Source organism: Oscillospiraceae bacterium, assembly GCA_022483045.1.
Lineage (GTDB): Bacteria > Bacillota > Clostridia > Oscillospirales > Acutalibacteraceae > Caproicibacterium.
Map to the genome: position 1 here is coordinate 229,261 of JAKVOA010000002.1, position 55,675 is coordinate 284,935.

Here is a 55,675-nt window from a genome sequence, read left to right on the forward strand (position 1 = left end):
GCTTAGGCGGCTGATAAAGCCCGTACACAACTGCCGCAAAATCGGCAAAAAAGACATGCGGCTCAACAACCGTACCGGCGACATTCGCGTAGACCCCGAAACCTACCAAGTCACTGTTGACGGCAAAGTCATCACCTGCGACGCGGCAGAGAGCCTTTCTATGACACAGCGATATTTTCTGTTTTAATACGGAGGAAACTATGATTTATGAACAAATACTGGGAAACCTGAAAGACCGGCCGGACTTGGCAAAGGAAACCATTGACTTTGTGCCGGTAGAGTGGTTTGACACACAAAAGACGATCTTCCGGCTGCGTTCCGTGTCTGGCAGAGATGTCTGCATCCGCCAGGAAAACGGGCACCGCCTGCACGACGGCGATATTCTGTCGCGGGGGCCGCAGGGCATTCTCGCGGTAAAAGTCCGGCCGAGTGAGGTGCTGAAGCTGAAACTGGAAACGCCAGAGCAGGCCGCGCGCCTTGGCTGGGAGCTTGGCAACCGCCACCTGCCTGTTGTCATTGACGCAGGCGGTGTGACAGTGCCCTATGACGAGCCGACTTTTTCTTATCTGCAGCAGCGCGGCTTTTCGCCAAAACGCTGCACAGATGTCTTTACCGGCTCTCTGGTGCACAGCCACCACCACGAACATGGTGGATAAAACCTTTTTAAAGCTGCTGCAGGTCTGCGACTCGACCTTCCCTATCGGCGCTTTTACGCTTTCCAATGGGCTGGAAACTTATGTACAGAAAGGCCTTGTCGCCAGCGGAAAAGACCTGCGGGACTACCTCAGGGCATGGCTCAGCGCGCAGCAGCGCTGCGACTTGGCCGCCGCGGCGCTTGCCTATGAGGCTGCAGCCAGCCCGCGCGAAATTTTGCTGCTTGACGAACGCACGGCAGCCTATAAGCTGCCCATGGAGGTACGCGAAGGCTCGCGGAAAATGTGCATTCGCTTTTTAAAGCTGATGAAAAAGATCGGCATTTCCGCTGCTGAAAGCTACCAGAAACAGATTGAAGCGGGCCGCGCTGTGGGCCAGTACCCGGTCGCTTTTGGGCTGTATGCCCGCATGCAGGGCATTGCAAAGGAAGATGCCATTTTAGTCTATGCCTACAACATGTGCTCGGCTATTGTGACAGGCTGTGTCAAGCTGATTCCCATGAGCCAGACCGACGGACAACGCGTGCTTTACGAAACGCTGCCCGCCATTGAGGTGGCCGCCAAAGCGGCCCTGCACGTCAAACCAGAAGCGCTTGGCCTGTCGCTTCCCGGGCTGGATATTCGCGCCATGCAGCACGAGCGGCTTTATACACGTCAATATCTCTCTTAAACATCTTTGTGAAAGTTGGTTTCGTAAAATAATGGCATACGTAAAAATTGGCATCGGCGGCCCGGTGGGGTCCGGTAAAACGGCTTTGATTGAGCGGCTGACCCGAAAAATGATTCCGTATTACAGTATTTGTGTTGTTACAAATGATATCTACACCAAAGAAGACGCCGAATTTCTGACAAAGAACAGCGCCCTGCCGCCTGAGCGCATTGTCGGTGTCGAAACCGGCGGTTGCCCGCACACCGCTATCCGTGAAGACTGCTCTATGAATTTGGAAGCCGTGGAGGACATGGCCCGGCGCTTTCCCGATGTGCAGATTCTTTTCATCGAGAGCGGCGGCGACAACCTCTCTGCGACTTTCAGCCCAGAACTTGCCGACGCGACGATTTATGTTATCGACGTGGCGCAGGGCGACAAAATTCCGCGGAAAGGCGGGCCAGGCGTCACACGCTCTGACCTGCTCGTCATCAACAAAACAGACCTTGCCCCCTATGTCGGCGCAGACCTTGCCGTAATGAAGCGGGATTCTTTGCGCATGCGTGGGGACCGCCCGTTTCTGTTTACGAATTTAATGAACAACAGCGGTGTCGATGAAATTATCCGCTGGATACAAAAATGTGTTTTGCTGGAGGGTGCATAAAGCGTGAAGGGCAGCCATGGAGTTCTGCGACTGGAAACGGCCCGGCGCGGAAAGCAGACCGTCCTCAAAGACTGTTATTTTGAGGCGCCGTATAAAGTCACCAGTCCCTTTGCAGACCCGGACGGCAGCATTTCTGTCATTGTCATGTACGCCTCAGCCGGTATTTTGGAAAATGACACAGCCTTTGTCGAGCTGCACGCGGGCCGGGACAGCTGCGTGCGTGTGACAAACCAGTCCTACGGAAAAATTTTTAAAATGGAGCAGGGCGGGGCTGTAAAGGATATCCGCATCTCTGTGGACAAAGGCGCCCGCCTTGCTTTTCTGCCAAAGCCGGTGATTCCCTTTGCCGGCAGCCGCTTTCAGTGCAGCACACAAATAGAGGTGGCGCGCGGGGGCAGCCTGGTTTACCGCGATATCTTGTCCTGCGGCCGTTTGGCCCGGGGCGAAGAATTTGCTTTTGAGAGCTACCGCACCCGGCTGTCAATTCGCTATAGCGGCCGGCTGGTTCTCAATGAAAACGTTGTTTTGGAACCAAAGCAGCAAAATCTCAGCAGTCTGGGCTACTACGAGGGCTTTACGCATCAAGCAACCCTGTGCTTTGTCGGGGAAACCGTGCCAGAAGCGGAAAAAGCGGCCGCTTTGCTGCAAAGCGTGCCGGGTATCGCCTTTGGGGTCACTTCCATGATGCTTGGGGGTCTGATGGTGCGCATGCTGGGCACTGGCGCAGAGCAGCTGCTGAATGCCTGCGATGCTGTGACGGCCCTTTTTTGAAAGCAACAGGCCGCCTTTTTATACGCCGATTGTCAGTATGCACGGTTCACGGCGTCATCAAAGAACAGGTTTGTTTTTCTGCACCGCTGTGTCTGTGCGGGCGGCAGAAGACATCTGCATTCTGTATATTTTCTATCTATTTTACAATTTGTATATATTGAAAGCTTTCTGCCCCTCTCACGCCCGCCAAAAAACCCGCCCTTTTCCTTTCAAAAGGGCGGGTTTGTGATACGCCGATTGTCAGTATGCACGGTTCACGGCGTCATCAAAGAACAGGTTTGTTTTTCTGCACCGCTGTGTCTGTGCGGGCGGCAGAAGGCATCTGCACTCTGTATATTTTCTATCTATTTTACAATTTGTATATATTGAAAGTTTTCAGAAACTGCGGTTCCTCTTACTGCATTGCCGCAACCAGCGCGAGCGCCAGCACCATAAGCACCAACAGCAGGATATTGAGGACTTTGTTGGTCTTTCCTTTCAGAAGCTTTTGAAAAATCCAGTAAACGCCGATACCCAAAGCCCCGCCCAGCGTGTTGTCGAGCAGGTCGGTAATGTCACTGGTGCCAACTGCAAGCACATACTGCAGGGTTTCAAACGTGAGGCTGACCAAAAAGCACGGCAGCAGCGTTTTGAAAAACGGCCGCTCCGGCCACAGCATTTTCAGATAAATACCAAACGGCATAAAGGCCAAAATGTTTCCGACAATCTCAAAGAGATCGAGCCGGCCGTCTCGGTAAAAAGAAGCCTGAAACGGCACCAGATTCAGCTGCCGGTAGCGGTCGAGCACGGCGACATTCGTCTGCAGCTTCAGCATAACTAGCCACGTCAGCAGAAACAGATAAAAGATAAAGAAAGCGGTGGTAACCCGCCGCTGTTTTTTGTTTTCCATTCTTTTGTTCTCCTACGGCTCTATCACAGCCGCTGCGCGGCCGCCTTTTTAACGGCTTTTCGCTGTGCGCGCATGCGGCGGAAAAAGCCGCGCAGCACCTCGGCGCACTCCTCCTGCAAAAGGCCCTGCTCCACCTGCGGGCAAAAGCCGCCGGGAAGCGCCAGCAGGTTTACCGCCGACCCACAGGCGCCCGCTTTTGGGTCTTTTGCGCCGTACACCACCCGCGGGATATGCGCATTTAAAACAGCGCCCGCACACATGGGGCACGGCTCCAGCGTAACATAAAGCGTGCACTGCCACAGCCGCCAACCGCCCAGCACCCGGCAGCCGCGGCCAATCGCCTCAATTTCCGCGTGGCAGAGCGCATTTTTCTGCGTCTCGCGGCGGTTTCTGCCTTCCGCGACAATTTCCCCGTCTTTTGTTAAAACCGCGCCCACGGGCACCTCGCCCTCGCCGGCAGACTGCTTTGCCAGTTCCAGGGCCCGGCGCATACAAGCTTCATCTGTCAAGACTGCAGCAGCACATAAATGCTGACCCCAACGCCGTATATCAACATTGCGACCCCGCCGCCGCTGGTAAAAAGGCCGCTGACCCGGCGGGCAAGGCTACTGGCCATGTGGTCGCGCGGAATGCTCAGCTTCCCCTGCGGTTCTTTCTTCCGCATCGCCAGGCGGTAAACCAGCGCACAGACAGCTAGACCGAAAATTATGACAAAATAGCCGCCCTCAAAGGTCTGCGCGGCCCTCTGGCCCAAGTCTTCCTGCAAAACCGCCGCAAGTGTAGCAAGGCCGTTGTTAAGCATGTGCAGCACAATACAGGGAAGGATGCTGCCCGTGCGTACCCGCAGAAAGCCAAAAATCAGGCCCACCAGCGTGGCAAACACAAACTGCCCCACGTTGCCATGGTAAAGCCCAAACAAAAGCGATGACACCACAATGGCGAACCAGTCGCCCCAGCGGCGCAGGCTACCCAAAACCGCCCCGCGGAACAAGATTTCCTCTACCAGCGGGGGAATCAGCGTACCATAAAGTACATATAAAATCTGTGTCAGCACAGAGTGGTCCATCGGCATATCAGGAATTTGCCCGGAAAAGCCCAGCGCTTCTTCGAGCATCTGCACCAGGGCGGTAGGCCAGTTGCAGGCAAGGGTTAGCGCCATGCACACCACACACAAAAACGCCATGTCGCTGCCGGTAAGTCCGACCGCCGCCGGCCTGCCAAAGGGCAGGAACTCCTCTGTCGGGCGACCGGAAAAGCAAATGTACAAAAGCGGAACCAGCGCCAGCAGCAGGTAGCCAATGCAGTCGGCAAGGTACTGCTGCGTCAGGCTGCCGCCGCTTGAAAAGCCAGAACGATATAGAATCAGCACAAGGCAGGCCTGTGTCACTGTCATTACGGCAATAGAGCCCAAAACCAGCCACCCGGCTGTACCCACCGCATGGCGCGAGCCGCGGCGCTCTGCCCACAGGCGCGCCTGCCACTGATAATTCTGCTGAGAAAATTGATACGGATAAACCATTGTGTCGTCCTTTCTGCTCCGCTGTAAAGCGGAAAGCTGACCCCGCGTTTTGTCCTTTTTTCGCGGAACTTCATTCAGTATAACATACCCGGCCGTGTTTGCAAATTCCTTTGCAACTTTTTGTACAGTATGCTATACTATACTGTGATGTTTGATAGAGAATAGGAAGTGTTTTCATGTCTGCAAAACCAGCTGCGGCAGACCTTGGCAACGGCAGTATCGGGCACCTGATGCTGCAGCTTTCCCTGCCGTCAATCGCGGCGCAGGTCGTCAATATGCTTTACAATATGGTCGACCGCATTTATATCGGCCATATCCCCAACACCGGCGCCACAGCCCTGACTGGTGTCGGTGTCTGTTTTCCCATCTTGATTTTAATTTCCGCTTTCAGTGCGCTGATTGGTCTGGGCGGCGCGCCGCGTGCCTCCATTGAAATGGGCCGCAGCAACCGTGAAGGTGCGGAAAAAATACTTGGAAACTGCTTTACCATGCTGCTGGCAGCTGCCGCTGTCCTAACCGCGGTGTTTCTCTGCTTTAGCCGGCCGCTGCTAATGCTTTTCGGTGCAAGCGAAAAGACACTGCCATACGGCCTGAGCTACCTTAATATCTATGTGCTGGGCACTGTTTTTGTACTGATTTCAGTCGGCTTAAATGCCTTTATCTCCGCACAGGGCGCCGCCTCTACCGCAATGAAGACTACCTTGATTGGCGCCGTCTTAAACATTGTACTGGACCCTGTTTTTATCTTTGCCTTTGGCTTAGGGGTGCGCGGCGCAGCCATTGCCACGGTCATCTCTCAGGCGGTCAGCGCCGTGTGGGTGCTGCACTTTTTGTTTGGGCCAAAGACAGCTCTGCGCCTGCGCCGCAAAAATTTGAGGCTGCACCGCAGGATTCTGCTGCCGATTTTGGGGCTGGGGCTTTCTCCGTTTATTATGCAGTCTACCGAAAGCCTTTTAAATATCTGCTTTAATTCCTCTTTGCAGCACTACGGCGGCGACACCACAGTGGGCGCCATGTCCATTCTTTCCACGCTGATGCAAATGGTAATGCTGCCGCTGCAGGGGCTGGCGCTGGGCGCACAGCCGATTATCAGCTTTAACTACGGTGCCCAAAAATACGACCGGGTCAAAAAAGCGTTTCGCCTGCTGCTAATCTCTTCCTTTATCTTCACCGCCGGCTGCTGGGCGCTGATGCAGCTGCTGCCGGGCATATTTGTCGGCATGTTTACCAGTGACGCCGTGCTCACCAAGACAACCGTGTGGGCCTCTCACATCTATCTTTTCGGGCTGTTTGCTTCTGGCATACAGGCGGCCTGCCAGCAAAGCTTTTTGGCCCTGGGGCAGGCAAAACAGAGCCTGCTTTTAGCGCTGCTGCGCAAGGTCATTCTGCTGATTCCGCTGATTTACATTCTGCCGCATTTGTTTACAGACCCGGTCTTTGCCGTTTTTCTGGCAGAGCCGGTCGCCGACATTTCAGCGGCGTGTATTACTTTTCTTACTTTTTTCGCCTGGTTTCGGCGCAATTTTGCCAAGCCGAAACAGACTCCTGCCGCATAAAAAAGCTGCTAAACAGAAGAGTTCGGCCGGGCACCCTTTTGGGGAAAGCCCGGCCGTTTTTTATGACAGGTGCTGCGTGCAGTAAACCCTGCTGGAAAGCAGCTCTTTCCACTGAAACACCCCATTCTGCAGCGTCATATAGCTGCGGGGGCTGTCCTCTTTCGGCAGCGAAACGGAACCGGGGTTAAGCCACAGAATGCCGTTTTTCTCGGTGCAGTCCGGCACATGGGTGTGCCCGTAAAGCAACACATCGCCGGGGCACAGCGGCGGCGTTTCTTTCGGCAGATGCTGCCCGTGTACAGCGTAAAGCAGGTGCCCGCCCGCAGCGAAGACTGCATACTCTGCTAAAATCGGGAACGGCAGCACCATTTGGTCTACCTCGGCGTCGCAGTTGCCGCGCACGCAGAAAATCTTTTCTTTCAGGCTGCAGAGCACCTTTATCACTTCTTTGGGTGCGTATTCTTCCGGCAGGTCGTTTCTCGGCCCGTGGTAGAGCAGGTCGCCCAAAAGGAGCAGGCGGTCCGCTTTTTCCTGTGCAAAGCGCATCGCCATGGCCCGGCAGTACTTTGCAGAGCCGTGTATATCGGAAGCAATCATCAATTTCACAGTTTTTTCCTTTTTGTCTCTTTTTCTTTATCTGCAAACATCAGGATAAAGGCCGCGACCTGCAGCAGCGCACAGAGAAGGATTGCCCTTGTCTGCAGCAGACCTACCAAAAAGTTGCCCAAAACAGCCCCGACAATAAAGCAGGCAATAATCCCGTAGTACAGGAAACATTTGTGTACAGAAAGCTTGTTTCGGGTATGTACGTAGTCACACAGGTACTGTGTGCCGCTGCGCAGGTTGCCAATGCACATGGTCGTGGCAATGCCGTTGCCGTGTATCTTGCGAAAGCTTTCTACCTGAATACCGCAGGCCAAGGAGGTCAGGCTGTTTGCCAACAGATTTTTGTCGCGGGAGATAAAGCTGACGCCAAACAAAATGACTGCTTCAAATAATACTGAAATCTGCCGCCAGTGAAAGACCGTCATCTGCTGGTAGCGAATCCTGACGATATCTGCCAAAGCGATGCCGAGTGCAAAAAAAATCACCGGCAGCAAATATCTAAGCGCCTCGCTCCAGTTCCTTTCAGAAAGGTTAATGCCAAACAAAAGCATATTGCCCGTTTGTGCATTGGCAAAGACTTTATCGCGGCAGACATACGAATAAGCATCCATAAACCCGCCGGAAATCGCCAAAATCATGCCGAGTTCTATGGATTCCGACATCTGTTTTGCTCGCTGCATAGTTTTTCTCCTTACCTGTCAAGCTGTTTTTTTGTTCCCTCTTTTTTGTACAGAAAGCGCTTTGTCCGCAGGCGCTCTTTTGATTATTTCAGTTGGGCAATGGTTACGCCGCTTTCGCCCTCACCGTAGGTGCCAAGGCGGTAGCTTTTTACATTTGGGTGATGTTTTAAATGCTCCTGCACTGCTTTGCGCAGCACGCCGGTGCCTTTGCCGTGGATAATCGTGACCTGTGTCAGGTTGCTGCGGGCCGCATGGTCCAAAAACAGGTCGACATTGGCAATTGCCTCATCGGCAGTTTGTCCGCGCAGGTCCAGCTCAGCAGACGCGGCTGCATTGGAAAAGTGCCGCGCTGTGTTTCGAGTCATGCGGCGCTCTGCTTTGCGCTTTTCGGCCTCTGTCACCAGCTGCAGGTTTTCCACCTCGGCGCGGGTCTTAATCACGCCGGCCTGCACCATTGCGTACTTGCCGTCGGCAGAGACCTCCAGCACTGTGGCCGGCCGGTCCAAATCCACCAAACGCACGGTGTCGCCCGCGCGCAGCGGCCGCGGCAGCTGATAGCCGCTGCGACGGCGGCGTTTCTGTACCGGGTCGGCGTCCGCTTCCATTTGGCGCAGGCCGGCATTCAGCTTTGCCTTCTGCTCGGCGGTAATCTGCTTATTTTTCTGTTTCTTCATTTCTTCCAGTTCATTTAAAAGCAGATCTGCCTGCCCGCGCGTGCGCGAAACCAGGCGGCTGGCCTGCTCACGGGCATGGTCAATTTCTTTCTGTGCGTTCTGCTCGACCGTTTCTTTCTCTTTTTCCGCCTCGGCCAAAGCTTTGCGGGCCTCTGCCAAGTCGCTGCGCACCTCTTCGCGCTCGTCCTCCAGTGCGCGGCGGGATTCTTCCAATTTACCCACCACGTTTTCAAAGCGGGTGTTTTCCTGCGAAACCAGCGCCTGTGCGCCCTCCACAACAGACCGCTCCATACCAAGCCGCAAAGAGATGGCAAAGGCGTTGCTGCGCCCGGGCACACCAATCAGCAGCCGATAGGTCGGCTGCAGGGTTGCCACGTCAAATTCACAGGAGCCATTCTGTACCCCGGGGGTTTCCAGGGCATAGGCTTTCAGCTCAGCATAATGCGTGGTCGCGGCAATGCGCGCCCCCTGCCGCCGCAGCTGCTCTAAGATAGAGGTTGCCAGCGCGGCGCCCTCTACCGGGTCGGTTCCCGCGCCAAGCTCATCCAACAGGACCAAGCTTTTGCTGTCTGCCACTTTGATAATACGGATAATATTTGTCATGTGCGCCGAAAAAGTGGAAAGGCTCTGCTCAATCGACTGCTCATCGCCAATATCCGCCAGCACACGGTCAAAAACCGAAAGGCGGCTGCCGTCCGTTGTGGGTACCAGCAGGCCGCACTCCGCCATCAGCGTCAACAGACCGATTGTCTTAAGGGTAACGGTCTTGCCGCCAGTGTTTGGGCCGGTAATCACCAGGGTATCGAAGTCGGTGCCCAGGCGCACGTCCGTTGCCACCACTTTTTTGGGGTCAATCAGCGGGTGCCGGGCGCGCTTCAGCTCCAGTTCGCCGCGGTCATTCATCTGTGGCAGGGTTGCTTTCATCTTATAGCCAAGGCTCGCCTTTGCAAAAATCAGGTCCAGTTCAGCGGCAAAGCGGCAGCTGGAAATAATGCTGTCGGCAAACGTGCCGGCTTCTGTTGACAATTCCTGTAAAATACGGTCAATTTCGTTTTTTTCGTCATTCTGCAGCACACGGACTTCATTGTTCGCCTCGACCACAGCCATTGGCTCGACAAAGACCGTGGCACCGCTGCCGGAAGAATCGTGCACCAAGCCGGGCACCTCGCTGCGGCACTCTGCCTTGACCGGCACAACAAACCGGCCGGAACGCTGCGTGACAATGGGGTCCTGCAGAAATTTCTGGTAATACGGCGAATGCACCATTTTATCCAGCTTTTCGCGGGCACGGGCGCTTGCTGCGCGGATTTTGCGGCGAATTGCCGAAAGCGCGGGCGACGCATTGTCGTTCATTCCCTCTTCTGAATCAATGGCGCTGTAGATCTTTTCTTCCAAATATTTATTGGTAACAATACAATGAAAGCGGTCGTCCAGTGTTGTCTTAATGCCTGCGCTTTTGGCGCGCCAGTCGCTGACAGCGCGCAGACAACGCAGCACGCCGGCCAGGCGCAGCAGCTCACCCATATTGAGCACGCCGCCAGAAGCGGCCCGCCGCAGCGGGTTTGCCACATCGTGCAGCCCGCCGAAAGACGGCGAACCGAATTTTGCCATCAGGGTATAGGCGTCCCAGGTTTCCTGCAGCAGGCGGTTAACGCCTGAAAGCCGCGTCTGCGGGCGCAGTTCCAGCGCCATGTCGGCGGCGGCGTCGCTCGCTGTCTCTTGCCTAAGCAGCTGTAAAATTTTGTCCAGCTCCAGTGCATGAAGGTGGTGTTCTGTCCTCAGTTCCATAAAGTTCCTCTATTCTCTGCAATTCCAATCATGTACACAAATTTGTACTTATGAAGATTCTGTTTTCAGCGGGTCCGCCACGGTGTGGTAAAAATCCAGTGTACGAAAGCGGTACTCGGCACGGTCAAGCAGGTAGGCCTCGCTTGCGCGGGCAAGCTCCTGCTGTCCCTCTCTGCCCAGTGTAAAAGAAAAGAGCTTCGGCAATTCCGCGTAAACCGTGTGGCGCAGCGCAGTCAAAGCCCCGCGGTGCAGCAGCAGACCGCCGCCCCGCCCTCTTTTTTCGCGGCAGTTTTTGCACAAAAGCACGCCCTGCTGCGGGTAAAAGTACATCACGTCGTCCTCGTACCTGCGGCAGTCGGTGCAGCCGATTAAGTCTGGCAGGTAGCCTGCAAGGCTCATCATGCGCATCTCGACCGCGGATTTCACCACTGGCAGCGGCCGCCCGCCTTTGCACAGCCGCTGAAACGCCAAAAGCAGCAGCCGCAGAAAGTCAGCGGCTGTCTCTGCCTCTTCCTGCGGGGCTAGGGCCCCCGCCAATTCACAGAAATACTGTGCCAGTGCCAGGCGGCCGATGTCCTGCCGCAGCTCGAAAAAAACCTGCAGAGGCTGGGCGTCATCAATCATATATTTCTCTTTTCCGCAAAATAATAAAATCCGCGCATAGCAGAAAAGCTGGGTGGCCGAAACCAGACTGCTTTTTGCCGCGCGGCTGTTCCGGGCAAAGGCACGCACGACCCCGCGGTCGCGCGTCAAAAGGGTAACCAAACGGTCACGTTCCCCCACATCTGACACCCGGATGACGATTCCCTGTGTCTCTACCCGCATCCGGCTGTTCCTCCTCTTTTCCGGTATCTGCCCTGCACTGTGCGTAGCGCAGGTAGTCCTGCACACTGCCCGTTTTTGCAAAGCAGGACCAAGCTGACTGTTCATCCATCGCGGCTCTCCCCTTTCCGGTATGTGCCCTGATATGTGCTCTGGCTGTTTTTCCAGTACAGCGTCTATTCATCAGTATGCACATCTGCGGGAAGGGATATGAGTGGCAAATAAAAGAATTTTCGACTTTTTTCAGCGGTCTTTTTCTGCGTTTTGTGGTAAAATGCGCTGTGCGGTTACTGCAAAAGGTCCTTTGTGTCAAAGCCAAAACTGCGCAGCGCGGCCTCTTTATTGCGCCAATTCGGTTTTACCATCACCTGCAGCTGCAGATTTACCTTTATCCCATAAAAGCGCTCCAGTTCCTCGCGGGCCTGGGTGCCGATCTTGCGGATCATGCTGCCGCCCTTGCCGATAATAATGCCCTTGTGGCTTTCGCGCTCGCAGTAAATATCGGCGTCAATATCCAGGCAGGAGCCGTCCGGCCGCTCTTCCAAGTGATGCACCACCACAGCCACGCCGTGCGGCACCTCTTTGTTAAGCAGGCGCAGCATTTTTTCGCGCACAAATTCCCCCGCCAAGACCCGCTCGGGCTGGTCGGTAAGGGTGTCGTCCGGGAACATGTGCCCGCCGGGCTGACAGTGCTTTTTCAGCTCGTCCTTTAAGTCCGGCACCCCGTCGCCCGTGCGTGCCGAAACCGGCACCACCGCCGCAAAGGGATACTTTTCGCTCAGTTTTGCAATCTGCGGAATCAGGCGCTCCTTTTCCTGCAGCAGGTCAATTTTATTAATGGCCAGCACCGCGGGCAGCTTTTGGCTGCGAAAGCGCTCTAAAAGTTCTTCGTCTGCCGGTGAAATCTCCGTACCCGCCTCGACCACCAGCAGGGCGGCGTCCACCCCGGCGACAGAAGAAGTCACGCTTTTGACCATGTACTCGCCCAGCTTGTCGCGCGGCTTTAAAAGCCCCGGCGTGTCCAAAAAGACCAGCTGGTCGCGCCCCTCGGTGAGCACCCCCATAATGCGGGTGCGGGTGGTCTGCGGCTTGCTGCTGACGATGGCGACCTTTTGGCCCAAGATGCGGTTCATCAGCGAACTTTTGCCCACATTGGGCCGGCCGACGATGGCAAAAAAAGCCGATCTGTCATTTTCCTGATTGTTTTTCATCAAGTACCTCTGTTTTTCCGCCCAAAATCGCGGGCAGATGGTATTTATTATATATTGTACAGAATGCTTTTATACGAATTCTGCTTTCCACTCTGCGGGTTGAAAAATCAGCCTTTTCCGCCAAAAAGCGCGCGCAGCTTCCGCCACAGCGGCCCCGGACCAAGGCGTACATAAAAAAATGCCGCAGCAGCCGAAAGCCCCAGCAGCAAAAGCAACCAGGGCCGCGCGCACAGCCAAAACCAGCCCGCCGCAATGCAGGCCGGCTTTGCAAACAGACAAAGGCCCACGCCCGCGGCAAAGGCCGCACTCATCAGGACCGCGCCCGCGGCCATGTCCTTAATCAGGCGGACCCCGCGGTTGTAGGCGCTGTTTTCTATATCGCACGCCGCCTCTGCCGCCGTATTAAAGACCTCGGCCGCCAGCACGCTGCCGATTGCCAGCAGCAGCGTCGCGTACCCCGGCCTGTCCAGCTCAAAAAACGGCGAAAACAGCAGCGTATAAAAAGCGGCCACTGTGTGAAAGCGCATGTGCCGCTCTTGGTTAATACAGAAAAGAATCCCGCGGGCCGCGGATTTTAAGCTCTTTAAAAAGCGCATTGTGTGGTCCTTTCCGGCGGGTCATTGCCGGCCGGGGCCCGCCGTGTCAGATTTCATCGTCCTCTATGACATAGCTGCTGCTGCTTGGCAGGCCCAGCTCTGCCATAACCTGCTCTTCTTTTTCGCGCATGTGCACACGCTCTATGCCCTCTTCATGGTCATAGCCCAAAAGGTGCAGCATACTGTGCGCGGTAAGGTAGCCGACCTCGCGCTCAAGGCTGTGGCCGTAGCGGTCCGCCTGCTCGACTGCTTTTTCCATAGAGATGACAATATCGCCCAGGATTTTCGTCCCGGTGGAGTAGTCTGTATCGTAAACGCCTTTTTCACCCATTGGAAAACTGAGAACATCGGTCGGCGCATCTACATCGCGGTACTGTTTGTTAAGCTTGTGAATCTGGTTGTTGTCTACAAAAGTGACACTGACCTGTGCAGAAGCATCAAAATGCTCCATACGCAGAACTGCATTGCAGCAGCGGCGCACAAGCATGCGCAGGCCGGTGGGAATTTTTACAGCTTTTTGTTTATTTTCTATCATGACCCGAATTTTTTCCATGATTCGTCTTGTCCTCCTCGTATTTTTCGTATGCCTTAATGATTTCCTGTACCAGCTTGTGGCGCACCACATCGCGGCCGGTAAACTGAATCTGCGCAATGTCCGGCACGCCGCGCAGGATACGCATAATCTGCTTGAGCCCGCTGTGCTTGCCGTCGGGCAAATCAATTTGTGTAATGTCGCCGGTAATGACCATGCGGCTGTTAAAGCCCAGCCGTGTTAAAAACATTTTCATCTGCTCTGGCGTAGTATTTTGGGCTTCGTCCAAAATAATGAAGCTGTCGTCCAGCGTACGCCCGCGCATATAGGCAAGGGGCGCTACCTCGATATTGCCGCGCTCGACATAGCGCTGGTAAGTCTCTGACCCCAGCATATCAAACAGCGCGTCATACAAAGGGCGCAGGTACGGGTCGACTTTCTGCTGCAGATCGCCCGGCAGAAAGCCAAGCTTTTCGCCTGCCTCTACGGCGGGGCGCGTCAGAATAATGCGCTGCACCTGCTGTGCACGAAAAGCTGTCACTGCCATAGCAACCGCCAAATAGGTCTTACCTGTTCCTGCAGGGCCAACGCCAATGGTAATGGTGTTTTCCCTTATCGCGGTGCAGTAGTTTTTCTGCCCCAGCGTCTTTGGCTTAATGGGTTTTCCTTTGCTGCTCAGGCAGATGCAGTCGCCCGCCAGCGCCTGTACTTTTTCCTCGGCGCCGTCGTTGACCAAGCCAATGCAGTAGCGCACATTCTGCTCTGTCAGCGTTTCGCCGCGGTTTATCAGCTCTAAAAGGCTGTTGACTGCGCGCACAGCGGGCTCTACGCCCTCTGGCTCGCCAGATACCTTGATTTCGCCATCGCGCGATACAACCGAAACGCCGTATTCTTTTTCTATCAGCCGAATGTTTTCGTCCATACTGCCAAACAGTGCGGCGGCCTGTTCCATCCGGTCGATGCTGATCCTCTGTTCAAACAAAGACTTCACCTGACATTTGCTTTTAAAATTCCGCCGCTGCCCCAAAGGCGTGGCCGCACGGCGGCTGATAAGCGGAGCTTTCTTTTAAAAAGGCCCAAAAGGCCCTGCAAATCCGATAATTTGCTATTCATATCATACCACAGAAGACAAGCAGAGTCACTATGTTTTCCCCAAGTTTGTTGTGTGCAAACTGCTGAAATTCGGCCAGTTTTCCCTGTGTTATAGTTCCATACAGAAAATTCCACACAGGCCTGGGGGCCTATCGGGCAAACTGACGTTTCCATTCTGTACAGAAGCGGTGCAGGCGCTCTTTTGCGGCGGGGCGCTTACGTGCCCGGCAGCGCGGTCTGCGAAATGCGCACTTCTTTCGCAATATTTTCGCGGCAGAAAAGGCTGCGTGTCACTGTAACACCGTCTTTTTCTGTTTTTACGCTATCGCTTCGCGACAGGACCGCGGCACCGGGCAGCTCGGTTTTTTCTTTCTGCCTCAGCAGGCGCCGGGCCTCCTGTACCGCCTGCTGCGGGGTCCGCCGCCAAGAAACCTCCCTAACAGGCGTCAGCACTTCGCGTGTGAAAAGCAGCGGCAGTTCTTTTCCCCACAGGCGCACGCAGGTCTGCTCTCCCGTGCGCACAACGCTCCCCTGCGGCGGCAGCCCTAAAGAAAGCGGCAGCTGCACACCAAACACCGCCAGTGACTTTCTTTCGGCCGGTGCGCCGGTCTGCTCGCGGCGCCGCGCCGCAAACGGAACTGTTACTTTCAGAGTATGTGCAGTTTTTGCAAAAACCGTACCAGAAGCGTGGTAAAGTGCCATAAATTTTTCCTCTTTGTTTTCCACCACCGGCGAAACCAGCAGCTGCCCCTTGCTTACGCCGTCGCCCGGTTGCACCTTTGCCGTGCCCGCGCGAATGTGCATCTCCAAAACGACGCCGTTTTCGGCCGCCTGCAGCTCGTACCAGCCGCTCTGGTCAGCCACAGGCGGACGCTCATCGTTTTCTGTCAGCTGTACATCCAGGTCGCCGCCGTGGTTATTGATACTGATCCAGCTGATCCGCGGAAACTGCTGCATGAGCTGCGTCTGCACATCTTTCGCCGAAAAGCCGTGCCGCACGGCCCCCGGAAAAGCGCCCTGCTGTGCTAAGGCAGCGCGCAGCGCCGGCTCCGCAATGGTGCGGCAGCCGCTGATTTCGACTGTCCAGAAAAACTGCCCCAGGCCCAAAAGCACCGCCCAGAAAAGCGCAAAGCCGGCCACCAGGCCCGGCCGGCCGCGCAGGCGGGCAATTTTCAGCGGCAGGCCGCTGCGCTTTACAATCTGCAGGCGCACCCGCGCCTGTCTTGCCTCCCTGCGCAGTTTCGGGTACATTTTCACCTGTACGCAGGCGGTCATGCCCTTTTGTCCAGGCCGCACCTGCCAAAGGCGGACGCCGCCGCGCATACAGCAGCTGAGAAAGCGCTCTCCGCCGCGGGGCGGCAGCACCCGAAAGCGCACCCAGCCCAAAAGCCAGCGCGTGAGTTTCATTTCTTTTCACTCCTCTTTTTCCGGCAGCGGCGGCAAAAGCTCGCCGCGCGCCGCGTAGGCAATTTGGGTGATATACCCGGAAATAATCAGCGAACTGCACGCAAGGCTTTGCAGCGAAAGCCCCTGCCCGCTAAAGCGCAGCACCCCGCGCCCATAGCGCACGCACACCACGCTGTGCGTATATTCCAGCACGCCGCCGCAGCCATCTACTGTGGCCTCGCGGTTGCCGGCAAGCTCCATTTTTTCACCGGACTGCACCAGCAGCGAGGATTTTTGCGCAGGCTTCACTGCAGGGCACCTCCTTTTTTACACAGAAATACAGAATTCTGCCGAATGGTTTTGTTTTTCTTACGCCGTTTCTTCTATAAATATTCCGCTGTGCGCGCGCATATTCATAACCACGAGAGGGGGCCTTTTATGAACCGAAAAGCTGCGGGCGCCGCGGCCCTTTGCCTAGCGGCAGCTCTGCTTCTTTTTCCCGAAAGCGCCGCCGGCGGGGCCCGCGCGGGCATTTACACCTGCTTGACAGTGCTGATTCCGTCGCTGTACCCGTTTCTGGTCATCACCGTTTTTCTAATCAAAAGCGGGCTTTCCTCCGCCCTGGGCCGGCGCATCGGCGGGCCGTTTGCGCGGCTGTTTGCGCTGCCTGCGGCCGCTGCGCCGGCCGTTTTAATGGGCATGATCGGCGGCTACCCCACCGGCTCCCGCGGGGCCGAAGCCCTGTATGAAAGCGGCGAACTGACCGCCGCCCAAGCCGAGCGCCTGATCTTTTTTTCGGTAAACGGCGGCCCGGCCTTTATCTGCACCGCCGTGGGGCTTGGTTTTTTGGGCAGCGTGCGCACCGGTCGGTTTCTTTTGGCGGTACACCTGCTCGCGGGGCTTATCGTGGGGGTGCTCGTGGGGTTAAAGCACCACAAAGAGCCTGCCGCCCCGCCGCGCAAGGGCGCGTGGCCGGGCCTTGGCAAAGCGCTGCTGCTCGCCGCGCGCGACGCCGCTTCTTCTATGCTCTTAATGTGCTGTTTTGTCATCTTATTCAGTACTTTTCTGTCTGTTTTACAGCGCTTTTTGAGCGGGCCGGTACTGGCAGGGCTTGCGGGAGTCTGTGAAGTGACCCTTGGCTGCCGCTCGCTCGCCGCGCTGCATGCGCCGCTGTGGTGCTTTGCGCTGGTGCTGGGCTGGGGCGGGCTGTGTGTGCACCTGCAGGTGCTGCAGGGACTGTCGTTTCGGGTGCGCACTGGTCGGTTTTTCCTGTGCCGCGCTCTGCACGGCCTGCTTTCGGCGGCGGCGGTTGTCCCTCTTTCGCGGCGTTTTGCGCCGCTGCCCGCCCCTGCCCCCGCCATAGATGTCTTTGGCAGTTTCGCAAAAAGCCAGCCCGCTTTTTCCGGCAGCATTGCCGCGGGGGTCGCACTGATTTTTTTGTGCATTGCCCTGCTTGCAGACAGTGGCGCACAGCATGATTCTGTGGTATAATGCTGATTATGTAAAGTAAAATGCCGTGTAGAATCCTGCGGCAAAAGACAGAAAGGGGCTTTTTGTCATGAAAACACAGAGGGGCGGTTTTTTTGGCAGCAAAATAGAGCAGCGGTGTGACTACTGTGCGCACGCGGCGGGCACCCAAAAAGAGGTTTCCTGCCTGCTCGGGCGAAAATTTCCGGAAAGCGGCAGCTGCCGCCGTTTTCGCTACAATCCGCTGCGCCGCGTTCCGCGGGTGCAACCGCCGGTGCCAAAGCTGGACGCACAGAACTTTAAGCTCTGACTTTTCGGGTTGAGCAATGGCGCGATTCCCTGCTTTCTGCGGCTGGCAGGGGGCTGCACACAGGCAAAAACAAAAATCCACAAAAAAAGAGCAGGCGCGCTGCCAAAAAGGCTTTGCGTCCGCTCTTTTTCTATTGCATTTAAATTCTTATCAATTTTTAAATACTCTCATGGAACGTGCGGGCAATGACCTCTTCCTGCTGCTCACGGGAAAGGCGGATGAAGTTGACCGCATAGCCCGAAACGCGGATGGTCAGCGTCGGGTATTTTTCCGGGTGATCCATGGCGTCAATCAGGGTTTCGCGGTTCATCACGTTGACATTGAGGTGATGAGCGCCCTGCGCAAAGTAACCGTCCAGCAAAGACATCAGGTTGGTTTCGCGCTGGTTTTCGTCCCTGCCCAAAGCCGCCGGCACGATTGAGAATGTATTGGAAATACCGTCTTGGCAGACACCGCGGTACGGAATTTTTGCCACACTGTTTAAAGAAGCCAGTGCACCCGAATGGTCGCGGCCGTGCATCGGGTTGGCGCCCGGGGCAAGCGGCTCGCCGCGCTTGCGGCCGTCGGGGGTGGTGCCGGTCTTTTTGCCGTACATCACGTTGCTGGTAATGGTCAGGGCCGACATGGTGTGCTTTGCGCCGCGGTAGAGCGGGTGCTTTTTCAGCTCACCGATAAAGTACTCGACAATATCCACTGCAAGGTCGTCTGCGCGGTCGTCGTCGTTGCCGTACTGCGGGAAAGCGCCCTCGGTCTTAAAATCAACGGCCACACCCTGCTCATTGCGCACCGGGCACACTTTGGCGTACTTGATTGCGGAAAGCGAATCTGCCGCAACAGAAAGCCCCGCAATGCCAAAGGCCATCAGGCGCTCGACAGCGGTGTCGTGCAGCGCCATCTGGCTCGCCTCATAGGCGTATTTGTCGTGCATAAAATGAATGATGTTGTTGGCGTCAGTGTAAAGCTGTGCAACGTACTGCATCACTTTTTTGTAGTTTTCCCATACTGTGCTGTAGTCTAGCACATCACCTGTCAGCGGCTTGATATCTGGCACCACCAAAAGGCCCATGCGCTCATCTACGCCGCCGTTAATCGCCAGCAGCAGGCTTTTTGCCAGGTTGCACCGCGCACCAAAGAACTGCATCTGCTTGCCAAGCTTCATTGCGGAAACGCAGCAGGCAATGCCGTAGTCATCGCCGTAGATTGGCCGCATAACGTCGTCATTTTCGTACTGAATAGAGTCAGTTGCAATAGAGATTTTGGTGCAGTAGCGCTTAAAGGTCTCGGGCAGGTGCTCGCTCCACAAGACGGTCAAGTTCGGCTCCGGCGCGGTGCCCAGGTTTATCAGCGTATGCAGGTATCGGTAAGAGTTTTTTGTGACCAGCGGGCGGCCGTTAACCCCTACGCCGCCGATAGATTCGGTGATCCAGGTAGGGTCGCCGCCAAAAAGGTCGTCGTACTCGGGGGTGCGCAAATGCCGCACCAGGCGCAGCTTGATGATGAACTGGTCAATCAGCTCCTGTGCGCCGGCCTCGGTTAAGGTGCCGGCCGCAAGGTCGCGCTGAATGTAAATGTCCAAAAAAGTAGAAGTACGGCCAAGGCTTGTGGCGGCGCCGTTGTTTTCTTTGACACCGGCAAGGTAGCCCATGTACACCGCCTGCACCGCCTGCTGCGCGGTCTGCGCCGGCTTGGAAATATCCACCCCGTAAGAGGCGGCCATCTCGGTCATTGCCTTGAGCGCGCGCACCTGCTCACTGACTTCTTCTGACAGGCGGATACGCTCCTCGGTCATAGGGCCGTCGAGTTCATCGTGGTCTTTCTTTTTCTGCTCAATCAGGTAGTCGGTGCCGTAAAGCGCCACCCGGCGGTAGTCGCCGATAATGCGCCCGCGGCCGTAGGCATCCGGCAGACCGGTGAGCAGGCCGACATGGCGCGCGGTGCGCACGCGCTTGGGGTAGGCGTCAAAGACGCCCTCGTTGTGGGTTTTGCGGTAGGCGGAAAAGTGCTTTTCAATTTCCGGGTCCAGCTGGTAGCCGTACTGCTCCAGGCTTTCCTTTGCCATGCGCATGCCGCCGTACAGGTTGACCATGCGCTTGAGGGGTGCATCTGTCTGCAGACCGACAACGACCTCGTTTTCGCGGTCGATATAGCCAGGCTCAAAGTTGTTGATACCGGAAATGCGCTTGGTCTCTACGTCCAGCACGCCGCCCTTTTCGCGCTCTTTCTGCAGAAGCCCGGCGCACTTTGACCACACTTTTTTTGTTTTTTCGGTTGGGCCAGCCAAAAAGCTTTCGTCGCCCTCATATAAAGTATAATTCTTTTGAATAAAATTGCGTACATCAATTTCCCGCTGCCAGCGGCCCTCATGGAAGCCATTCCATGCATTGCTCATTTTTATTACCTCCGGTTTTCAGTTGTTTTGTTGTCGGGAAAATAGCGCTGCTGCCACGCCTGCGTCTGCTTTAGGTCCATTGCCGGCGTTCCCTTTAAACGATAGGAAAGGCCCAGCGCCGCATACTTGTGCACCCCTAAAAGGTGATACGGCAAGAGTTCCACTTTTTCGACATTGGGCACTTTTTCGGCGATAAAGGTTTTAAGCGCCTGCATGTGCGCTTCGCCGCTTGTCAGGCCCGGCACCACCACGTGCCGCACCCAGACCGGCGTGCCGGCTTTTTTGACAGCTGCCAAAAACCGCGTGGTCTCGTCCCAGCTTTTCCCGGTCATCTGCCGGTAGCTTTCTGCGGTAACCTGCTTGACATCATACAAAATTAAATCGGTGTACTGCAGAAGTTCGTCATAGTTTCCCAGGCCGCAGCCGGCGGTGTCCAGGCAGGTGTGAATGCCCGCGTCTTTACACAGGCGCAGTGTCTCCAGCAGAAACTCTGGCTGCAAAAGCGGCTCTCCGCCGGAAAAGGTGACGCCGCCGCCGCGCAAAAAATAGGGCTTGCAGCACAGCACCCGGCGGGTGACTTCCTGCGGTGACATTTCGGTGCCGCCCTCGACAGGCCAGGTGTCCGGATTATGACAGAAAAGGCACCGCAGGCTGCACCCCTGCAGGAACACCACTACCCGGACCCCAGGGCCGTCGACCAGGCCCATGCTCTCAATGGAATGGACTTTTCCCTGTACCAAACCGTTCCCTCCTTTTTTCCGGAGGCCAAAAATACAAAAAAGGCCGACCATCCGGGTTGTTGCCCAGACGGTCGGCCTTTCTTCGCCATACTTCATGTGGTATGCTCCACTTCCGTCAGTTGTATGGCTGCTATAGGTTCAGCATATCGGTTTTTACGCAGAAAGTCAAGCATTTTTTGCTTTTCAGTGAAAAATATCTGTCTGCTGCATCCGGCCGGCGGCCTCTTTCAGGGCTGCCTCGTCCTGCACCAGGGCCATGCGCACATGGCCTTTTCCGCTGGGGCCAAAGGCGCTGCCCGGGGTCACCAGCACGCCGGATTTTTCAAGCAGCTCGCGCGTAAAGCGGGTGTCGTCATCGCCGTATTTTGCGGGGATTTCTGCCCAAACGAACATCGTGGCGGCAGGCTTTGCAAAGTGCCATCCCAAAGCATCAAATGCACCGCAAAGCACGTCGCGGCGCTTTTCATAGGCGGCACGGGTGCGCCCTACACAGGACTGGTCACCGGTAATGGCCGCAATGGCGGCTCTCTGAATTGGTAAAAACATGCCGTAATCCAAATTGGATTTCAGCGTTTTCAGCATACTGACCACCTGCGCGTTGCCTACGCAAAAGCCCACGCGCGCCCCAGCCATGCCATAGGTCTTGCTGAGGGAATTAAACTCAACGCCAACCTCGGCCGCACCCGGAAAGCGCAGGAAACTGCCGCAGGTTTTGCCGTCAAAGACCAGCTCGCTGTAGGCGTTGTCGTGCAGCACAATGATATCGTACTTTTTGGCAAACGCAATCAGCTTCTCATAAAACCAGTCGGGTGCGGTGGCCGTGGTGGGGTTGTTGGGGTAAGACACCACCATCAGCTTTGCCGCCTTTGCCTGTTCTTCCGGAATCGCGTCAAAGTCAATTAAGTAATCCTTTTCTTTTTTCAAAGGCATCCATGCCAGCTTTGCGCCCGCCAAAAGCGGCCCGCAGCTAAACGCTGGATAGCACGGGTCCGGCACCAGCACGGTGTCGCCGGGGTCCGCAATGGACAGCGCAATGTGTGTCAAGCCCTCTTGGGAACCCAAAAGAGAGCAAACCTGCGTCGCCGGGTCCAGCGTAACCCCGTAGCGGCGGGCGTACCACTCGGCCACCGCCTGCTGCAATTTTTGGGTATCGCTGATCGCGTAAACATACTGGGTCGGGTCCATTGCGGCCTCGGCCAGCTCTCGCCGGATAGCCCCCACCGGCGGAATATTTGGTGTACCGACAGAAAGGTCTATCACACAGGTGCCCTCTGTCTCTTTTTTCTGCTTCAGGGTCAAAAGCTCTGAAAAGACGCCTTCCCCGAATTGTTCCATCCTTTTCGCAAACTGCACGTTTCTGCACGCTCCCTTTTTACACTTTCGTCCTTTAAATTGTACACCGCAGTGCTGCCCGCGTCAACTTGATTTGAAAAAGCGGCCGCAAAAAAGCCCGTGCCGCCGAACTGCTCGGTGCACAGGCCTGTTTTTTATCTTTTTTGTTTTCGCTTTGTCCACAGCGCCAGAAACAGCCGCAGCACCAAAAGCCCCGCCGCGGCACCCAGCGCCAGCCCAGCCTCCGCCGCAGAGGCGGAAAAGTGCGGCAGGCCGACAAAGTCATACGTGGGAAAGCTCAGCGAGATAAAGCACCCGCACGCTGCGCCGCACAACGCCGCCAGCAGGTACCGCAGGAAATCCGTGTGGTTCCGGTTTTCCCCGCCGCCGCTGCCGCCGTGCCGGCGGTGGTGCAGTTCGCGTTCTGTTATTTCCCGGGTCGATCCGTCCGGTTTTCGCAGCAGCAATTTTTTCACAGCAGCAGCCCCCCCTTTTTTGTATATTGTACTTTTATGGTAGGCGTTCCCTGTGGACAGAAAACGGATAAATTACGAACATTTTTTTAACAAATGCCGAAGCCCTCATTCCGGCAGCTCTCTGAGTGCGTCTTTCATCGACTTCACATAGTCATAGATATGCGCGCCAGCGTTGTCCCCATACTTTTCTGCTAGTTTTACGATTGCGCTGCCCACAATGACGCCGTCGGCAATGCTGCCGATTTTTTTGGCCTGCTGGGGGGTGTTGATGCCAAAGCCCACTGCCGCCGGTGTTTTGGTGCTTTCACGCACTACTTTCAAAATAGAGGAAAGGTCGGTGTTGATTTTGCTGCGCATTCCCGTGACCCCCATGGAGGAAACGACATACAGAAATCCCTCAGAGCTGCCGGCAATTTTGCGGATGCGCTCGTGCGAGGTCGGCGCAATCATGGAAATCAGGCGGACATCGTTTTTCGCGGTGACCGCGGCAAGTTCGCCTTTTTCCTCATAGGGCAGGTCCGGCACAATAATGCCATCGATGCCCGCCTGCTTGCAGCGCGCAAAAAAGCGCTCGTTGCCATAGCTGAAAACCGGGTTGTAATAGGTCATAAACACCAGGGGGGCGTCGGTCTTTTGGCGCAGGCGCTCGACCATGTCAAACACGCCGTCGGTTGTGGTGCCCGCCTTTAAGGCGCGCAGGTCCGCTTCCTGTATGACCACGCCCTCTGCAATCGGGTCGGAAAACGGAATGCCGATTTCCACTAGGTCGCAGCCGGCCTTTATCATCTGCAGGATGTATTCCTCTGTTTTTTCCAGGGACGGGTCGCCCGCCGTAATAAACCCGATAAACGCTTTGCCGTTTTCAAAAGCCTTGTGTATCCTGTTCATTCTGTCAGGTTCCTCCCTCTGTAGCGGGCAATCGCTGCCACGTCTTTGTCGCCTCTGCCAGAAAGGCAGATAATCATGCTCTGGTCTTTGCGCATCGTGGGGGCCAGCTTTCTTGCATAAGCCACCGCGTGCGCGCTCTCGATCGCGCAGATAATGCCTTCTGTACGGGCAAGGTACTCGAATGCCTCCACAGCCTCGTCGTCTGTCACAGGCACGTACTGTGCGCGGCCGATATCGTACAGGTGGGCATGCTCGGGGCCAATGCCGGGGTAATCCAGCCCGGCAGAAATGGAGTAGACCGGGGCAATCTGGCCGTACTCATTTTGGCAGAAATACGACTTCATTCCGTGAAACACGCCGGGCCTGCCGGTGGCAATAGTCGCGGCGGTCTGTGCGGTATTTACCCCGCGGCCGGCCGCCTCGCAGCCGATCAGTTTTACTTCTTTATCGGGAATAAAATTGTAAAACATGCCCATGGCATTGCTGCCGCCGCCAACACAGGCCAGCACGGCATCGGGTAGTTTGCCCTGTACCTCTAAAATCTGCTGACGGGCCTCTTTGCTGATGACGCTCTGAAAGTCGCGCACCATCATGGGGTAGGGGTGCGGGCCCATGACAGAGCCAATGACATAGGCGGTGTCGTCTACGCGGCTGACCCACTCGCGCATGGCCTCGTTAATCGCATCTTTCAGCGTGCCGGTGCCGCTTTTGACCGGGTGCACTTTCGCACCCAAAAGCTCCATGCGGTAGACATTCAGCGCCTGGCGCTCGGTGTCTTTTTCGCCCATAAAGACTTCGCATTCCATATCCAGCAGGGCCGCGCCGGTGGCTGCGGCCACGCCGTGCTGCCCGGCGCCGGTTTCGGCAATAATGCGCTTTTTACCCATGCGTTTTGCCAGCAGCACCTGCCCCAGCACATTGTTGATTTTGTGGGAGCCGGTGTGGTTGAGGTCCTCGCGCTTTAAGTAGATTTTTGCGCCGCCCAAATCTTTGGTCATCTTTTCAGCGTAATAAAGCAGCGACGGCCGGTTGGCATAGTCACAGAGCAGGTCGTGCAGCTCTTCTTGAAAATCCGGATCGTTTTTGTAGTGCTCATAGGCTTCTTCCAGCCGATGCAGTTCGCTCATCAGCGTTTCGGGCACATACTGCCCGCCGTGCTCGCCATATCTTCCCTTAGCCATTGCGTACCCTCCTGATGATTGTATCAATTTTTACAGAATCTTTTTTTCCGTCTGTTTCCACTCCACTGGAAACATCTACGCCCCACGGGTGCAGGGTCTGCACCGCATGGCACACATTTTCGGGGGTCAGCCCGCCCGCCAAAAACCACGGCCGGGCAATCGGCGGCAGGACAGACCAGTCAAAGGTCTTTCCCGTACCGCTGCCGCTGTCTAAAAGCAGGCAGTCGGCCGGGCTCTGCAGAGCGTGCAGTGCGTCCTGCGCGCTCTTTACCCGAAATGCGCGGATAACCGGCACGCCGGCCTGCTGCAAAAAGCGGATGTCGCTTTCCTCTTCGCTGCCATGCAGCTGTGCCGCCGCTATGGTGCCCGCCAAAAACAGCCGCAGCACGCTTTCTTTTTGGGCATTGACAAACACCCCGATCGGGATAATGCCCGGCGCCAGCGCGCCCCGCAGGCGCGCTGCCTGCTGCGGGGTCACCTGCCGGCGGCTCTCTGCAAAGACAAATCCCGCGTACTCCGGCCGTGCGGCATTGACCGCGGCGATGTCTTCCATGCGGCTTAGGCCGCAGATTTTAATGCGTGTCATGCTGCCTTTCCCCTTTCTGTCAGTTTTCGCCGGAAAGTTCCCTGAGCCGCGCGGTTTTGTCCGGCGCGCGCATCAGCGCTTCCCCTACCAAGACCGCGTCGGCGCCCATCTGGCGCACTGCCAAAATATCCTGCGGACCTTTGACGCCGCTTTCCGAAACAAAGATGACTTCCGGCGGCACCAAAGCGCGCAGACGCTGCCCGGCAGTGAGGTCGACAGAAAAGTCCTTTAAGTTGCGGTTGTTTACGCCGATGATTTTCGCCCCGCTGTTCAGTGCACGCTGTACTTCCTCTGCAGTATGGGCCTCTACCAAAGCGGAAAGGCCCAGCGACTCCGCCAGAATTCGGTACTGCCGCAGTTCGTTGTCCGACAGAATTGCGCAGATCAGCAGCACCGCGCTCGCCCCCAAGACCTTCGCCTCGCAAATCATGTACGGGTCTACAGTAAAGTCCTTGCGCAGCACCGGCAGATGCACCGCGCCGGCAATTTCAAAGAGATACCGGTCATTGCCCAAAAACCACTTTGGCTCAGTCAAAACAGAAATGGCCGCCGCGCCCGCGGCTTCATATTCCCTTGCAATCTGCAGATACGGAAAGTTCGGCGCAATCAGGCCCTTGCTGGGAGAGGCCTTTTTGACCTCGCAGATAAAGGAAAGCCCTGGTGCTTTCAGTGCTTTTTCAAATGGAAACGAATCGTCTGCAGGCAGAGCCTGCGCCTGCCGCTGCAGCATTGCATAGGGCACCCTTTCTTTGTGCTGTGCGACGCGCACACGGGCGGCCGCGGCAAGTTCATCTAAAATCATGCCGGTTCTCCGTTTGACAGGCGCACAAAGCGCTCCAGCTGTGCTTTTGCCGCACCGGAATCAATGGTCTCTGCCGCAATCTTTACGCCTTGCTTGAGGTCCGCCGCTTTTCCGGCGATTTTCAGCGCCGCGGCGGTATTGAGGAGCACTGCGTCGCGCTTGGGGCCTTTCTCGCCCGCAAGGATTCTGCGGGTGATTTCGGCATTTTCTTTTGGCGTACCGCCGGTCATATCCGCTTTTTTGCAGCGGGAAAGGCCCACTTCCTCCGGTGTAATCACATACGAGCTGTAGCTGCCGTCCTTTACCTCGCAGACAGTCGTGGGGGCAGAAAGGGAGATTTCGTCCAGTTTATCCTGCCCATAGACCACCATGCCGCTCTTGACGCCCAGGTTCGACAGCACGCGGGCCAGCGGCTCTACCAGGGATTCATCGTAGACGCCCATCAGTTCCATATTAGCACCCGCCGGGTTTGACAGCGGCCCTAAGATATTAAAGACCGTGCGAATGCCCAGTTCTTTGCGCACCGGGGCGACGTACTTCATAGCGATATGGTAATTCTGCGCAAACAAAAAGCAGAAGCCGATGCTTTCGAGCAGGTCAGTGCTTTTGTCGGGCGGCAGCTGAATATCTGCCCCCAGTGCCTCCAAAACATCTGCGGCACCGCATTTGCTGGAGGCCGCGCGGTTGCCGTGTTTTGCCACCGGCACCCCCGCCGCGGAAGTGATAATGGCAGATGTCGTAGAAATATTAAACGAATTGGCGTTGTCGCCGCCCGTGCCCACAATTTCCAGTACATCCATTTTGTGCAGCAGGCGGATGCAGTGGCTGCGCATTCCCTCTGCTGAGGCGGTGATTTCGTCAATGGTCTCGCCTTTCATGCGCAGCGCTGTCAGGTAAGAGCCGATCTGCGCGGGCGTTGTGTCGCCGCTCATAATTTCATTCATGACCTCGTTGGCGGTTTGGTAGCTTAAGTTTCTGCCGTCTGTCAGCTGTGCGATTGCTTCCCGAATCATAACAATACCTCCAAAGGATTTCTGTATTAAAAGCGGCTGTGCCGTTTATGAATTGTGCTTATTCCGCCAGTTTTAAAAAATTCTGTAAAATAGCCGTTCCCTGCGGGGTCAGAATCGACTCCGGGTGAAACTGCAGGCCAAAAATTGGGTAATCCCGGTGCTGTACAGCCATAACTTCGCCGTCATCCGCTGTGCGGGCAGTGACCACAAGCGCAGGCGGCAGGGTGTCTTCCTGTACTGCCAGCGAATGGTACCGCGCCGCGCCGATAACCGGCGGCAGACCGGCAAAGAGCGGGCATTTGGGGTCGAGGCGCACCTGCGACTGCTTGCCGTGCATCAGCTTTTTTGCGTAGCCAATGGTCGCACCATAGGCCTCACAAATGGCCTGGTGCCCCAGGCATACCCCTAAAAGCGGCACCTTTCCCGCAAAGTACCGCACGGCCTTTTCACATACGCCGGCCTGCGCCGGGCGTCCCGGGCCAGGGCTTAGCAGAATGGCCTGTGGGTGCATTTGGGCGATTTCCTCTATGCTGCAGGCGCTGTTGCGAATCACGCGGATATCGGGGTTTAAGGAACCGACCAGCTGGTAAAGATTGTAAGAAAAGCTATCGTAATTATCAATCAGTAAAATCACGGTCAATTCCCTCCTGTGCGGTTTCCAGCGCCGTAACCACGGCCTTTGCCTTGTTGATGCACTCCTGATATTCGTTTTCCGGCACACTGTCGGCCACAATGCCCGCACCAGAGCGCACAAAAACTTTTCCATTTTTCTGAAACGCAATGCGAATGGCAATGCAGGTATCCAAGTTGCCGGTAAAGTCAAGGTACCCGATCGCCCCGCCGTAAATGCCGCGGCGGTTGTTTTCCAGCTCGTTGATAATCTGGCAGGCACGGAATTTTGGTGCACCGGAAAGCGTACCCGCCGGCAGCACCGCGCCCACTACATCGGCGGCAGTGACGCCCGGCCGCAGCCTGCCGGCTACTGTGGAGCCCAGGTGCATAATATGGGAAAAGCGCAGCACCTGCAGGTGTTTTTCCACTTTTACGCTGCCAAAGCTGCTGACGCGCCCCAGGTCGTTGCGGCCAAGGTCCACCAGCATGTTGTGCTCAGAGAGCTCTTTGGGGTCGTGCAGCAGGTCCTGCTCCAGCCGGTCATCCTCTGCTTCGTCGGCGCCGCGCGGGCGGGAACCCGCCAGCGGGAACGTGTGCAGCACACCGTCCTGCAGCTTTACCAGTGTCTCGGGTGAGGCGCCGGCAATTTCGATATCGTCACTGGAAAAATAGAACATATACGGCGAAGGATTCAGCGTACGCAGCACCCGGTAGGTGTCGAGCAGGCTGCCGGTAAAGTCGGCGTCCAGGCGGTTGCTGAGCACCACCTGAAAAATGTCGCCTTCACGAATATAGCGTTTGGCGCGCTCAACCATTCCGCAGTACTGCTCTTTGCTGAAAAGATGCCTTACGGGAGAAGTCAGTCGGCCGGGGGCGCGCTGCTGCGCCTTGCCGTTTCGCACCAGCTCTGCCATCTGCTCCAGTTCCTCCTGTGCAGCGTAGTAGGCTTCCTCCACATTGCCATCGAGCCGGATATTGACGATAAAGACGATTTTCTGGCGGAAATTGTCAAAGGCAATGACTCGGTCAAACAGCATGAGGTCGACATCGTTAAAGTGCTCCTGGTCATCGGCGCACAGCTGCAGTTCCGGTTCACTGTACTTGATATAGTCGTACGAAAAATACCCGACCAGTCCGCCGGTAAAGGGCGGCAGGCCCGCCACCTTTGGGCTTTTGTAGTCCTCCAGTATTTTCTGCAGCACCGCGCCGGGGTCTTTGGTCTGAAAGTGCTTTTCATTTTTGCCGCTGCGCACACGCATGGCGCCGTTTGCACAGGTGACCTCCATGGTAGGGGAATACCCTAAAAAGGTGTAGCGCCCCCACCGCCGGCTGCTCTCGGCGCTTTCTAAAAGAAAGCAGTGGCAGCTCTGCGCCTGCAAGATGCGCAGCACCTGTATCGGTGTTTTGATATCGGCGTAAATTTCCCGGCAGACCGGCAGCACGCGGTATTTTCCGGTTTCGGCGAAGCGCTGGGCTTCCTGTAAGGATGGTTTTGGCATTTTTTTACCCCCTGTGGCCAGTTTTCCGCCCGGGGAAAGCTGCAAAAAGGCCCGCCCCGGGCAGACTTAAAAGAAGTCTGCCAAGGACGGGCCTATCATCATCAAAGCTCGCGGTGCCACCTTGCTTTGCGGCAGTTGTGCCGCACACTTTACGGGATACCAACATACCCCCGGCTCTGTTACGCAAGCCGCGCGTCGCGGAATACTGAGCAGCTGTGCTGCTTTTGACCGCGCCCTCAGTGGTCCATTTAACAGCCCGCCTGCCGCCCGGCTCTCAGCCTGCCGGGCTCTCTGTATGCGCGTCTGCTGTTTTTATCTCCACTTCATCAGTTTAAAACAGAAATATTTGATTTGTTATTATTATACGCTGCCTTTTTGTTTTGTCAACTAGTTTTTTGTATATTTTCCTATTTTATTTTTGTTTCCGGCAGAAATACCAGAATGTTTTTCCCGCCAGCCTCCTTATCTTTTCTCTGCAGGCGCCTGCCCTGCCAAAGCAAAGCACAGGCGAAAAAAGCGCGCTCATAAGTTCGCATATTCCTTTGATACACGAATCATAAAGGATTTTTTCGGTATGAAAGGGCCATAAATGGCCCTCAGCTTTATTTTATCGAATATATGTTCGTAAAAGCCTTGTATCGCCCGCTTCTGTTTTGTAAGATGGAAAGCAGAGGGATTCCGCTGCACAAAAGAAAGCGAGTGGTAACAAATGGATTACTGGAAATGGGGACAGGAATACTTAAACGAGGCAGCTGTGCTGAAAAAGCACCTGACACCCGTGCGCCGGCAGCTGAAACAGTGCGGGCTAAGCATTGACCAGAGCCGCGAACTTGCCCTGCGCGAAAGCATGCTGTACCAAATGTACTTAGAGCTGAGCGCAACTGGGCATTACCTGCAGAGGTGCGGCCGATGAAACACAAAAAGCTGAGCTACGACCTGCTGCCGCAGGGGCTGTGTGCACAGCCGCCCGCCGACCAACCCGACAGCCGCTACGAGGCCATGCGCCGCGCGCTGCACCTTGCGATTCAGCAGGAGCTGACCCCCCGCCAGCGTTTCTGTATAGAGCACCGTCTTTCCGGGGAAAAGGTGCAGGATATTGCAGCCGAACTGGGCCTTGCGCCCTCAACGGTAAGTATGCACCTAAAGCGCGCTTCGCGCCGGCTGCGGCACACGCTGCAGTACAGCCGGCAGTTTTTAGAAACACGCTGAACTCTTTCTTTTGTCTTTCATAGGAATACAAAAGGCTCTCTTTCCGCTGCCTGCAGAAAGAGAGCCTTTTTCTATACGGCCATTTAAGTACGCTGAAAATTTTCCAGTACACGGGCCGCCAAAGAGTCATCCACACGCACAAAGTCATTGCCCTGTACGCCGCCGCACTCTTCGCTTATTTCCATTGCTTTTTCATATGTAGCAAAGCGGGTCGCTTTTTTAACCGGGTTTTCCTCTCCCTCTAAGAAGAAAAGGAAGCCCATGCGGTCGGTCTCCTGACTAGCAAAGCAGAAACAGCCTGTCTCGACCGCTTTGCCCTGGCGCTCCTCTACAATCCCGGCAAGGCCGGCCTTTACCAGCTCTACACCGACATCGTTGAGCCCCGCCTCAAAAATCAGGATTTTTTCTTTGAGTTCCATCGGTGACGAAACCTCGCGCTTTGTAATGCCGTCAAGCTGCGGAAAGCGTTTGTCCACTTCCACTGTTTTCAGGTCTTTCCCGCTGCCCTCTGGCACCAGGTAGATCATAAATTTCTTTTCCTTGTCATGGTACAGGCAGGGATAAACCAGCTCTGCCTGATAGCCGCAGTGCGGGCACTGCCAATCAAACAGCGTTTCATCCAGCACCTTTTGCCGCAAAACCGGCTCGGTATCCGCGCTGATTCCCGTCCACATCTTTGTGCGCACCGGCTTGCCGCACTGCGGGCAGCACACATCTTTGTTTACCTGCGTAGACATAAAAGAAAAACACCCCCGTGTTCATTCGCACTTTATTTGCTTATTATAACACATTTCCCGTGAAATGCCTACAAAAAACCCGTTTCCCACAGCTTTTTTTCCGGCTGTACAAAAGGCCGGCGCTTCTGCTTTTTTTACTGTTCAAAAAGCAGAAAGTGCAGTATAATAGTTTTACAGAGAAAGCACAGCCCGCAAACTGTGTGTCTTTTTTAACTTTGAAACAGAAACCGCAGTATCAAAATATGAATTCTGATACTCTGTTAGTACTGCCGCGCCTTATTTTCCGCAGGCGTCCCTGCCTGTGCAGCATGGAGGAATGAATGATGGGAATAATCAATGATTTGGGAAAACAGCTTTCCGATACTTTCGGTGACCTGCTGGAAAAGAACCGCCGCGCTGCCGCTATCAGCCGCCTGCGCGTTGTCATCCAAAACGAGCGCGATGAAAACGCGCGCGCTTATGTTGCGCTGGGCAAATACTACTACGACCACATGCGCGGCCAGGGCAGCACCGAGGCCGAGGCCCTGTGCGACTCTATCGATGAATGCGACCGGCGGCTGAAAAACGCCTTTAAGCGCATGGAAGAAATCCGTGAAGAAACCGACGGCACCGACGAGGCAAGCCCCTGCACAGAGTGCAGCAGCGACTGCAGCACCTGCCAGTACAACCAGGAGGACGAACCCGAAAGCCCGGCCGCTGCAGAGCCACAGCCGAAAGAAGCCCCCTCAGAGGCAGCCCCGTACGACCCCTATGACACCACGCCCTCGCCCATTGCCCACGACCCGGACAATATTGAAATCGATGATATGCCGCCCAAAAGCACCCCCATTACCAGCGCCGATATCCCGCCTGCGGCGCCGGCCGTCAGCCCGGCCGTGACCCCGGCCGATGAAGAGGCCGCACCAGAGGAGCCGGAAGCGTGAAGGGAAAAGTACTGGTCGGCATGAGCGGCGGCGTTGACAGCAGCGTCGCCGCCCTTCTGCTGCAGCGACAGGGCTGGGAAGTGGTCGGCTGTACGCTGCGCCTGCACCTGGATGACCCCGCCTTTCCCCCGCGCGAGGGCGGCTGCTGTTCTTTTAAAGATGTACAGGACGCGCGGCGTGTCTGCTACGCTTTGGGAATTGACCATTTTGTATTTAATTTTACAGAATTATTTTCAGAAAAAGTGATCGACAACTTTGTTTCCGAGTACGGCGCAGGCCATACGCCAAACCCCTGCATTCGCTGCAACCGGTGGCTCAAGTTCGGCGCTATGCTGCAGCGTGCGCAGGCCCTGGGCTGTGACGCCATTGCCACCGGGCACTACGCCAGTGTACAAAAGGGCGAAAACGGCCGCTGGCAGCTTTTGGCTTCCCCCACCGGCAAAGACCAAAGCTATGTGCTCTACAGCCTGACACAGCAGCAGCTTGCCCATACACAGCTGCCTTTAGCCAGCCTGCCCAAACCAGAGGTGCGCCGCTTGGCAGAGGAAGCGGGCCTGCCCGTGGCCCACAAACCCGACAGCCAGGAAATCTGCTTTGTGCCCGACAACGACTACGCCGGTTTTCTCTGCCGCCACTGTGGGCATGACAGCGCCCCCGGTGATATTGTTGACCAAAGCGGCAAAGTGCTTGGCCACCATCGCGGGCTGACACACTACACCGTGGGCCAGCGCAAAGGGCTTGGCATCGCCTTTGGCCAGCCGATGTATATCACAAAGCTCGACGCCGCCCAGAACCGCGTGGTCCTGGGACCGGAGGGCAGCCAGTACAGCCGTTCCCTTTTGGCAGACGAAATGAACTGGGTCTCGATTCCCGCGCCGCAGGCTCCCCTGCGCGTACAGGCGAAAATCCGCTACCAGGCAAAGCCCGCGCCCGCGCTGGCTTCTCCCCGGCTAAACGGCAGCTTTCTCTTGACCTTTGACACGCCGCAGCGCGCCATTGCGCCCGGCCAAGCCGCTGTGCTGTACGACGGCCCGCTGCTCTTAGGCGGCGGCGTTATTCAGCAGAGTTTTTCAGAACTGCCGCCTGCTGATTTCTAATTGTAAATCTTTCCCCCATGCAGTGATTTTTCTGCACGGGGGTTCTTTTTATATCCCGTCATTATCAATAAAAAGTGTAACACTTGTGGCACTTTACGCTGCTGTATGGTATAATAAAAACTTCTAAAAAGGATACTAAAACGGATAAGCGCACATTTTCTTTTCTGTGTGAGGTGATTTTTTTGCCAAGCCTTTTGTTGGAAATTCAAGAGACCGTCAAAGAGTACGTCGATATCATGGCTAAAATCTCGCAGGTTGACGTAGAGGTGGTGGATGCCTCTCTCTTTCGTGTAGCCGGTACGGGGATGTTTCAGCAGCATATTAACCAAGACATGTCTGATGAGGGGTACACCTATCAGCATGTGCTGCGCACAGGTAGCCTGCAGGTCATCTATTCGCCCGGGGACTCCCCTATCTGTCAACACTGCCCCCGCTGCAGCAACTGCGACGAAGAAATTGAAATTGCCATGCCGATTCCCGCGCAGGGCACTACCATCGGCGTAATCGGCCTTGTCGGCTCCAGTATCCAGCAGCGCACCCGTATTTTGCGGGACAAAAAAATGTATCTGGGTCTGATTGAGCAGATTGCCAGTTTCATTTCTGCCAAAGCCATGGAGGTTCTCGACCAAAAGAAAAAGGAATCCATGCTCTCTGCACTTTCCTGTACCATCAGCCACATGGAGCAGGGAATTCTCATTTTAGGCCGAAACCATACGGTTACGCTTTCAAATCAGGCTGCCCGGGAACAGCTGCGTATAGAGGCACTGGACAGCCTGCCCGTTTCCCTGATACAAACCGGCGACCGGCTAAACAACCAAAATGAATACCTGCTTTCTATCGGCACAGAAACGGTGCATATCCTGGGGGAACGCTATTACCCCGCGCAAGCCGACGACAGGTATTGTGAGGTGCTGGTCTTTACCTGTAGCAGGGATCTGCACAAAAAAATGTATACCCTGACGGCTTCTGTCAACACAAGCACGCTGGTAGGCTCTAGTGCAGCAACCAATGCCCTGCGGGCCGAAATTCAAAAGGTTGCCAACAGCACCTCAACCGTGCTGCTGACCGGGGAAATGGGGGTTGGCAAAGAAGTGGCCGCCACCGAGATCTGGCGTACCGGAAACCGCAGCCAGCATCAGTTTGTCTCCCTAAACTGTGCCACTGTTCCTGAAAACCTAATAGAAGCCGACTTGTTCGGGTATGTAAAGGGTGCTTTTCCCGCCGCAAGTCCCGACGGCCGGGTCGGCAAATTTGAGCTGGCCAACCACGGTGTCATTTTTCTCAATGAAATCGGCGACATGCCGCTTTACCTGCAAACAAAGCTGCTGCGGGTTCTGCAAGACCGGCGGATTGTCCGCATTGGCTCAAACCAGCTTATCCCCATTGATGTACGTGTCATTGCCGCCGCCAACAAAGATTTAAAAGAAATGATTGCAGACGGAAAATTTCGGGAAGATTTGTATTATCGGCTGAATGTTATCCCCATACACCTTCTGCCGCTGCGCCGCCGCCTAAAAGACATCCCGGACCTTGCTAATCTGTTTGCCAGCCGTTATTCCTCTCTGTTTGACAAGCCCCGATGCCGCATTTCGCCGGACTGCATGAAGGTTTTGCTGCACCACCCCTGGTACGGAAATGTACGCGAACTGGAAAACACCGTGGAATTCATGGTAAATATGAGCGATGAAGAAGGCATACTGGGGATTAACACTCTGCCGCGCGATTTCTTTGCCGACAATTCGCCCGCCGGCAAGCAGTCTGTCCTTGCGACCGCACCAGAGCCCGCGGACGGAGAAATTATTCCGCTGGCAGAGCTGGAGCGGCAGGCAGTTACACACGCACTGGAGCTTTGCGGTTCCTCTACACAGGGAAAACGGGAAGCCGCCCGGCGGCTGGGCATCAGCCTGGCCACCCTTTACCGCAAAGCAGATGAATTCTCACTTTAAGAAATTTGTCGATTCTCTTTTTGAGAAGCGCTCTCATTTTAAGAATCTTTCTGTTTCCTTTTTCTCTTCCGCCACAGCAGCTGTGCTTGGCTTTCGGCATAAAAATGCCGTAAAGCCCGGCGCAGCTTTTGTTTTGTAATTTTTTTTACATCATTCTTTGCTTTTACCGGATTATTGTGCTATTTTTATTAAATTTTTTCTATTTTTATTACAAAACTAGTACATTCTTTAATTGCGAACCTCTCTTGACTCTCTCGGGTTTCCTTGTTATCTTGCTATTGAACTTACACAATCTGTGCCGGCAAGGCACCGGAAAGGATGCGAAAAGTGTGAGCAAAGAAACCTTTCAGATCGTCTCATTCCCGCGGAAAGCGGAAATGCCTGCCGAAATACGCCTCTTTCAATTACAGGAGGCCGAGGCTACCCGCGCATTTCACGCTAGTTTTCCGGTTTACCGGGAAACCCCGCTGGTCGAGCGCAGACAGACCGCAGAAGCCCTAGGGCTTGGCACCGTATACGTAAAGGATGAGTCTTTCCGTTTCGGGTTAAATGCCTTTAAAGTACTGGGCGGCAGTTTTGCCATTGGCAACTGCATCGCTCGCCGGCTGGGGGTGCATATCCGCGACCTGCCCTACCCGGCCATGGTCTCTACGGAAACCCGCGAAAAGCTGGGCAGCCTTACCTTTGTCACTGCCACTGATGGCAACCACGGCCGCGGCGTCGCCTGGACTGCCCGTCAGCTGCACCAGCACGCGGTTGTCTATATGCCAAAAGGCAGCTCTCCTGAGCGGCTGGCCAATATCCGCGCGGAGGGAGCAGATGCTACAATTACCGACCTTAACTATGACGATGCGGTGCGCCTGGCAAAGCGCCAGGCCGAGGAACACGGCTGGATTATGGTACAGGACACCGCGTGGCCGGGCTATGAGGATATCCCCGCCTGGATTATGCAGGGCTACGGCACCATGGGGTACGAGGCCTGGAAACAGCTACCGCAAAAGCCCACCCATATCTTCCTGCAGGCTGGGGTAGGCTCCATGGCGGGTGCCATCACCGGATTTTTTACCGCTCTGTATGGGAAAGACCGGCCCATTATCACCATTGTAGAGCCGAACCGTGCCAACTGCCTTTTCCGTACCGCGCAGGCAGACGACGGCAAACTTCATTTCGTTTCCGGAGACATGAATACCATTATGGCGGGACTTGCCTGCGGCGAACCGTGTACAATCGGCTGGAATGTTCTGCACGCCTGCGCGGATCATTTTATCTCTTGCCCCGATTACACCGCCGCCAAAGGAATGCGCATTTTGGGCTGCCCCTTCCCGGGAGAAACACCCGTTGTTTCCGGCGAAAGCGGTGCTGCCGGGTTTGGCTGCCTTGCTGAGATGATGACCAACCCCGTACTGCAGCCGCTGCGGGATGCGCTACAGCTAAACCGTACCTCACGCGTACTGTGTTTCAGTACAGAAGGGGATACCGATCGTGCAAATTACCGGGCAGTCACCTGGGATGGCCGCTACCCAAGCGGACCAGAGGACCGCACTGTTACCATTCAAAATAAGGAGGACACCTAACATGTTGAATCAAGAAAGAAAGCAGCAGGTGATCGACCTATGCCGCGGCCTGATCCAAAAGCAGAGCTACTCCGGCCATGAGGACGGCGTTGCACAGGTCCTGCGCGAAAACATGCAGCGCATGGGTTTTGATTCTGTAACCACAGACCAGTACGGCAACTTGATCGGCTGCATCAAAGGCAAGCGGCCAGGCAAAAAAATCCTTTTCGACGGGCATATGGATACCGTGCCTGTCACCAACCCCGCCGAGTGGCCCTTTCCGCCCTACGCAGCAGAGATTCACGGCGGCAGAATATATGGCCGCGGCACCAGTGATATGAAAGGTGCACTGGCCGCCATGACCTGTGCAGCAGCAAATTTTGCCGAGGACTGCGGCAGGGACTTTGCGGGTGAGCTGTATGTGGCCGGTGTTGTACATGAAGAATGCTTTGAAGGCGTCGCTGCCAGAGCCATCAGCGCCGCTGTGCACCCGGATTATGTGGTGATTGGCGAAGCCTCTCAGCTGAATCTGAAAATTGGCCAGCGCGGCCGGGCAGAAATTGTGGTGGAAACATTCGGTAAGCCCTGCCACAGTGCAAACCCGGAAAAGGGAATTAACGCCGTGTACAAAATGTGCCGTGTTATTGAAGCCATCCGTACACTTGCCCCGCCCCATCACCCTGTCCTCGGTCCTGGCATTCTAGAACTCACCGATGTCAAGAGTTCGCCTTATCCCGGTGCTTCTGTTGTACCAGAATACTGCCGCGCAACTTATGACCGCAGGCTTTTGGTCGGGGAAACCAAAGAAAGCGTACTTGCGCCCATTGAGGCACTGCTTGACCAGATGATGACCGAAGACCCGCAGCTGAAAGCAAAAGTCAGCTATGCTGTCGGACAGGAAACCTGCTACACCGGCAACAAAATCAGCGGAGAGCGCTTTTTCCCCGGTTGGCTTTACGATGAAAACGAGCCCTTTGTCCAAGCAGCCTATGCGCAGCTAAAAAATATGGGCTATACACCCAGCATTACACAGTACAACTTCTGCACCAATGGCAGCCACTATGCGGGTGAGGCCGGCATTCCTACCCTGGGCCTTGGTCCCTCGCAGGAAAACCTGGCACACACAATGGGCGAATATATTGAGATAGACCAGCTTACAAAGGTTGCGGACTGCTACTACGGCCTGTTGAAAGCCTGGACTAAATGATAAAATTCAAACGTCCCGCAAATCAACCCATTCTATTAAAAAAGGAGCGTTATTCATGTATGATCTGATTCTCAAAAACGGTCTGGTTGTCTCTCCCTCTTCCACAGTTGCCTGTGATGTAGCCATTCAAGACGGCAAAATTGCCGCTCTGGGCAGCTTTTGCCAAAGCGAGGCAAAACGGGTAATTGACGCCGGCGGCAAATATCTGCTGCCCGGCGGCGTGGAAGCACATATGCACTGCCAGGCACCCTTTCAGGGCTGCTTGGGCGCAAATACCTTTTACCAGCAGAGCGTTTCCGCTGCTTTCGGCGGGGTAACCACCTTTATGGATTTCGCTAATATGAGCCGCGGCCTGTCCCCCTACAAACAGGTACTGGCCCGTGTGGAAGAGATGAGCGAATCCGCCATCGACTACAGCGCACACGGCAAGTTTGTGGAATCTACCCCCGAAGCGCTGGCCGATATCGACAAAATGGCCGCGGACGGCTTCCCCACTTTCAAAATGTTCATGACCTATAAAAAAGAAGGGGTCATGAGTGACGACGAAACCATGCTGAAAGTTTTTGAAAAGGCAAAGAACGTGGGCGGCCTGCCTATGGTGCACTGCGAAAGCAACGCCATTGCAGAGGCAAATATTGAAAAGTGCCGTGAAAAAGGCGACCTAAGCTGGGTAAACTTTGCAAAATGTAAACCGGTACTGTGTGAAGACGAAGCTTTTGACCGCGCGGTCAACTTTGCCCGCTATGTGGGCAACGGCCTGATTGTGGTGCATACCACCAATGGCCGGGCACTCGATACTGCCCGCCGGGCCCATGCCGAGGATATTCCGCTGTATGTGGAGACAGGCCCCCATTATCTTACGTTGTTTGATGACCTGTATAAGGGCGAAAACGGCCATCTGGCCATCTGCTCGCCGCCGCTGCGCACACCTAAAGAAGCCGCGGAGCTTTGGAAAGGCCTGGAAGACGGCACGATTCTGCTCACCGGCTCAGATGACTGCACCTATGACGTAGATGAAAAATCTATGTTCCTGGAGAAAAAGCCCGACGGCACCTGGAAACAGGACTTTACCAAGGTTGTCAACGGCATGAGCGGCCTTGAAATCCGTCTTCCTATTCTGCTTTCCGAGGGTGTTTCCAAAGGCCGCATTACCATTAACAAAGTATGCGCGCTTACCAGCACCAACATTGCCAAGGTGTACGGCTGCTATCCTCAAAAGGGCATTATCGCCCCCGGCTCTGACGCTGACATTGTCATGGTGGATATGGAAAAAGAAGTGACCCTGAGCAAGGACGTGCTGCATAACAACATCAGCTACTGCCTGCACGATGGATTCCATGTAAAAGGCTACCCGGTCATGACGATTTCTCACGGCAACGTGATTGTGGAAGAGAACAGCTTTAAGGGTCAAAAAGGCGCCGGCAAGCGCGTTCGCCGGAAAATCGACCCCAAGTATCTGGCGCACTACAATCTGGATTGATCCGCGAAAATGGGAGGAAACTATATGGACAACAAAAATGATGCCCTGCGCAGCAGTGAATTGCTGCCCACCAAGGAATCTGAGCGTACTATGTCGCTGGCCGACTACATCATGCTATGGGCCGGCATGACCATCAATATTGTCGCGTTCAGTCTCGGCTCACAGTATTACAACAAAGGCCACGGCCTTTCCCCCTGGACAATGGTCCTGGTTATGCTGATCGGCTACGGTATTGTAACTGCCTTTACGGCCATGGTGGGCGACATCGGCACCAAGTACGGCGTACCCTTTGCCGCCTACATTCGTGCTCCCTTTGGTTACAAAGGTTCTTATGTGGCAGGCCTTATTCGTGCAATTCCCGGCCTTTACTGGTTTGGCTTTCTCACCTGGGTTGGAGCCAACGCCATCAATCACATCATTGGCATTCTGTTTCCCGGTGTAGGCAACCTGACCCTGATCATTATTCTCTTTGCGGCCGTACAAATTTTGAATACCATGTATGGTCTGAAAGCCATGGCCAAGTTTGACTGGATTGCTATTCCTTGTCTTGCTATCCTGTTCGGTGCCATTCTGCTGACTACTCTAAGCAAATACCATATCACCATTCCAGACATCATGGCTACCCAGACTGAGGGCGGATATTCCTTTGCCTATGCAGTAGCCGGCATTGCCGGCGGCTGGATTACCATGGCTCTAAACGGCAGCGACCTCTCCCGCCAAATTAAACACGTAAACGGATATGAGAAAAAGGGATTTTTTGCCCGCAACAAGCGCGCCATTATTGGCCAAATCATCGGCCTGATGTGTGTAGGCGTTATCACTATGCTGATTGGCGCGGCCTCTGGCATTGCCACTGGATACTGGGACCTGAACGATGTCATTCCCGATCTTTTTACCAACAAAGTGGCTCTGATTCTCTGCTTTATTGTTGTTGTCTTTGCTCAGTGGTCCACTAATACGGCAGCCAACCTGCTGCCGCCCTCCCTGGTCCTGCTAAACGTCTTCCCCAAACTGAAATACTGGATGAGCACAGCAATCTGCGGCACAGTGGCCATTTGCATGATGCCCTGGAAGCTGGAAAGCCAGGGCGGGTTCCTGGTCATGGTGCAGAACTGGATTTCTCAGATGCTGGGGCCGATCATCGGTATTCTGCTGGTAGATTATTTTATTATCCGCAAGACTAAGGTCAACGTAAAAGATTTGTACACTGTCGGCGGCCAGTATCAATATACCAACGGCTTTAACTTCAGCGCCATTATCTCTTTGGTTCTTTCCTTCCTAGTCGGCCTGCTCTGCGGCAGCTACGCCTTTTTTGCCGGGCTTGCATGCAGCGCTGTGCTGTACACGGTGCTGATGAAGTGCTTTACGCTGAAAAAGTACGACCAGCATATTGGGCAAGAGGTTCCTTTTGATCCCGAAAAGGACTGACTCCCTTTAAAGAGCCCCCTCTGTGCAGCCCATTTCTTTAGCCGCTGCTGCTATTGACCGTAAACATGGCAGCAAGGCTTGCACCGGATATATCCGTTGATGCTGACGAACGATCCGCATGATAAAATTCTATACAAATGAGGTGTATCATGAAAATACTGATTCAAAACGGTACGATTGTTGACGGTACCGGCAAACCCGGGTACAAAGCTGACCTGTTGATACAAGGTGGAAAAATTGCAGCGATTGGCAGCCTTTCGCCTGAAAATGCAGAAAAAGTAATTGATGCTGCCGGGCTGGTGGTCGCCCCCGGATTTATCGATACCCACAGCCACAGCGACCTACAGGTGCTGGTGCACCCGGAAGTAAAGCCGAAAGTCATGCAGGGAATAACGACTGAGGTCTTGGGACAGGACGGCATTTCTATGGCGCCGCTGCCCGAACAGTATATTGGCCCCTGGCGTAAAAATCTGGCTGGCCTGGATGGAGACAGCGACGACATCGACTGGCACTATAAAAACACCGCCGGCTACCTGAAAATGATTGAGGCCGCCCGCCCCGGCTTAAACGAATGCTACTTAGTGCCCCACGGCAATATCCGCATGGAGGCCATGGGCCTGGAAAACCGCCAGCCGAATGAAGACGAATTAGCTGCCATGTGCCGCATTACCCGCCGGGAAATGGAGGCCGGCGCGGTGGGCCTTTCCACTGGACTCATCTATATGCCCTGTGCATACTCTCAGGTCAGAGAAATTATTGAAATGTGCAAAGTCGTCGCGGAATACGATGGTATCTTTGTCATTCATCAGCGCAGCGAAGCAGACTCAATTCTGGATTCTATGAAAGAAGTAATCAAAATTGGCCGCGAATCCGGCGTAAAAATTCACTATTCTCATTTCAAAGTCTGCGGTAAAAAGAACTGGGACAAAATAGACCAGGTCATTGCTCTGCTGGAGGAAGCAGAGGCCGAGGGTATCCGTGTCAGTTTTGACCAGTATCCCTATGTAGCCGGCAGCACCATGCTGGGGGTCATTCTGCCGCCGTGGGTTCACGACGGCGGCACCGACAAAGTGCTGGAGCGCCTGGCCGACCCCACCCTGCGCAAAAAGATGGTTTACGATATTGAGCATGGCATTCCCGGCTGGGACAACTTTGTTGAATTCGCCGGACTGGATCAGATTTTTGTTACCAGTGTCAAACACGCTAAAAACGAAGACGCTGTAGGCCTCAGCCTGACTCAGCTGGGCAAGCTGCGCGGCAAAGACCCCTATGACGCCACCTTTGACCTTCTCCTGGAAGAGGAAAATGCGGTCGGCATGGTCGATTTTTACGGAACAGAAGAGCACGTGCAGCGCTTTATGAAGCGCCCGGAAATGAATGCCTGCACCGACGGCCTTTTGGGCGGAAAACCGCACCCCCGCGTATACGGCGCGTTTCCACGCATCTTAGGTAAATATGTGCGCGAAGACAAGGCCCTGACGCTGGAAGAAGCCATCTATAAAATGACCAAAAAGCCCGCCTCTACTTTCAATATTGTCGGCCGCGGGGAAGTAAAAGAGGGCAACTGGGCAGATCTCACCCTTTTCAATCCCAATACGGTCATAGACAAAGGCACCTTTACTGATCCGGCACAGTACCCGGAAGGCATTGCGTATGTTTTGATAAACGGCGAGCTCACCGTTTCCGATGCAAAGCATACCGGCGACCGCTCCGGTGTGGTTCTGCGCAAACAGGGAACGGAAGTCCGCGTTTAATTCGACTACAAAAGGAGCATTTTTATGAAAGAGATTCGGACAAGCAAGGCCCCCGGCGCTATCGGGCCATATTCTCAGGCTTTTGTCAGCGGCGGCCTGCTGTACGCCTCCGGTCAAATCCCCGTTGACCCGGCCACTGGCAGCGTGCCGCAGGGCATCGCCGCCCAAGCTGAGCAAAGCTGCCGCAATGTGGGCGCCCTGCTGGAAGCCGCCGGCACAGGCTTTCCGCGTGTGCTAAAGACCACCTGCTTTTTAGCCGACATGGGCGATTTCGGCGTTTTTAATGAAGTATATGCCCGCTCTTTTACCTCAAAGCCCGCCCGCAGCTGTGTAGCGGTCAAAGCCCTGCCCAAAGGCGTTCTCTGCGAAATTGAAGTCATTGCGGAAGTGTAAGTCTTTTCTTTCCGCACAGCACCCAAACCCACGGGAAAATCCGTTTCATTTTCAACCGTTTTTACAAATCCTGTGGAAAAAATCCGATTGCCTCAGCCAGCCGCAAAAAAAAAGCAGACGACAGGGAAACATTTCTGTTTCCCGCCGCCTGCTTTTTGCTGTTCTGCTACCCAAAACTTCCCGGTAAACCAAACAGCGGCAAAAGGGTATTGTCTGTTTTAAAGGCTTATTCCGTCTTTTTATTGATAAATTTTGCATGGAATTTACTGTACAGAATGGTCTGCTCCGCGTACAGGCCGGTGTAACCGGAAAGCGCATACGAAATGGCACACGCCAAGAAGAAATACGGTGCACCACTGTAACCAAACAGTGAGCAGCCCAAAAGCAGGGCTGTAATGGGGCAGTTGACCACGCCGCAGAAAAGGCTGATAAGCCCCACGGCGGCGCCAAGCCTGGGGTCAAGTCCGAGCAGGCCGCCCATCCAGCAGCCAAAGGTCGCGCCGATAAAGAAGCTGGGCACGATTTCGCCGCCTTTATAGCCCGCGCCGAGAGTCAGCGCCGTCAATAGAATCTTCAACAAAAACGCCTCTGGCCGAGCCTGTCCGCAAATCGCACGCTCAATCACGTCCGTGCCGGCGCCCTCGTAATCAGCGGTGCCCAAAAGCAGGGTAATGCCAACCACCAGCGCGCCGCCAACCACAATGCGCAGATAGGCGTTGGAGAAAAAGTGCTGATACAGCCGGCCGCTCAGCTGCAGCACCCTGCAGAAAAGGCTCGCCAGCAGCGCGCAGAGCGCCGCCAGCACCGCCACCTGCAAAGCAGGCATTAGGCTGATTCCGTTCTCTACAGCCACCAAGGTAAAGTGCGCCGGTTTTGCGCCGCACTTCTGTGCAATGCCAGAGGCCAGCAGACTGGAAATACACACCGGCACCAGTGCCGAATAGTACATTTCCCCTACGCAGATGACCTCCATAGCAAACACGCCCGCCACGACCGGCGTGCCAAAAAGCGCAGAAAACACAGCCCCCATGCCGCACATAGTGGCCACGTGCAGGGACTTTTCATCCAATTTCAGCAGGCGGCCTGTACTGTAGCCCAGGCTGCCGCCGATCTGCAGCGCTGCGCCCTCCCGCCCAGCAGAGCCGCCAAACAGGTGCGTAATGGCAGTCGCAGCAAAGATCAGCGGCGCCATGCGCGCAGGCAGCGGCTGCGGCGAGCGCACCGCCAACAGCACCAGGTTGGTGCCGCGGCTTTTCTGTACCCCACACAGGCGGTACAGCCAAACAATCAACAGGCCGCCCGCGGGCAGCAGGTAAAGCAGCCACCCGTTTTGCATACGGGTTTTTGTGCACCACTGCAGGACATAATAAAATAGTGTGCCGACCCCGCCGCCTATAACTACGCCGATACCGATGCTGAGCAGCACCCAGCGGAAAAAGGCTTGCAGTCTCTGCCCAACATGTTTTGCTTTTTTCTGCAGTTGCTCCTTATTTTTTTCCTCCATGAAACCTGTGTTTCTCCTCCGCAGTCATTTGTTTTGTCAATCTGTTTTCTCTCTTTTTTTCGCTGTTTCACGCCAATTCTGCAGGGGCCGCGGACGTTTTGGCAGCGGCTGCAGTTGCTTTGCCAGCACCGACACATCGCACCATTTGCCCAGCTTATAGCCCACATGCGGGTAAAGGCACAGTTCCTCAAAACCACGTGCATGGCAAAAACCCACGCTTTCCGGGTTTGGCACAACAACCTTTGCGTACAGCTGCATACAGCCCGCCTTTTTCAGCAGGCGCTCAAGCTCTCGATACAAGGCGCTGCCCATTCCCTGCCCGCGGTGTGGCCAGCTGACATAAATGCTGATTTGGGCAGACCAGCGGAAAGCGGCGCTTTGCTGCAACCTTTGGGCATAAGCGCAGGCCAGCACACGGCCGTCCTCTTCACAGACAAGCCACGGATACTCCCGCTGTGCTGCTTCCGCGCGCGCGGCCATCTCTGCCGCGCTTGGGGCTTTGCCTTCCAGGGTAATCACAGTTTCCCGTACATACGGCGCATAAATCTGCGCAAGCTGCGCTGCATCTTTTTTTTGCACCGGGCGAATCTTCCAATCCTTTTTCATACCGCATACTCCTTTCCTGCCTGCAGTGGCTGCCGGCTGTTATTCTGTTATTTTTATGTATTTTATTCTGAGGATATTATAAAATTTACCTAATTACTTTAATTATAGAATAAAAGCGGCGCAAAAACAAGCAGAGGAGCACCCGCCGCCGGGCCTTCGCCTTTTTATAAAATCAAAAAGGGCAGCCTAAAAGGCTGCCCCTCATCATACACAGTTCCTGCTCACCGAAGTGAAGCTGCGGCGATTCCGCATGGCGCTGATTCAAATATATCGCGCGGACCACGTTTGTCCGAACTTGTACTGTAATATAGTATACAGTACTTCTCCAATTTTGTCAAGGGCAAAATGTGAATTTTTTATTACATTTATTTAAAAAAACACGGTATTTTGCTCTAAAATATTACATTATGTAACAAATTACAGCCCAAGCAGCGCTTTTCCACTCTGAGCGAGGGCATCGGTCAGCGCCAGGCTCTCTGCCTCATCTTTGCCACGCACAGAAATATAAACTTTGATTTTCGGCTCGGTGCCGGAGGGGCGCACAATAACCTTGCAGCTGTTTTCCAGGCGGTACTCCAGTACATTGGATTTGGGCAGGTCGATTGTACTCTCTTTGCCGGCGTCGCTGCGCACGCTCTGCTGGTAGTCGCTCCAGCCCACGACCTTGAAGCCGGAAATTTCGGCCGGCGCGTTTTTGCGCAGGGTCCCCATAATTTTCTGCATCTGCAACATACCGTCTTCGCCCTCGAAGCCAAAGTTCAGGACACTGTTGCGGTAATAGCCATAGGTTTTGTAAAGGTCCTCCATGGCATCTGCCAAAGACATCCCTTTGTCTTTGTACCAGCTGGCCATTTCGCAGATGAGCATAGTTGCATCCACGGCGTCTTTGTCGCGCACATAGCCGCCGGAAAGGTAGCCATAGCTCTCCTCAAAGCCCAAAAGGAAGCGGTCCTCTTCCCCTTTTGCCTCCAGCATGGCAATCTGGTCGCCGATATACTTAAATCCGGTCAAGACGCGGTGCATCTCGATACCATAGGTCTTGGCAACGGCGTCCACCATATCGGTGCTGACAATGGTGGTAACGGCAACTGGCACCTTGGGCAGGCGGCCCTGCTCTTTTTTGGCACTGGCGATGAAGTTTAACAGCAGAATGCCCACTTCATTGCCGGTCATCAGGCGAAACTTCTCGCCCTGTTTTACGGCAATGCCGCAGCGGTCGCAGTCTGGGTCGGTGGCAATCAGCAGGTCGTCACCGGTTTTTTCGCACAGCTCCAAGCCTTTCTGCAGCGCTTCGCGAATTTCGGGGTTCGGGAACGGGCAGGTCGGGAAGTTGCCATCCGGCCACTCCTGCTCTGGCACGACATCCACTTTGGCGACGCCTAGGCGCTGCATAATACGGGTGCAGCATACGCGGCCGGTGCCATTGAGCGGCGTATAAACGACCTTCAAATTATTGCAGGGCTTCTGTAAAATCCGCTGTGCATAAACAGCATCCAGGAAAGCATCCAGTACAGAATCGGGGATCTCGACAATCAGTCCCTTTTTTGCGCCCTCGTCATACGGCATGCGGCGGATATCCCGAAACAGGTCGGTGTGGTCAATCTCGCTCTGCACATCTTCGGCCATCTGCGCGGTAATCTGGCAACCGTCGTCGCCGTATACTTTATAGCCGTTGTACTTGGCGGGGTTATGGCTTGCGGTCACGTTAATGCCCGCATCGCAGTGCAGATCGCGCACCGCAAAAGACAGGGTCGGTGTAGGGGACAGCCACGGGTAAATGTGTGCTGTAATGCCGTTTGCAGCCAATACAGCGGCGCAGTCTTTTGCGAAAACATCAGACTTGATACGGCTGTCATAGGCGATTGCCACACTGGGCTGGCGGCCTATCACGTGTTTGTTCAAATAATTTGCCAGGCCCTGGGTTGCCTGCCCTACAGTGTAGATATTCATGCGGTTGGTGCCCGCGCCGATTACACCGCGCAGACCTGCGGTGCCAAAGGAAAGGCTGCGGTAAAAGCGGTCGTTGATTTCTTCCGGTTTGTCCTTAATTTCCTGCAGTTCCTTGGTAAGGTCGGGGTCAGCAAGGTCCTGTGCCAGCCATTTTTCGTATTCTGTCATTGCGAATTCCTCCCTGTCTGTTATGGATAAGCCGCGTATTTTGGGTTTTTGCGCAGCCTGTCGGCAAAATTAGTGCAGATGAACAATATTGGTGACAATCCCTGCCTCGGTCAGGTCCACATAGCCGTATGTGCCCATACTGCCATGCAGGGAACCGGGATTTAGGATATAAAGGCCGTCGTCGTACTCAGTTAAGGGCTCATGTGTATGACCGAAAAGCAAAATCTGCGCGCCGTTTTCGCGCGCGGCCTGCTCTACCCGGTAGAGCCCGTACTTTACCTGCTCAGCATAGCCGTGCGTCATAAAGAAGCGCCGGCCGCCGATTTCCGCAGTCAGGCTGGCGGGCAGGTGGCTGCCCCAGTCGCAGTTGCCGCGCACCAGGTAAAACTGCTTTTTCGGAAACGCTTTTTTTGCCTGCTCGGCTTCGTCTTCGCCGTCGCCCAAGTGCACCACCACCTCGGCTGTGGGCTGCGCGGCCAGGGCCCGGTGCAGGGCCCACTGGTCATGATGGGTATCAGAAACCACCAGTACGCGCATTTTTTGAACCGCCCCATTTCCTCTGTCATATCGTAAGGACAGCACGCATACTTTACACAGAAGGAGTGTAGCTATATGCAGAAACGTCCTGACTTTTCGTTTTTATCCGGCAGTACGCCGCAGCAGATAACCCCAGAGCAGGTGCAGCAGCTGCTCGACAGTCTTTCTCCCGCTGACCGCCAGAAAATAGACAATGTATTAAACAGCAAAGAAACAACCGAAAAGCTGCTTTCAACCCCGCAGGCAAAAGAACTGATGAAAAAATTTGGCGGAGGGAAATAAATTATGGAAGACCTGGCCCAAAAACTTTCTGCAATGCTCAGCGACCCGGCCGCCATGGCGCAGGTAGAGTCGATTATGGGGGCACTGGGCGGTGGGGAAAAAGCGGCTTCCTCTGCCCCGCCGCCAAAGCCGCAGCCGGCCCCCGCGCCGCCAGCCCCCGCCGGCATGCCCGGCCTCAACGCAGAAACCATTGGGCTGGTCACAAAGCTTGCCCCCATGCTTTCCGCTATGCAGCAGGAAGACAACAGCACCCGCCTTTTACGTGCGCTGCGCCCGATGCTGGGCGAGCCGCGCCAAAAGAAACTGGATGAGGCCATGCGCCTATTGCAGCTGATGCGGGCGCTGCCGCTGCTGAAACAGACGGGGATTTTGGGACAGCAGTAAAAAGCAAAACGAAAGGGGGCGTTCTTTATGGCAGGCAGGGAAACAGAAGACATGCAGCAGATGCGTCGGGACGCCATCCGCCGTACACAGGAAATGGTGCGCCGGGCACAGGCGCCGCCGGGCTACACCGGCAGCACCTTTTCCGGAAAAGGGCCCCCAAAGGCGCCGCCCCCAAAACCTGCCGCGCCGCCCCCCGCCAAAGAAGCGCCGCCTGCCCCGCCAAAAAAGCAAGCACCTGCTGCGCCCGGTTTTTTTGAGGCGCTCTTTTCAGACGGTGAGCGCAACCTGCTGCTCAGTGTTTTGCTGCTGCTCATGCAGGAAGAGCACTCTGACCCCGCCCTGCTGTTTGCGCTTCTGTATCTTTTGCTGTAAAATCTTTGCTTACCGCACCTGTCCGTCGCCCATGACCAAAAACTTTGTGCTGGTCAGCTGGTTGACACCCATCGGCCCGCGGGCGTGCAGCTTCTGCGTGCTGATGCCGATTTCCGCGCCCAGGCCAAACTCGCCGCCGTCCGTAAAACGTGTCGAAGCATTGACATAGACCGCCGCGCTGTCGACCCGCTGCTGAAAAATACGCGCATTCTGGTAGCTTTTGGTGACAATGCACTCGCTGTGGCCCGTGCTGTATTTCGCGATATGCGCCAGTGCTTCCTCCAGGCTGTCGACCACCCGGACTGCCAAAATGTAGTCGTCGTACTCAGTGGCCCAGTCCGCCTCGGTTGCAGGCACCACACAGCTGCCCAAAATTTCCCGCGTGCGTGGGCAGCCGCGCAGCTCTACATGTTTTGCCAAAAGCCTTGCCCCGATTACGGGCAGGGCTTTTTCTGCGATATCCTGATGTACCAGAATGGTTTCAATCGCATTGCAGACGCTCGGCCGGCTGGTTTTGGCGTTGTCGATAATATTGGCCGCCATCTCGATATCGGCGCTGTCGTCCACATACACGTGACAGTTGCCCGCGCCGGTCTGAATGACCGGCACCTTTGCGTTTTCCACCACGCTCTGAATCAGCCCATGCCCGCCGCGCGGAATCAGCACATCCAGGTAGCCGGTCATCTGCATCATCGCTGTAGCAGAGGCACGGCTGGTGTCCTCCACCAGCTGAATGCAATCCCGCGGCAGGCCGGCTTTCTCCACCGCCGCGCGCATCAGCTCGGCGCAGGCTGTGTTGCTGCGGATTGCCTCTTTGCCACCGCGCAAAATCACCGCGTTGCCCGCTTTCAGGCACAGCGCGGCGGCGTCCGCCGTCACATTTGGCCTAGCCTCAAAGATAATGCCGACAACACCAAGCGGCACGCGCACGCGGCGAACCTCCAGGCCATTTGGCAGCACCCGGCCCTCGACCACCTGACCGACAGGGTCCTCTTGTGCAGCCACCTGCCGCATACCGTCGGCCATCCCTTTAATGCGCTGATGGCTGAGCGCCAGCCGGTCCTGCAGGGCCGGGCGCATGCCCGCCGCCTTTGCCGCGGCAAGGTCCTGCTCATTTGCCGCAAGCAGCTCTTTTTCGCCGTTTTCCAGTGCATCTGCCGCAGCAAGCAGCGCTGCATTCTTTACCCGACTGCCGGCCACAGCAAGCACTGCCGCTGCCGCTTTTGCGGCCTTTCCCATTTCCGTTAATGTCATATTTTTCCCTCCTGCAGAAGCTCTGTACACCCGCCTGCCAGTATTCTAGTATAAAAAGAAAATACTGAAAATCATACAGAATCCTTGTACACGGCGGCTTTCTTTTCTGCCGGCACAAAAGTGGTACCCAAAACGCTGCCGTCAAACAAATCGTACAAATCGCGCGGGTTTGCCCCCGACATCACCACGCACGGAATCTGCGAGCGGTTGGCAAGCTCTGCTGCGGTCACTTTGGTGGCCATGCCGCCGGTGCCCAGGTCACTGCCCGCGCCGCCGGCCAAAGCTTTCACTTCTTCTGTAATGCCATAGACATACGGAATCCGTTTTGCAGCCGGGTTTTTGCGGGGATTCGCGTCGTACAGGCCATCGATATCCGTTAAAATAACGAGCAGGTCCGCCTGCGTCAAGACCGCGACCGTCGCCGAAAGCGTGTCGTTGTCGCCGAAGTTTTTGCCGGCGAGTTCATCTGTCGCAACCGAGTCGTTTTCGTTGACAACCGGGATAATCCCGCGCTTGAGCAGCGTTAGAAACGTATTTTCTGCGTTTTTCCGCGTAACCGGGTCCTGCACCACGTCGCGCGTCAGAAGTACCTGCCCCACGGTGTGATTGTATTCGCCGAAAAATTTGTCGTACATAAACATCAGCTCGCACTGGCCCACCGCGGCCACCGCCTGGCGCTGCTCGATTTCCTCCGGGTGCTCGTGCAGGCCGAGTTTTGCCATGCCGACCCCCACCGCTCCGCTGGAAACCAGCACCACTTCGCGGCCCTCATTCTGCAGCCCGCACAGCACCTTGCACAGTTCCTCCATGCGACGCAGATTGAGCCGGCCGGTCTGGTAGGCAAGCGTACTGGTGCCCACCTTAAAGACCACGCGCTTTGCCTGTGTAATCTGGGACATGCCGTTCCCTCCGTCTCTGTAAACGGCGGCACAGCAGGCCGCCCAAAAATTTTTAAATTTCTTTTATTATACCATATTTCTGCTGACGGAAGGAAAAAACATCATATTTCTGTACAGAAAGGGAAATACTATCGCTGGTAAAGGAGGCCTTTATAAAATGATTGACAAAATTGCTCTTATCCTAATCGTTATCGGCGGGCTGAACTGGGGCCTGGTCGGATTTTTCAAATTCGACCTGGTCGCATGGATCTGCGGCGGCTCGGGTACCATGTTTGCCCGCATCATTTACGCGGTTATCGGCATTGCGGCACTGTGGGCAATTTCTATTCTATTTAAAAAGATTACAACAGAAGCGGACATTGAGCACCACGCAGCCTAAGCTGCCGTGTGCAAAAGCAGAACTGCTTTTTCGGGGGCAGTTCTGCTTTTTTGTCAGCTGCGGTGCGGTTTTTCCGCTGTGCGGCGGGTCTGGCCGCCCCGGTAGTCGTGGTGTTCGCGGTGGTCGCTGTGCGGCCTCTGCTGCGGCGCGGGGTCCTCTTCCGGGGTAAGGCCCTCCAACTCAATGCGCGCAGCCCTGCGGGAAAGATTCAGCCGGCCGCGGTCATCAATTTCGAGTACCTTTACCATAATCGGGTCGCCCACTTTTACGACATCGGTCACTTTATCCACATGCTTTACGTCCAGCTGAGAAATATGCACCAGGCCCTCTTTGCCGGGGGCAATTTCGACAAAGGCGCCAAAGTCCATCAGGCGGGTCACCTTGCCGCAGTAGATTTCGCCGGGTTTCGGCCCCTCTACAATGGTGCGGATAATTTCCAGAGCACGGTCGGTGCCCTCTTCACTGATACTGGAAACATAGACGTGCCCATCTTCCTCCACATCCATCTGCACATCGCACTCGCTGCAGATTTGGTGAATGACCTTGCCGCCGGTGCCGATAACTTCGCGGATTTTATCCACCGGAATGCAGATCCCTTTGAGTTTCGGCGCCCACTTGGAAAGTGACGTGCGCGGCTTTGAAATTGCCTTGCAGATGACTTTGTCAATAATATAATTGCGTGCCTTGTGCGTTTTCTGCAAAGCTTCTTTTACCATAGCAGGGGTCAGTCCCTGGATTTTCAAGTCCATTTGGATCGCGGTAATTCCTTCTTTGGTGCCGGCAACTTTAAAATCCATATCGCCGAAAAAGTCCTCGACCCCCTGGATATCCACCATGGTCATCCAGCGGTCGCCCTCGGTGATAAGGCCGCAGGAAATGCCGGCAACCGGCGCTTTAATCGGCACACCCGCGTCCATAAGTGCCAGCGTGCTGCCGCAGATGCTCGCCTGGGAAGTGGAGCCGTTGGAAGAGAGCACCTCGCTGACCAGGCGCATGGCGTACGGAAACTCGTCAACACTGGGAATGACCGGCAGCAGCGCGCGCTCTGCCAAAGCGCCGTGGCCGATTTCGCGGCGGTTGGGGCTGCGGCTGGGCTTTGTTTCGCCCACGCTGTAGCTGGGAAAATTATACTGGTGCATATAGCGCTTTTCTTTTTCCTCGCCCAAGTCGTCCAGCAGCTGTGCGTCGCGCACTGAACCAAGTGTGACGGCTGTCAGCACCTGGGTCTGCCCGCGGGTAAACAACCCGGAGCCGTGCACGCGCGGCAGCAGACCTACCTCAGCCGCCAGCGGGCGCATTTCATCCATGCCGCGGCCATCTACGCGCTTTCTGTCGTCTAAAAGCCAGCGACGCACGACATACTTCTGTGTTTTATAAAGGCATTCGTCCAAAAGCTTTTGGCTGTCAGGATATTTTTCCGCAAAATGCGAAAATACATCATCGTAAACTTCTTTTAAGTGTGCATCACGGATATTTTTGTCGTCGGTATCCATCGCGTCCTGCACCGCAAAGAGCGCATAGTCCATCACTTCGCGCTGCATTTCATCGCTGGCGTGCTCTGCAGTGTATGTAAATTTCTCTTTGCCGATTTCTTCCTGTATGCTGCTGATAAACGCAATGAGCTGCAGATTTTCGCGGTGGCCCGCTAAAATTCCTTCGTACATCTCGTCATCGGAAACAATCTTTGCGCCCGCCTCAATCATAACCATGCGGTCGCCGGCAGAGGCCACAGTGACGGCCATGCGGCTGTCTTTGCGCTGCTCTGTCGTGGGGTTTATCAGGTACTCGCCGCTGGGCGCCAGCCCTACGCTGACCGCACCGACCGGCCCGCCCCACGGGATATCGGAAATAGAAATGGCAGTGCTGGCGCCGATAAGTGCCGCAATCACCGGCGAACAGTCGGGGTCTACGCTCATCACCGTGCACACAACCGTGACATCGTTTCGCATATCCTTGGGGAACAGCGGACGAATGGAGCGGTCTATCAGGCGGCTCGCCAAAACAGCCTCTTCCGGCGGCCTGCCCTCACGCTTTAAAAAGGAACCGGGTATACGCCCCACTGCGTACAATTTTTCCTCATAATCCACAGAAAGCGGAAAAAAGTCCACGCCCTCACGCGGCTGGCTGCTGGCGGTTGCGGTGCACAGTACAACCGTCTCGCCATAGCGCACAAAGCATGCGCCGTCTGCCAGCTGTGCCAATTTGCCGGTCTCTATCTGCAGGCTGCGGCCCGCAAGCGACGTCTGAAAGGTTCTGCTGTTCTCGAACATGGTGGTCCTCCTTCTGCGCGATTCCCCTGCGCAATGCAATTCTTCATTCATTTTGCATAAAGTATAGCACATATATATACAAATTTATAGTATGAATTTAAAAAATTACCTGAATTAGAGGGCCATATAATAGAAAAAACCGCTGCAGGCACACATGGCACCTACAGCGGTCTGTTTTTTGTGATTACTTGCGCAGATTCAGCTTTGCAATCAGGGCGCGGTAACGCTCGATGTCGACGCGCTCAAGGTAATTGAGCAGGCTGCGGCGGGAGCCAACCATTTTCAGCAGGCCGCGGCGGCTGTGATGATCTTTCTGATGGGTGCGCAGATGCTCGGTCAGGTCATTGATGCGCTTTGTCAGCACAGCGACCTGTACTTCCGGGGAGCCTGTGTCGCCCTCATGGGTTGCGTACTGCTTGATGATTTCGGTCTTTTCTGCTTTTGTCATAATAAAAATACCACCTTTAAAAAATTACCGCATGCACAGGGAAGGGTCTTTGTGGGTTTCCCGAAGCGGGCAGTCGCCCTTCTCCGCAAAATGGGTATGGATTAGTATAACATAATCCTTACAATTATGCAAATGCCTGCAGGCGTTCTTTTTCCAAATACTGCTTGGCACAGGCACCGTCGCGCCGAATCTGTCTGCCGAGTGCCTCCACACTGGAAAACTTCTTTTCGGCGCGTATAAAATGCAGAAGGTCTGTGCGCACAGTTTCGCCGTACACCTCTGGCCCGGTGTAGTCTGGCATCCAGGTTTCTGCGCTGACACAGTGCCCGCCCACCGTGGGCCGCACCCCGACATTGGTGACACCGCAGTAGACCTGTCCATTCAGGTAAACAAGGCTGGCATACACCCCAAAGCGCGGCAGCACAAACGAAGCGGGCACCTGCTGGTTTAAAGTCGGCGTACCCAGCTGGCGGCCAAGCTTTTTGCCGTGTTTTACCGGGGAAAGGTAGCCATAGGGCCTGCCCAGCAGGCTGGCGGCCTCCTCCATCCTGCCGTCGCGCACCAGTGCACGAATGCGTGTACTGCTGACCGGTGCCCCGCCCTGCATAACCGCCGGCTCGACCGCCGCGGCCAAGCCGTGCTCTTTGCACAGGCGGCGCAAGTCGTCGCTGTTGGCGCGGCCGCCCGCACCAAAGGTGAAGTTAAACCCGCAGCACACTTTTTTTGCGTTGCACACCTTCATTAAGATATTCTCGACAAACTGCTCTGCTGTCAAATTCATAATACTGGAAAAGCGCAGCAGGTAAAGCTGCTGTACCCCAAAGGTTTCCAGTACCTGCTCTTTTTGCTGTTCGGTCATCAGCTCAACATTGCACTGCCCGCATAAGTCGCAGGAAGGGTTGTGCACAAAGGTGAGCACAGTCGGCGTAAGCCCCGGCTGACCAACCGCCTGCGAAATGACCGCGCGGTGCCCGATATGCAGCCCATCAAAGGAACCCAGCGCAACAGCCGTTGGCTCTTCACTGGGTATCAATTCCTTGTTGATTTTCATGTTTTGTTCCATCCTCCCGTACAAACAGACGCACCACGCGCAGTTCGTCCTTTTCTTTGTCTGGTGCACCCAAACCGAGAAAGCGCCCCTGCGGGTCTTTCACCCGGCATCTGCCGGCAAGTCCCGCTGGCAGATTCACCCGCTGTAAGGCAAGGCCGCCGCCGTTTACAAAGCGCCCCGCCTGCGGCTGTGTCACTGTCACCTGCGGCAGGTCGAGAAACAGGGTCTCTGCCGGCAGCACCCGCTGCAGCAGCGCCGCGCGGTCCATTTGCTTTGCCTCTGCCAAAGGCAGCGCGTCCTGCAGGGAAAATCCGGAAGCTTCCGTGCGCCGCAGCGCTGTCATAACCCCATGCGAGCCGAGTGCTTCGCCGAGGTCTGCGCACAGGGTGCGCACATAGGTGCCGCCGGAACAGGTAAGTGTCAGTTCTCCGGTGCGTGCCGCCGCATCATAAGAAAGCAGGCGC

General features: G+C 55.3%; 59 protein-coding genes and 1 riboswitch (2 of these 60 running past the window's edge). Of the genes, 23 read left to right on the forward strand and 36 right to left on the reverse strand.

All coding sequences use genetic code 11. The features are described from left to right. The 5 genes in view from ureC to LKE53_09925 are tightly spaced (at most 31 nt apart) and all read left to right on the forward strand, a layout consistent with a single transcriptional unit that may run on beyond the window. Positions 1–187 carry the end of an urease subunit alpha gene (gene ureC, locus LKE53_09905; protein ID MCH3973053.1) on the forward strand. Its footprint begins 1,520 nt before the window's first position, so the window shows 187 of its 1,707 coding nt (coding positions 1,521–1,707); its start codon lies beyond the left edge, outside the window; its stop codon occupies positions 185–187. 13 nt (positions 188–200) lie between these two features. Continuing rightward, positions 201–656, forward strand: coding sequence for an urease accessory protein UreE (locus LKE53_09910; GenBank protein ID MCH3973054.1), 456 nt, complete (start codon positions 201–203; stop codon positions 654–656). Further along, positions 544–1,323 (forward strand): urease accessory protein UreF, encoded by a 780-nt coding sequence (locus tag LKE53_09915; GenBank protein ID MCH3973055.1) that lies wholly within the window; start codon positions 544–546, stop codon positions 1,321–1,323. The genes LKE53_09910 and LKE53_09915 overlap by 113 nt, the downstream gene beginning before the upstream one ends. A 31-nt stretch (positions 1,324–1,354) precedes the next feature. Further along, on the forward strand, positions 1,355–1,963 hold the full coding sequence (ureG, locus tag LKE53_09920; GenBank protein MCH3973056.1) for an urease accessory protein UreG: 609 nt from the start codon (positions 1,355–1,357) through the stop codon (positions 1,961–1,963). A 3-nt stretch (positions 1,964–1,966) separates the two neighbouring features. Beyond that, on the forward strand, positions 1,967–2,734 hold the full coding sequence (locus tag LKE53_09925) for an urease accessory protein UreD (GenBank protein MCH3973057.1): 768 nt from the start codon (positions 1,967–1,969) through the stop codon (positions 2,732–2,734). A gap of 394 nt (positions 2,735–3,128) precedes the next feature. On the opposite strand, the gene LKE53_09930 is transcribed toward LKE53_09925, so the two are convergent. From LKE53_09930 to LKE53_09940, 3 genes are read right to left on the reverse strand one after another with little or no spacing between them, the layout of a single operon-like run. Beyond that, on the reverse strand, positions 3,129–3,623 hold the full coding sequence (locus LKE53_09930; GenBank protein MCH3973058.1) for a VanZ family protein: 495 nt from the start codon (positions 3,621–3,623) through the stop codon (positions 3,129–3,131). A 23-nt stretch (positions 3,624–3,646) separates the two neighbouring features. Then, positions 3,647–4,114 carry a tRNA adenosine(34) deaminase TadA gene (tadA, locus tag LKE53_09935; protein ID MCH3973059.1) on the reverse strand — a complete coding sequence of 156 codons (468 nt, stop codon included), beginning with the start codon at positions 4,112–4,114 and terminating at the stop codon, positions 3,647–3,649. 14 nt (positions 4,115–4,128) lie between these two features. Then, positions 4,129–5,142, reverse strand: coding sequence for a CPBP family intramembrane metalloprotease (locus LKE53_09940; GenBank protein ID MCH3973060.1), 1,014 nt, complete (start codon positions 5,140–5,142; stop codon positions 4,129–4,131). 176 nt (positions 5,143–5,318) lie between these two features. Here LKE53_09940 and LKE53_09945 point away from each other — a divergent pair, with 176 nt between their 5' ends. Then, positions 5,319–6,698 carry an MATE family efflux transporter gene (locus tag LKE53_09945; protein ID MCH3973061.1) on the forward strand — a complete coding sequence of 460 codons (1,380 nt, stop codon included), beginning with the start codon at positions 5,319–5,321 and terminating at the stop codon, positions 6,696–6,698. 60 nt (positions 6,699–6,758) lie between these two features. Here LKE53_09945 and yfcE read toward each other — a convergent pair whose 3' ends face one another. From yfcE to LKE53_10000, 11 genes are all read right to left on the reverse strand, one after another. Then, a complete protein-coding gene (gene yfcE, locus LKE53_09950) occupies positions 6,759–7,304 on the reverse strand; it encodes a phosphodiesterase (protein ID MCH3973062.1) in 546 nt (181 codons plus the stop codon). Further along, positions 7,301–7,984 carry a DUF1275 domain-containing protein gene (locus LKE53_09955; GenBank protein MCH3973063.1) on the reverse strand — a complete coding sequence of 228 codons (684 nt, stop codon included), beginning with the start codon at positions 7,982–7,984 and terminating at the stop codon, positions 7,301–7,303. The genes yfcE and LKE53_09955 overlap by 4 nt, the downstream gene beginning before the upstream one ends. An 83-nt stretch (positions 7,985–8,067) precedes the next feature. Beyond that, entirely contained in the window at positions 8,068–10,446 is a 2,379-nt protein-coding gene (locus LKE53_09960) for an endonuclease MutS2 (protein ID MCH3973064.1), read from the reverse strand. Between the two features lie 48 nt (positions 10,447–10,494). Continuing rightward, positions 10,495–11,271 (reverse strand): DNA repair protein RecO, encoded by a 777-nt coding sequence (recO, locus tag LKE53_09965; GenBank protein MCH3973065.1) that lies wholly within the window; start codon positions 11,269–11,271, stop codon positions 10,495–10,497. Then, on the reverse strand, positions 11,216–11,380 hold the full coding sequence (locus LKE53_09970) for a hypothetical protein (protein ID MCH3973066.1): 165 nt from the start codon (positions 11,378–11,380) through the stop codon (positions 11,216–11,218). Before LKE53_09970 ends, recO begins: the two co-directional genes overlap by 56 nt. A 175-nt stretch (positions 11,381–11,555) precedes the next feature. Continuing rightward, positions 11,556–12,479, reverse strand: coding sequence for a GTPase Era (era, locus tag LKE53_09975; protein MCH3973067.1), 924 nt, complete (start codon positions 12,477–12,479; stop codon positions 11,556–11,558). Positions 12,480–12,586: 107 nt separating this feature from the next. Next, positions 12,587–13,006: a diacylglycerol kinase family protein gene (locus LKE53_09980; protein ID MCH3973068.1), complete on the reverse strand. Its 420-nt coding sequence runs from the start codon at positions 13,004–13,006 to the stop codon at positions 12,587–12,589. Positions 13,007–13,121: 115 nt separating this feature from the next. Continuing rightward, complete coding sequence (gene ybeY, locus LKE53_09985) at positions 13,122–13,628, reverse strand: rRNA maturation RNase YbeY (protein MCH3973069.1); 507 nt, start codon at positions 13,626–13,628, stop codon at positions 13,122–13,124. Continuing rightward, positions 13,597–14,589: a PhoH family protein gene (locus LKE53_09990; protein MCH3973070.1), complete on the reverse strand. Its 993-nt coding sequence runs from the start codon at positions 14,587–14,589 to the stop codon at positions 13,597–13,599. Before LKE53_09990 ends, ybeY begins: the two co-directional genes overlap by 32 nt. 326 nt (positions 14,590–14,915) lie before the next feature. Continuing rightward, positions 14,916–16,106 carry a sporulation protein YqfD gene (locus LKE53_09995; GenBank protein ID MCH3973071.1) on the reverse strand — a complete coding sequence of 397 codons (1,191 nt, stop codon included), beginning with the start codon at positions 16,104–16,106 and terminating at the stop codon, positions 14,916–14,918. A gap of 6 nt (positions 16,107–16,112) precedes the next feature. Continuing rightward, positions 16,113–16,394 carry a YabP/YqfC family sporulation protein gene (locus tag LKE53_10000; protein MCH3973072.1) on the reverse strand — a complete coding sequence of 94 codons (282 nt, stop codon included), beginning with the start codon at positions 16,392–16,394 and terminating at the stop codon, positions 16,113–16,115. Between the two features lie 129 nt (positions 16,395–16,523). Here LKE53_10000 and LKE53_10005 point away from each other — a divergent pair, with 129 nt between their 5' ends. Together LKE53_10005 and LKE53_10010 are read left to right on the forward strand one after the other, a co-directional pair. After that, a complete protein-coding gene (locus LKE53_10005; GenBank protein MCH3973073.1) occupies positions 16,524–17,576 on the forward strand; it encodes a hypothetical protein in 1,053 nt (350 codons plus the stop codon). Between the two features lie 67 nt (positions 17,577–17,643). Beyond that, positions 17,644–17,862: a hypothetical protein gene (locus LKE53_10010; GenBank protein ID MCH3973074.1), complete on the forward strand. Its 219-nt coding sequence runs from the start codon at positions 17,644–17,646 to the stop codon at positions 17,860–17,862. Positions 17,863–18,019: 157 nt separating this feature from the next. On the opposite strand, the gene pflB is transcribed toward LKE53_10010, so the two are convergent. The 11 genes from pflB to LKE53_10065 all read right to left on the reverse strand — a co-directional run bounded on the left by pflB (position 18,020) and on the right by LKE53_10065 (position 29,380). Continuing rightward, positions 18,020–20,251 (reverse strand): formate C-acetyltransferase, encoded by a 2,232-nt coding sequence (gene pflB / locus LKE53_10015; protein MCH3973075.1) that lies wholly within the window; start codon positions 20,249–20,251, stop codon positions 18,020–18,022. Positions 20,252–20,256: 5 nt separating this feature from the next. Then, positions 20,257–20,991, reverse strand: a complete 735-nt coding sequence (gene pflA, locus LKE53_10020; GenBank protein MCH3973076.1) for a pyruvate formate-lyase-activating protein — start codon at positions 20,989–20,991, stop codon at positions 20,257–20,259. Between the two features lie 54 nt (positions 20,992–21,045). Then, a riboswitch (ZMP/ZTP riboswitch) is annotated at positions 21,046–21,124 on the reverse strand. 50 nt (positions 21,125–21,174) lie between these two features. After that, on the reverse strand, positions 21,175–22,344 hold the full coding sequence (locus LKE53_10025; protein MCH3973077.1) for an aminotransferase class I/II-fold pyridoxal phosphate-dependent enzyme: 1,170 nt from the start codon (positions 22,342–22,344) through the stop codon (positions 21,175–21,177). 134 nt (positions 22,345–22,478) lie between these two features. Beyond that, positions 22,479–22,799 (reverse strand): hypothetical protein, encoded by a 321-nt coding sequence (locus LKE53_10030; protein MCH3973078.1) that lies wholly within the window; start codon positions 22,797–22,799, stop codon positions 22,479–22,481. Positions 22,800–22,904: 105 nt separating this feature from the next. After that, positions 22,905–23,687 (reverse strand): tryptophan synthase subunit alpha, encoded by a 783-nt coding sequence (trpA, locus tag LKE53_10035; protein ID MCH3973079.1) that lies wholly within the window; start codon positions 23,685–23,687, stop codon positions 22,905–22,907. Continuing rightward, the gene (gene trpB, locus LKE53_10040; GenBank protein MCH3973080.1) at positions 23,684–24,868 is read right to left on the reverse strand and encodes a tryptophan synthase subunit beta; all 1,185 of its coding nucleotides are present in this window, start codon (positions 24,866–24,868) and stop codon (positions 23,684–23,686) included. Before trpB ends, trpA begins: the two co-directional genes overlap by 4 nt. Beyond that, positions 24,861–25,454 carry a phosphoribosylanthranilate isomerase gene (locus LKE53_10045; GenBank protein ID MCH3973081.1) on the reverse strand — a complete coding sequence of 198 codons (594 nt, stop codon included), beginning with the start codon at positions 25,452–25,454 and terminating at the stop codon, positions 24,861–24,863. Before LKE53_10045 ends, trpB begins: the two co-directional genes overlap by 8 nt. Positions 25,455–25,473: 19 nt before the next feature. After that, positions 25,474–26,256 carry an indole-3-glycerol phosphate synthase TrpC gene (gene trpC, locus LKE53_10050; protein ID MCH3973082.1) on the reverse strand — a complete coding sequence of 261 codons (783 nt, stop codon included), beginning with the start codon at positions 26,254–26,256 and terminating at the stop codon, positions 25,474–25,476. Beyond that, positions 26,253–27,269: an anthranilate phosphoribosyltransferase gene (gene trpD / locus LKE53_10055; GenBank protein MCH3973083.1), complete on the reverse strand. Its 1,017-nt coding sequence runs from the start codon at positions 27,267–27,269 to the stop codon at positions 26,253–26,255. The genes trpC and trpD overlap by 4 nt, the downstream gene beginning before the upstream one ends. Before the next feature lie 58 nt (positions 27,270–27,327). Next, the gene (locus LKE53_10060) at positions 27,328–27,903 is read right to left on the reverse strand and encodes an aminodeoxychorismate/anthranilate synthase component II (GenBank protein MCH3973084.1); all 576 of its coding nucleotides are present in this window, start codon (positions 27,901–27,903) and stop codon (positions 27,328–27,330) included. Then, positions 27,887–29,380 (reverse strand): anthranilate synthase component I family protein, encoded by a 1,494-nt coding sequence (locus tag LKE53_10065; GenBank protein MCH3973085.1) that lies wholly within the window; start codon positions 29,378–29,380, stop codon positions 27,887–27,889. The genes LKE53_10060 and LKE53_10065 overlap by 17 nt, the downstream gene beginning before the upstream one ends. A gap of 709 nt (positions 29,381–30,089) precedes the next feature. Here LKE53_10065 and LKE53_10070 point away from each other — a divergent pair. Then, the gene (locus LKE53_10070; protein MCH3973086.1) at positions 30,090–30,293 is read left to right on the forward strand and encodes a hypothetical protein; all 204 of its coding nucleotides are present in this window, start codon (positions 30,090–30,092) and stop codon (positions 30,291–30,293) included. Further along, complete coding sequence (locus LKE53_10075; GenBank protein ID MCH3973087.1) at positions 30,290–30,589, forward strand: LuxR C-terminal-related transcriptional regulator; 300 nt, start codon at positions 30,290–30,292, stop codon at positions 30,587–30,589. Before LKE53_10070 ends, LKE53_10075 begins: the two co-directional genes overlap by 4 nt. An 83-nt stretch (positions 30,590–30,672) precedes the next feature. Here LKE53_10075 and LKE53_10080 read toward each other — a convergent pair whose 3' ends face one another. After that, complete coding sequence (locus tag LKE53_10080; GenBank protein ID MCH3973088.1) at positions 30,673–31,326, reverse strand: CpXC domain-containing protein; 654 nt, start codon at positions 31,324–31,326, stop codon at positions 30,673–30,675. A 320-nt stretch (positions 31,327–31,646) separates the two neighbouring features. On the opposite strand from LKE53_10080, the gene LKE53_10085 reads away from it, so the two are divergent. The 9 genes from LKE53_10085 (at position 31,647) to LKE53_10125 (ending at position 43,107) form a co-directional block, all read left to right on the forward strand. Further along, positions 31,647–32,249, forward strand: coding sequence for a hypothetical protein (locus tag LKE53_10085; protein ID MCH3973089.1), 603 nt, complete (start codon positions 31,647–31,649; stop codon positions 32,247–32,249). Between the two features lie 20 nt (positions 32,250–32,269). Continuing rightward, on the forward strand, positions 32,270–33,346 hold the full coding sequence (gene mnmA, locus LKE53_10090) for a tRNA 2-thiouridine(34) synthase MnmA (protein MCH3973090.1): 1,077 nt from the start codon (positions 32,270–32,272) through the stop codon (positions 33,344–33,346). 182 nt (positions 33,347–33,528) lie between these two features. Continuing rightward, complete coding sequence (locus LKE53_10095; GenBank protein ID MCH3973091.1) at positions 33,529–35,292, forward strand: sigma-54 dependent transcriptional regulator; 1,764 nt, start codon at positions 33,529–33,531, stop codon at positions 35,290–35,292. 377 nt (positions 35,293–35,669) lie between these two features. Continuing rightward, positions 35,670–36,866 carry a diaminopropionate ammonia-lyase gene (gene dpaL, locus LKE53_10100; protein MCH3973092.1) on the forward strand — a complete coding sequence of 399 codons (1,197 nt, stop codon included), beginning with the start codon at positions 35,670–35,672 and terminating at the stop codon, positions 36,864–36,866. A gap of 1 nt (position 36,867) precedes the next feature. Then, positions 36,868–38,052: a YgeY family selenium metabolism-linked hydrolase gene (locus LKE53_10105; protein MCH3973093.1), complete on the forward strand. Its 1,185-nt coding sequence runs from the start codon at positions 36,868–36,870 to the stop codon at positions 38,050–38,052. Between the two features lie 55 nt (positions 38,053–38,107). Then, the gene (locus LKE53_10110) at positions 38,108–39,532 is read left to right on the forward strand and encodes an amidohydrolase family protein (protein ID MCH3973094.1); all 1,425 of its coding nucleotides are present in this window, start codon (positions 38,108–38,110) and stop codon (positions 39,530–39,532) included. A 24-nt stretch (positions 39,533–39,556) separates the two neighbouring features. Further along, on the forward strand, positions 39,557–40,960 hold the full coding sequence (locus LKE53_10115) for a cytosine permease (GenBank protein ID MCH3973095.1): 1,404 nt from the start codon (positions 39,557–39,559) through the stop codon (positions 40,958–40,960). Between the two features lie 149 nt (positions 40,961–41,109). Further along, positions 41,110–42,714 (forward strand): D-aminoacylase, encoded by a 1,605-nt coding sequence (locus tag LKE53_10120; GenBank protein ID MCH3973096.1) that lies wholly within the window; start codon positions 41,110–41,112, stop codon positions 42,712–42,714. A gap of 24 nt (positions 42,715–42,738) precedes the next feature. Next, positions 42,739–43,107: a RidA family protein gene (locus LKE53_10125; GenBank protein ID MCH3973097.1), complete on the forward strand. Its 369-nt coding sequence runs from the start codon at positions 42,739–42,741 to the stop codon at positions 43,105–43,107. A 226-nt stretch (positions 43,108–43,333) separates the two neighbouring features. Here the strand turns inward: LKE53_10125 and LKE53_10130 are convergent, their stop codons facing one another. The 4 genes from LKE53_10130 to LKE53_10145 all read right to left on the reverse strand — a co-directional run bounded on the left by LKE53_10130 (position 43,334) and on the right by LKE53_10145 (position 47,872). Beyond that, entirely contained in the window at positions 43,334–44,611 is a 1,278-nt protein-coding gene (locus LKE53_10130) for a chloride channel protein (protein MCH3973098.1), read from the reverse strand. A gap of 36 nt (positions 44,612–44,647) precedes the next feature. After that, positions 44,648–45,217 (reverse strand): GNAT family N-acetyltransferase, encoded by a 570-nt coding sequence (locus LKE53_10135; GenBank protein MCH3973099.1) that lies wholly within the window; start codon positions 45,215–45,217, stop codon positions 44,648–44,650. Positions 45,218–45,634: 417 nt separating this feature from the next. Next, complete coding sequence (locus LKE53_10140; protein ID MCH3973100.1) at positions 45,635–47,335, reverse strand: phospho-sugar mutase; 1,701 nt, start codon at positions 47,333–47,335, stop codon at positions 45,635–45,637. A 69-nt stretch (positions 47,336–47,404) separates the two neighbouring features. After that, the gene (locus LKE53_10145; protein MCH3973101.1) at positions 47,405–47,872 is read right to left on the reverse strand and encodes a metallophosphoesterase; all 468 of its coding nucleotides are present in this window, start codon (positions 47,870–47,872) and stop codon (positions 47,405–47,407) included. Positions 47,873–47,947: 75 nt separating this feature from the next. On the opposite strand from LKE53_10145, the gene LKE53_10150 reads away from it, so the two are divergent. The 3 genes from LKE53_10150 to LKE53_10160 are packed head-to-tail and all read left to right on the forward strand — an operon-like array spanning position 47,948 to position 48,910. After that, positions 47,948–48,154: a hypothetical protein gene (locus tag LKE53_10150; protein ID MCH3973102.1), complete on the forward strand. Its 207-nt coding sequence runs from the start codon at positions 47,948–47,950 to the stop codon at positions 48,152–48,154. Positions 48,155–48,157: 3 nt separating this feature from the next. Continuing rightward, positions 48,158–48,538 carry a hypothetical protein gene (locus LKE53_10155; protein MCH3973103.1) on the forward strand — a complete coding sequence of 127 codons (381 nt, stop codon included), beginning with the start codon at positions 48,158–48,160 and terminating at the stop codon, positions 48,536–48,538. Positions 48,539–48,565: 27 nt separating this feature from the next. Then, positions 48,566–48,910, forward strand: coding sequence for a hypothetical protein (locus LKE53_10160; protein MCH3973104.1), 345 nt, complete (start codon positions 48,566–48,568; stop codon positions 48,908–48,910). Between the two features lie 9 nt (positions 48,911–48,919). On the opposite strand, the gene LKE53_10165 is transcribed toward LKE53_10160, so the two are convergent. Further along, positions 48,920–50,164 (reverse strand): glutamate-5-semialdehyde dehydrogenase, encoded by a 1,245-nt coding sequence (locus LKE53_10165; GenBank protein MCH3973105.1) that lies wholly within the window; start codon positions 50,162–50,164, stop codon positions 48,920–48,922. A 71-nt stretch (positions 50,165–50,235) separates the two neighbouring features. Further along, positions 50,236–51,063 (reverse strand): glutamate 5-kinase, encoded by an 828-nt coding sequence (gene proB / locus LKE53_10170; protein ID MCH3973106.1) that lies wholly within the window; start codon positions 51,061–51,063, stop codon positions 50,236–50,238. Between the two features lie 157 nt (positions 51,064–51,220). Between proB and LKE53_10175 the strand changes: the two genes are divergently transcribed. Beyond that, positions 51,221–51,442: a DUF378 domain-containing protein gene (locus LKE53_10175; GenBank protein ID MCH3973107.1), complete on the forward strand. Its 222-nt coding sequence runs from the start codon at positions 51,221–51,223 to the stop codon at positions 51,440–51,442. A gap of 53 nt (positions 51,443–51,495) precedes the next feature. Here the strand turns inward: LKE53_10175 and LKE53_10180 are convergent, their stop codons facing one another. From LKE53_10180 to truB, 4 genes are all read right to left on the reverse strand, one after another. Further along, complete coding sequence (locus tag LKE53_10180; GenBank protein MCH3973108.1) at positions 51,496–53,712, reverse strand: polyribonucleotide nucleotidyltransferase; 2,217 nt, start codon at positions 53,710–53,712, stop codon at positions 51,496–51,498. A 184-nt stretch (positions 53,713–53,896) separates the two neighbouring features. Then, positions 53,897–54,160: a 30S ribosomal protein S15 gene (gene rpsO, locus LKE53_10185; GenBank protein MCH3973109.1), complete on the reverse strand. Its 264-nt coding sequence runs from the start codon at positions 54,158–54,160 to the stop codon at positions 53,897–53,899. Positions 54,161–54,284: 124 nt separating this feature from the next. After that, positions 54,285–55,211 carry a riboflavin biosynthesis protein RibF gene (gene ribF, locus LKE53_10190; GenBank protein ID MCH3973110.1) on the reverse strand — a complete coding sequence of 309 codons (927 nt, stop codon included), beginning with the start codon at positions 55,209–55,211 and terminating at the stop codon, positions 54,285–54,287. Continuing rightward, positions 55,180–55,675, reverse strand: the 3' portion of a protein-coding gene (truB, locus tag LKE53_10195) for a tRNA pseudouridine(55) synthase TruB (protein MCH3973111.1). The gene runs 443 nt beyond the window's last position; 496 of the gene's 939 nt are visible here — the last part of the coding sequence; its start codon lies beyond the right edge, outside the window — the gene reads right to left on this strand; its stop codon occupies positions 55,180–55,182. Before truB ends, ribF begins: the two co-directional genes overlap by 32 nt.

Excerpts from the sequence above, each read along its gene's own strand:
- LKE53_09910 (MCH3973054.1), top strand. The coding sequence starts at position 201 with ATGATTTATGAACAAATACTGGGAAACCTGAAAGACCGGCCGGACTTG.
- LKE53_09915 (MCH3973055.1), top strand. The coding sequence starts at position 544 with ATGACGAGCCGACTTTTTCTTATCTGCAGCAGCGCGGCTTTTCGCCAA.
- ureG (MCH3973056.1), top strand. The coding sequence starts at position 1,355 with ATGGCATACGTAAAAATTGGCATCGGCGGCCCGGTGGGGTCCGGTAAA.
- LKE53_09930 (MCH3973058.1), bottom strand. The coding sequence starts at position 3,623 with ATGGAAAACAAAAAACAGCGGCGGGTTACCACCGCTTTCTTTATCTTT.
- tadA (MCH3973059.1), bottom strand. The coding sequence starts at position 4,114 with ATGCGCCGGGCCCTGGAACTGGCAAAGCAGTCTGCCGGCGAGGGCGAG.
- LKE53_09940 (MCH3973060.1), bottom strand. The coding sequence starts at position 5,142 with ATGGTTTATCCGTATCAATTTTCTCAGCAGAATTATCAGTGGCAGGCG.
- LKE53_09945 (MCH3973061.1), top strand. The coding sequence starts at position 5,319 with ATGTCTGCAAAACCAGCTGCGGCAGACCTTGGCAACGGCAGTATCGGG.
- LKE53_09955 (MCH3973063.1), bottom strand. The coding sequence starts at position 7,984 with ATGCAGCGAGCAAAACAGATGTCGGAATCCATAGAACTCGGCATGATT.
- LKE53_09960 (MCH3973064.1), bottom strand. The coding sequence starts at position 10,446 with ATGGAACTGAGGACAGAACACCACCTTCATGCACTGGAGCTGGACAAA.
- recO (MCH3973065.1), bottom strand. The coding sequence starts at position 11,271 with ATGCGGGTAGAGACACAGGGAATCGTCATCCGGGTGTCAGATGTGGGG.
- LKE53_09970 (MCH3973066.1), bottom strand. The coding sequence starts at position 11,380 with ATGGATGAACAGTCAGCTTGGTCCTGCTTTGCAAAAACGGGCAGTGTG.
- era (MCH3973067.1), bottom strand. The coding sequence starts at position 12,479 with ATGAAAAACAATCAGGAAAATGACAGATCGGCTTTTTTTGCCATCGTC.
- LKE53_09980 (MCH3973068.1), bottom strand. The coding sequence starts at position 13,006 with ATGCGCTTTCACACAGTGGCCGCTTTTTATACGCTGCTGTTTTCGCCG.
- ybeY (MCH3973069.1), bottom strand. The coding sequence starts at position 13,628 with ATGGAAAAAATTCGGGTCATGATAGAAAATAAACAAAAAGCTGTAAAA.
- LKE53_09995 (MCH3973071.1), bottom strand. The coding sequence starts at position 16,106 with ATGAAACTCACGCGCTGGCTTTTGGGCTGGGTGCGCTTTCGGGTGCTG.
- LKE53_10005 (MCH3973073.1), top strand. The coding sequence starts at position 16,524 with ATGAACCGAAAAGCTGCGGGCGCCGCGGCCCTTTGCCTAGCGGCAGCT.
- LKE53_10010 (MCH3973074.1), top strand. The coding sequence starts at position 17,644 with ATGAAAACACAGAGGGGCGGTTTTTTTGGCAGCAAAATAGAGCAGCGG.
- pflB (MCH3973075.1), bottom strand. The coding sequence starts at position 20,251 with ATGAGCAATGCATGGAATGGCTTCCATGAGGGCCGCTGGCAGCGGGAA.
- trpA (MCH3973079.1), bottom strand. The coding sequence starts at position 23,687 with ATGAACAGGATACACAAGGCTTTTGAAAACGGCAAAGCGTTTATCGGG.
- trpB (MCH3973080.1), bottom strand. The coding sequence starts at position 24,868 with ATGGCTAAGGGAAGATATGGCGAGCACGGCGGGCAGTATGTGCCCGAA.
- LKE53_10045 (MCH3973081.1), bottom strand. The coding sequence starts at position 25,454 with ATGACACGCATTAAAATCTGCGGCCTAAGCCGCATGGAAGACATCGCC.
- trpC (MCH3973082.1), bottom strand. The coding sequence starts at position 26,256 with ATGATTTTAGATGAACTTGCCGCGGCCGCCCGTGTGCGCGTCGCACAG.
- trpD (MCH3973083.1), bottom strand. The coding sequence starts at position 27,269 with ATGATTCGGGAAGCAATCGCACAGCTGACAGACGGCAGAAACTTAAGC.
- LKE53_10065 (MCH3973085.1), bottom strand. The coding sequence starts at position 29,380 with ATGCCAAAACCATCCTTACAGGAAGCCCAGCGCTTCGCCGAAACCGGA.
- LKE53_10070 (MCH3973086.1), top strand. The coding sequence starts at position 30,090 with ATGGATTACTGGAAATGGGGACAGGAATACTTAAACGAGGCAGCTGTG.
- LKE53_10075 (MCH3973087.1), top strand. The coding sequence starts at position 30,290 with ATGAAACACAAAAAGCTGAGCTACGACCTGCTGCCGCAGGGGCTGTGT.
- LKE53_10080 (MCH3973088.1), bottom strand. The coding sequence starts at position 31,326 with ATGTCTACGCAGGTAAACAAAGATGTGTGCTGCCCGCAGTGCGGCAAG.
- LKE53_10085 (MCH3973089.1), top strand. The coding sequence starts at position 31,647 with ATGATGGGAATAATCAATGATTTGGGAAAACAGCTTTCCGATACTTTC.
- mnmA (MCH3973090.1), top strand. The coding sequence starts at position 32,270 with ATGAGCGGCGGCGTTGACAGCAGCGTCGCCGCCCTTCTGCTGCAGCGA.
- dpaL (MCH3973092.1), top strand. The coding sequence starts at position 35,670 with ATGCCTGCCGAAATACGCCTCTTTCAATTACAGGAGGCCGAGGCTACC.
- LKE53_10105 (MCH3973093.1), top strand. The coding sequence starts at position 36,868 with ATGTTGAATCAAGAAAGAAAGCAGCAGGTGATCGACCTATGCCGCGGC.
- LKE53_10110 (MCH3973094.1), top strand. The coding sequence starts at position 38,108 with ATGTATGATCTGATTCTCAAAAACGGTCTGGTTGTCTCTCCCTCTTCC.
- LKE53_10115 (MCH3973095.1), top strand. The coding sequence starts at position 39,557 with ATGGACAACAAAAATGATGCCCTGCGCAGCAGTGAATTGCTGCCCACC.
- LKE53_10120 (MCH3973096.1), top strand. The coding sequence starts at position 41,110 with ATGAAAATACTGATTCAAAACGGTACGATTGTTGACGGTACCGGCAAA.
- LKE53_10125 (MCH3973097.1), top strand. The coding sequence starts at position 42,739 with ATGAAAGAGATTCGGACAAGCAAGGCCCCCGGCGCTATCGGGCCATAT.
- LKE53_10130 (MCH3973098.1), bottom strand. The coding sequence starts at position 44,611 with ATGGAGGAAAAAAATAAGGAGCAACTGCAGAAAAAAGCAAAACATGTT.
- LKE53_10135 (MCH3973099.1), bottom strand. The coding sequence starts at position 45,217 with ATGAAAAAGGATTGGAAGATTCGCCCGGTGCAAAAAAAAGATGCAGCG.
- LKE53_10140 (MCH3973100.1), bottom strand. The coding sequence starts at position 47,335 with ATGACAGAATACGAAAAATGGCTGGCACAGGACCTTGCTGACCCCGAC.
- LKE53_10145 (MCH3973101.1), bottom strand. The coding sequence starts at position 47,872 with ATGCGCGTACTGGTGGTTTCTGATACCCATCATGACCAGTGGGCCCTG.
- LKE53_10150 (MCH3973102.1), top strand. The coding sequence starts at position 47,948 with ATGCAGAAACGTCCTGACTTTTCGTTTTTATCCGGCAGTACGCCGCAG.
- LKE53_10155 (MCH3973103.1), top strand. The coding sequence starts at position 48,158 with ATGGAAGACCTGGCCCAAAAACTTTCTGCAATGCTCAGCGACCCGGCC.
- LKE53_10160 (MCH3973104.1), top strand. The coding sequence starts at position 48,566 with ATGGCAGGCAGGGAAACAGAAGACATGCAGCAGATGCGTCGGGACGCC.
- LKE53_10165 (MCH3973105.1), bottom strand. The coding sequence starts at position 50,164 with ATGACATTAACGGAAATGGGAAAGGCCGCAAAAGCGGCAGCGGCAGTG.
- proB (MCH3973106.1), bottom strand. The coding sequence starts at position 51,063 with ATGTCCCAGATTACACAGGCAAAGCGCGTGGTCTTTAAGGTGGGCACC.
- LKE53_10175 (MCH3973107.1), top strand. The coding sequence starts at position 51,221 with ATGATTGACAAAATTGCTCTTATCCTAATCGTTATCGGCGGGCTGAAC.
- LKE53_10180 (MCH3973108.1), bottom strand. The coding sequence starts at position 53,712 with ATGTTCGAGAACAGCAGAACCTTTCAGACGTCGCTTGCGGGCCGCAGC.
- rpsO (MCH3973109.1), bottom strand. The coding sequence starts at position 54,160 with ATGACAAAAGCAGAAAAGACCGAAATCATCAAGCAGTACGCAACCCAT.
- ribF (MCH3973110.1), bottom strand. The coding sequence starts at position 55,211 with ATGAAAATCAACAAGGAATTGATACCCAGTGAAGAGCCAACGGCTGTT.